The sequence below is a fragment of the Pseudomonas sp. NFACC10-1 genome (assembly GCF_900119195.1).
Taxonomy (GTDB): Bacteria; Pseudomonadota; Gammaproteobacteria; order Pseudomonadales; family Pseudomonadaceae; genus Aquipseudomonas; species Aquipseudomonas cerasi.
This window is the reverse complement of sequence record NZ_FPJB01000008.1, coordinates 57,672-115,342: the sequence shown is the minus strand read 5'-3', so window position 1 is coordinate 115,342 and position 57,671 is coordinate 57,672. Positions and strand designations below refer to the sequence as shown.

The 57,671-nt window shown below is 59.1% G+C and carries 56 protein-coding genes (2 of these 56 cut by a window edge); 18 read left to right on the top strand and 38 right to left on the bottom strand.

Annotation, left to right across the window (positions count from 1 at the left end; all coding sequences use genetic code 11):
• Positions 1-1,507, top strand: partial view of a methyl-accepting chemotaxis protein gene (locus BT119_RS21530; RefSeq protein WP_003436183.1) — the 3' portion only. Its footprint begins 59 nt before the window's first position; 1,507 of the gene's 1,566 nt are visible here — the last part of the coding sequence; its start codon lies off the left edge, out of view; the stop codon is at positions 1,505-1,507.
• A gap of 748 nt (positions 1,508-2,255) precedes the next feature.
• Positions 2,256-2,780, top strand: a complete 525-nt coding sequence (locus tag BT119_RS21525) for a hypothetical protein (protein WP_161437909.1) — start codon at positions 2,256-2,258, stop codon at positions 2,778-2,780.
• Between the two features lie 64 nt (positions 2,781-2,844).
• Here the strand turns inward: BT119_RS21525 and BT119_RS21520 are convergent, their stop codons facing one another.
• Positions 2,845-4,710: an autotransporter outer membrane beta-barrel domain-containing protein gene (locus BT119_RS21520; protein WP_175550605.1), complete on the bottom strand. Its 1,866-nt coding sequence runs from the start codon at positions 4,708-4,710 to the stop codon at positions 2,845-2,847.
• A 768-nt stretch (positions 4,711-5,478) separates the two neighbouring features.
• Here BT119_RS21520 and BT119_RS21515 point away from each other — a divergent pair.
• A complete protein-coding gene (locus BT119_RS21515; protein ID WP_175550603.1) occupies positions 5,479-7,359 on the top strand; it encodes a hypothetical protein in 1,881 nt (626 codons plus the stop codon).
• Positions 7,360-7,410: 51 nt separating this feature from the next.
• A complete protein-coding gene (locus tag BT119_RS21510; RefSeq protein ID WP_080479790.1) occupies positions 7,411-9,003 on the top strand; it encodes an Ig-like domain-containing protein in 1,593 nt (530 codons plus the stop codon).
• Between the two features lie 318 nt (positions 9,004-9,321).
• On the opposite strand, the gene BT119_RS21500 is transcribed toward BT119_RS21510, so the two are convergent.
• Positions 9,322-10,011: an alpha/beta family hydrolase gene (locus BT119_RS21500; protein ID WP_003436159.1), complete on the bottom strand. Its 690-nt coding sequence runs from the start codon at positions 10,009-10,011 to the stop codon at positions 9,322-9,324.
• Positions 10,012-10,685: 674 nt separating this feature from the next.
• Here BT119_RS21500 and ccoN point away from each other — a divergent pair.
• From ccoN to hemN, 12 genes are all read left to right on the top strand, one after another.
• On the top strand, positions 10,686-12,128 hold the full coding sequence (gene ccoN / locus BT119_RS21495) for a cytochrome-c oxidase, cbb3-type subunit I (RefSeq protein WP_003370235.1): 1,443 nt from the start codon (positions 10,686-10,688) through the stop codon (positions 12,126-12,128).
• The gene (ccoO, locus tag BT119_RS21490) at positions 12,128-12,736 is read left to right on the top strand and encodes a cytochrome-c oxidase, cbb3-type subunit II (RefSeq protein ID WP_003370233.1); all 609 of its coding nucleotides are present in this window, start codon (positions 12,128-12,130) and stop codon (positions 12,734-12,736) included. The genes ccoN and ccoO overlap by 1 nt, the downstream gene beginning before the upstream one ends.
• Before the next feature lie 5 nt (positions 12,737-12,741).
• On the top strand, positions 12,742-12,933 hold the full coding sequence (locus tag BT119_RS21485) for a CcoQ/FixQ family Cbb3-type cytochrome c oxidase assembly chaperone (RefSeq protein ID WP_044309082.1): 192 nt from the start codon (positions 12,742-12,744) through the stop codon (positions 12,931-12,933).
• Entirely contained in the window at positions 12,930-13,907 is a 978-nt protein-coding gene (ccoP, locus tag BT119_RS21480; protein ID WP_060708028.1) for a cytochrome-c oxidase, cbb3-type subunit III, read from the top strand. The genes BT119_RS21485 and ccoP overlap by 4 nt, the downstream gene beginning before the upstream one ends.
• 125 nt (positions 13,908-14,032) lie before the next feature.
• Complete coding sequence (locus BT119_RS21475; RefSeq protein WP_003370228.1) at positions 14,033-14,284, top strand: type II toxin-antitoxin system prevent-host-death family antitoxin; 252 nt, start codon at positions 14,033-14,035, stop codon at positions 14,282-14,284.
• Complete coding sequence (locus BT119_RS21470; protein WP_058397977.1) at positions 14,284-14,736, top strand: type II toxin-antitoxin system VapC family toxin; 453 nt, start codon at positions 14,284-14,286, stop codon at positions 14,734-14,736. The genes BT119_RS21475 and BT119_RS21470 overlap by 1 nt, the downstream gene beginning before the upstream one ends.
• Positions 14,737-14,800: 64 nt before the next feature.
• On the top strand, positions 14,801-16,213 hold the full coding sequence (ccoG, locus tag BT119_RS21465) for a cytochrome c oxidase accessory protein CcoG (RefSeq protein WP_065349462.1): 1,413 nt from the start codon (positions 14,801-14,803) through the stop codon (positions 16,211-16,213).
• 10 nt (positions 16,214-16,223) lie between these two features.
• A complete protein-coding gene (locus BT119_RS21460) occupies positions 16,224-16,760 on the top strand; it encodes a FixH family protein (protein WP_003370222.1) in 537 nt (178 codons plus the stop codon).
• 2 nt (positions 16,761-16,762) lie between these two features.
• Positions 16,763-19,237 carry a heavy metal translocating P-type ATPase gene (locus tag BT119_RS21455; RefSeq protein ID WP_072366893.1) on the top strand — a complete coding sequence of 825 codons (2,475 nt, stop codon included), beginning with the start codon at positions 16,763-16,765 and terminating at the stop codon, positions 19,235-19,237.
• On the top strand, positions 19,216-19,419 hold the full coding sequence (gene ccoS, locus BT119_RS21450; RefSeq protein WP_003370219.1) for a cbb3-type cytochrome oxidase assembly protein CcoS: 204 nt from the start codon (positions 19,216-19,218) through the stop codon (positions 19,417-19,419). Before BT119_RS21455 ends, ccoS begins: the two co-directional genes overlap by 22 nt.
• Entirely contained in the window at positions 19,412-20,095 is a 684-nt protein-coding gene (locus BT119_RS21445) for a sulfite exporter TauE/SafE family protein (RefSeq protein WP_072366892.1), read from the top strand. Before ccoS ends, BT119_RS21445 begins: the two co-directional genes overlap by 8 nt.
• A 95-nt stretch (positions 20,096-20,190) precedes the next feature.
• On the top strand, positions 20,191-21,573 hold the full coding sequence (gene hemN / locus BT119_RS21440) for an oxygen-independent coproporphyrinogen III oxidase (protein ID WP_072366891.1): 1,383 nt from the start codon (positions 20,191-20,193) through the stop codon (positions 21,571-21,573).
• Between the two features lie 14 nt (positions 21,574-21,587).
• Here the strand turns inward: hemN and BT119_RS21435 are convergent, their stop codons facing one another.
• A complete protein-coding gene (locus BT119_RS21435; protein WP_044309021.1) occupies positions 21,588-22,055 on the bottom strand; it encodes a hypothetical protein in 468 nt (155 codons plus the stop codon).
• Between the two features lie 152 nt (positions 22,056-22,207).
• Here BT119_RS21435 and fnr point away from each other — a divergent pair, with 152 nt between their 5' ends.
• Positions 22,208-22,942 (top strand): fumarate/nitrate reduction transcriptional regulator Fnr, encoded by a 735-nt coding sequence (fnr, locus tag BT119_RS21430; protein ID WP_003370208.1) that lies wholly within the window; start codon positions 22,208-22,210, stop codon positions 22,940-22,942.
• Between the two features lie 61 nt (positions 22,943-23,003).
• Positions 23,004-23,552 carry an adenine phosphoribosyltransferase gene (locus BT119_RS21425; protein WP_003370206.1) on the top strand — a complete coding sequence of 183 codons (549 nt, stop codon included), beginning with the start codon at positions 23,004-23,006 and terminating at the stop codon, positions 23,550-23,552.
• 318 nt (positions 23,553-23,870) lie between these two features.
• Here BT119_RS21425 and BT119_RS21415 read toward each other — a convergent pair whose 3' ends face one another.
• The 35 genes from BT119_RS21415 to fleQ all read right to left on the bottom strand — a co-directional run.
• Positions 23,871-24,272, bottom strand: a complete 402-nt coding sequence (locus BT119_RS21415; RefSeq protein WP_003370204.1) for a DUF2802 domain-containing protein — start codon at positions 24,270-24,272, stop codon at positions 23,871-23,873.
• Positions 24,273-24,752, bottom strand: coding sequence for a chemotaxis protein CheW (locus tag BT119_RS21410; RefSeq protein ID WP_003370201.1), 480 nt, complete (start codon positions 24,750-24,752; stop codon positions 24,273-24,275).
• A gap of 57 nt (positions 24,753-24,809) precedes the next feature.
• Positions 24,810-25,712, bottom strand: coding sequence for a CheW domain-containing protein (locus tag BT119_RS21405; RefSeq protein WP_003436127.1), 903 nt, complete (start codon positions 25,710-25,712; stop codon positions 24,810-24,812).
• Between the two features lie 75 nt (positions 25,713-25,787).
• Complete coding sequence (locus tag BT119_RS21400) at positions 25,788-26,576, bottom strand: ParA family protein (protein WP_003370196.1); 789 nt, start codon at positions 26,574-26,576, stop codon at positions 25,788-25,790.
• Positions 26,577-26,621: 45 nt separating this feature from the next.
• Positions 26,622-27,509: a flagellar motor protein MotD gene (gene motD, locus BT119_RS21395; RefSeq protein ID WP_003370193.1), complete on the bottom strand. Its 888-nt coding sequence runs from the start codon at positions 27,507-27,509 to the stop codon at positions 26,622-26,624.
• Between the two features lie 6 nt (positions 27,510-27,515).
• The gene (locus tag BT119_RS21390) at positions 27,516-28,256 is read right to left on the bottom strand and encodes a flagellar motor protein (protein ID WP_003436124.1); all 741 of its coding nucleotides are present in this window, start codon (positions 28,254-28,256) and stop codon (positions 27,516-27,518) included.
• Positions 28,256-29,416 (bottom strand): protein-glutamate methylesterase/protein-glutamine glutaminase, encoded by a 1,161-nt coding sequence (locus tag BT119_RS21385; RefSeq protein WP_003436116.1) that lies wholly within the window; start codon positions 29,414-29,416, stop codon positions 28,256-28,258. Before BT119_RS21385 ends, BT119_RS21390 begins: the two co-directional genes overlap by 1 nt.
• A gap of 50 nt (positions 29,417-29,466) precedes the next feature.
• Positions 29,467-31,749: a chemotaxis protein CheA gene (locus BT119_RS21380; protein ID WP_058416900.1), complete on the bottom strand. Its 2,283-nt coding sequence runs from the start codon at positions 31,747-31,749 to the stop codon at positions 29,467-29,469.
• 33 nt (positions 31,750-31,782) lie between these two features.
• Entirely contained in the window at positions 31,783-32,568 is a 786-nt protein-coding gene (locus BT119_RS21375; RefSeq protein ID WP_003370183.1) for a protein phosphatase CheZ, read from the bottom strand.
• Between the two features lie 19 nt (positions 32,569-32,587).
• Positions 32,588-32,962: a chemotaxis response regulator CheY gene (locus tag BT119_RS21370; RefSeq protein ID WP_161420660.1), complete on the bottom strand. Its 375-nt coding sequence runs from the start codon at positions 32,960-32,962 to the stop codon at positions 32,588-32,590.
• Between the two features lie 256 nt (positions 32,963-33,218).
• On the bottom strand, positions 33,219-33,959 hold the full coding sequence (fliA, locus tag BT119_RS21365; RefSeq protein ID WP_002554271.1) for an RNA polymerase sigma factor FliA: 741 nt from the start codon (positions 33,957-33,959) through the stop codon (positions 33,219-33,221).
• A complete protein-coding gene (fleN, locus tag BT119_RS21360; protein ID WP_003412391.1) occupies positions 33,956-34,789 on the bottom strand; it encodes a flagellar synthesis regulator FleN in 834 nt (277 codons plus the stop codon). Before fleN ends, fliA begins: the two co-directional genes overlap by 4 nt.
• Positions 34,790-34,904: 115 nt before the next feature.
• A complete protein-coding gene (flhF, locus tag BT119_RS21355; RefSeq protein WP_003436114.1) occupies positions 34,905-36,233 on the bottom strand; it encodes a flagellar biosynthesis GTPase FlhF in 1,329 nt (442 codons plus the stop codon).
• 11 nt (positions 36,234-36,244) lie between these two features.
• Positions 36,245-38,374, bottom strand: a complete 2,130-nt coding sequence (flhA, locus tag BT119_RS21350) for a flagellar biosynthesis protein FlhA (protein WP_003436113.1) — start codon at positions 38,372-38,374, stop codon at positions 36,245-36,247.
• Positions 38,375-38,623: 249 nt separating this feature from the next.
• Positions 38,624-39,760 carry a flagellar biosynthesis protein FlhB gene (gene flhB, locus BT119_RS21345; RefSeq protein ID WP_072366890.1) on the bottom strand — a complete coding sequence of 379 codons (1,137 nt, stop codon included), beginning with the start codon at positions 39,758-39,760 and terminating at the stop codon, positions 38,624-38,626.
• Positions 39,761-40,546 carry a flagellar biosynthetic protein FliR gene (gene fliR / locus BT119_RS21340; protein ID WP_032609911.1) on the bottom strand — a complete coding sequence of 262 codons (786 nt, stop codon included), beginning with the start codon at positions 40,544-40,546 and terminating at the stop codon, positions 39,761-39,763. It abuts the gene before it with no gap.
• 6 nt (positions 40,547-40,552) lie between these two features.
• A complete protein-coding gene (locus BT119_RS21335) occupies positions 40,553-40,822 on the bottom strand; it encodes a flagellar biosynthetic protein FliQ (protein ID WP_002554277.1) in 270 nt (89 codons plus the stop codon).
• A gap of 25 nt (positions 40,823-40,847) precedes the next feature.
• Positions 40,848-41,600, bottom strand: a complete 753-nt coding sequence (gene fliP / locus BT119_RS21330) for a flagellar type III secretion system pore protein FliP (protein ID WP_003370151.1) — start codon at positions 41,598-41,600, stop codon at positions 40,848-40,850.
• Positions 41,600-42,040: a flagellar biosynthetic protein FliO gene (gene fliO, locus BT119_RS21325; RefSeq protein WP_003436111.1), complete on the bottom strand. Its 441-nt coding sequence runs from the start codon at positions 42,038-42,040 to the stop codon at positions 41,600-41,602. Before fliO ends, fliP begins: the two co-directional genes overlap by 1 nt.
• A complete protein-coding gene (gene fliN, locus BT119_RS21320; protein ID WP_003370145.1) occupies positions 42,041-42,499 on the bottom strand; it encodes a flagellar motor switch protein FliN in 459 nt (152 codons plus the stop codon).
• A gap of 61 nt (positions 42,500-42,560) precedes the next feature.
• On the bottom strand, positions 42,561-43,529 hold the full coding sequence (gene fliM, locus BT119_RS21315; RefSeq protein WP_003412410.1) for a flagellar motor switch protein FliM: 969 nt from the start codon (positions 43,527-43,529) through the stop codon (positions 42,561-42,563).
• 9 nt (positions 43,530-43,538) lie between these two features.
• Positions 43,539-44,051, bottom strand: a complete 513-nt coding sequence (fliL, locus tag BT119_RS21310) for a flagellar basal body-associated protein FliL (RefSeq protein ID WP_003370139.1) — start codon at positions 44,049-44,051, stop codon at positions 43,539-43,541.
• Positions 44,052-44,599: 548 nt separating this feature from the next.
• On the bottom strand, positions 44,600-46,003 hold the full coding sequence (locus BT119_RS21300) for a flagellar hook-length control protein FliK (RefSeq protein WP_072366889.1): 1,404 nt from the start codon (positions 46,001-46,003) through the stop codon (positions 44,600-44,602).
• 108 nt (positions 46,004-46,111) lie between these two features.
• Entirely contained in the window at positions 46,112-46,468 is a 357-nt protein-coding gene (locus BT119_RS21295) for an Hpt domain-containing protein (RefSeq protein WP_072366888.1), read from the bottom strand.
• 34 nt (positions 46,469-46,502) lie between these two features.
• Positions 46,503-48,209, bottom strand: coding sequence for a fused response regulator/phosphatase (locus tag BT119_RS21290; RefSeq protein ID WP_003370133.1), 1,707 nt, complete (start codon positions 48,207-48,209; stop codon positions 46,503-46,505).
• Positions 48,169-48,516 (bottom strand): STAS domain-containing protein, encoded by a 348-nt coding sequence (locus tag BT119_RS21285; protein ID WP_003370131.1) that lies wholly within the window; start codon positions 48,514-48,516, stop codon positions 48,169-48,171. Before BT119_RS21285 ends, BT119_RS21290 begins: the two co-directional genes overlap by 41 nt.
• An 83-nt stretch (positions 48,517-48,599) precedes the next feature.
• On the bottom strand, positions 48,600-49,049 hold the full coding sequence (fliJ, locus tag BT119_RS21280) for a flagellar export protein FliJ (protein ID WP_002554288.1): 450 nt from the start codon (positions 49,047-49,049) through the stop codon (positions 48,600-48,602).
• A 6-nt stretch (positions 49,050-49,055) separates the two neighbouring features.
• Positions 49,056-50,414 (bottom strand): flagellar protein export ATPase FliI, encoded by a 1,359-nt coding sequence (fliI, locus tag BT119_RS21275; RefSeq protein WP_003370128.1) that lies wholly within the window; start codon positions 50,412-50,414, stop codon positions 49,056-49,058.
• Positions 50,404-51,222, bottom strand: coding sequence for a flagellar assembly protein FliH (gene fliH / locus BT119_RS21270; RefSeq protein ID WP_003370126.1), 819 nt, complete (start codon positions 51,220-51,222; stop codon positions 50,404-50,406). Before fliH ends, fliI begins: the two co-directional genes overlap by 11 nt.
• Before the next feature lie 15 nt (positions 51,223-51,237).
• Positions 51,238-52,254 carry a flagellar motor switch protein FliG gene (gene fliG / locus BT119_RS21265; protein ID WP_003316807.1) on the bottom strand — a complete coding sequence of 339 codons (1,017 nt, stop codon included), beginning with the start codon at positions 52,252-52,254 and terminating at the stop codon, positions 51,238-51,240.
• Complete coding sequence (fliF, locus tag BT119_RS21260; protein WP_003436100.1) at positions 52,247-54,031, bottom strand: flagellar basal-body MS-ring/collar protein FliF; 1,785 nt, start codon at positions 54,029-54,031, stop codon at positions 52,247-52,249. The genes fliG and fliF overlap by 8 nt, the downstream gene beginning before the upstream one ends.
• Positions 54,032-54,046: 15 nt before the next feature.
• Positions 54,047-54,376: a flagellar hook-basal body complex protein FliE gene (gene fliE / locus BT119_RS21255; protein WP_161437908.1), complete on the bottom strand. Its 330-nt coding sequence runs from the start codon at positions 54,374-54,376 to the stop codon at positions 54,047-54,049.
• Between the two features lie 243 nt (positions 54,377-54,619).
• Complete coding sequence (locus tag BT119_RS21250; protein ID WP_058416898.1) at positions 54,620-56,035, bottom strand: sigma-54-dependent transcriptional regulator; 1,416 nt, start codon at positions 56,033-56,035, stop codon at positions 54,620-54,622.
• Positions 56,035-57,249, bottom strand: coding sequence for a sensor histidine kinase (locus BT119_RS21245; RefSeq protein WP_003370117.1), 1,215 nt, complete (start codon positions 57,247-57,249; stop codon positions 56,035-56,037). Before BT119_RS21245 ends, BT119_RS21250 begins: the two co-directional genes overlap by 1 nt.
• 122 nt (positions 57,250-57,371) lie before the next feature.
• Positions 57,372-57,671: the end of a transcriptional regulator FleQ gene (gene fleQ, locus BT119_RS21240; RefSeq protein ID WP_072366886.1), read on the bottom strand. The gene runs 1,176 nt beyond the window's last position; only the last 300 of its 1,476 coding nucleotides appear in the window; its start codon lies off the right edge, out of view; its stop codon occupies positions 57,372-57,374.

Genomic DNA, 57,671 nt, shown 5'->3' with positions numbered 1-57,671 from the left:
GATTTCCACCACCGACACCCGAGGCACCATCACCTACTGCAACGATGCCTTTGTCGACATCAGTGGTTACAGCGAGGCTGAATTGCTGGGTGCTGCGCATAACACCGTACGTCATCCGGACGTACCGCCTGCAGTCTTCGAGCACATGTGGACCACGCTCAAGTCCGGGCAGCCGTGGATGGGCATCGTCAAGAACCGCTGCAAGAACGGCGATCATTATTGGGTCAATGCCTACGTGACGCCGGTACTGGAAAACCGCCAGGTGGTGGGTTTCGAGTCGGTACGTATCAAGCCGACCGCCGAACAGATCCGCCGTGCCGAGGCGCTTTACACCCGCCTCAACAAGGGCAAGAGCGCGGTACCAAACCGCGACAAGTGGCTGCCGGTACTTCAGGACTGGCTGCCGTTCATTCTGGTCAGCCAACTGAGCTTCCTGATCGGCGTGTGGCTCAATTCACACTGGGGTTTTGCATTGGCTGCGGCGTTGTCGGTACCGCTCGGCCTGCTGGGGCTTTCCTGGCAGCAGCGTGGCACCAAACGCTTGTTACGCCTGGCCGAACAGACCACTTCCGACCCGTTGATCGCGCAGATGTACACTGACAGCCGTGGCCCGCAAGCGCGTCTGGAAATGTCGATCCTCAGCCAGGAAGCGCGCATGAAAACCTGCCTGACGCGTTTGCAGGACACCGCCGAACACCTGAACAGTCAGGCCCGCCAGTCCAACTCGCTGGCCAATGCCAGTTCGATCGGGCTGGAACGTCAGCGTGTGGAAACCGAGCAGGTTGCCGCCGCCATCAACCAGATGGCCGCCACCACTCAGGAAGTCGCCAATCACGTAAACCGTGCCGCTGATGCCACCCAGCAGGCCAACGAACTGACGCGTCGCGGTCGCGATATCGCCGGTGAAACCCGCGAAGCCATTCAGCGCCTGTCCACCTCGGTGGGCGAAACCGGCCTGACCGTGACCCGCTTGGCCAAGGACAGCGATGAAATCGGCGGCGTGGTCGATGTGATCAAAGGCATTGCCGACCAAACCAACCTGCTGGCGCTCAACGCCGCGATCGAAGCGGCGCGCGCCGGTGAGATGGGTCGCGGCTTTGCGGTTGTGGCAGATGAAGTGCGTCAGCTCGCGCAACGCACCGCCGAGTCCACCGGACAGATTCATGGCCTGATCGCCAAACTGCAGCAGACTGCAACCGACGCGGTTCACACCATGGACACCGGTCGCCGTCAGGCCGAAGAAGGCGTAGCCCGGGTACTGGAGGCAGATCAGGCGCTGGTGGGCATCAGCGAGGCCGTCGCCAATATCACCGACATGACCACGCAAATCGCCACCGCCACGGAAGAGCAAAGCGCCGTGGCCGAGGAAATCAATCGCAACATCGCCACCATCGCCAGTCTGGCAGATCAGACCTCTGACGAAGCGCGTCGCTCTGCCGTATTAAGTGGTGAACTGACCGACACGGCCAACTCACAGTATTCACTGGTAGAGCGGTTTAATCGCTAAGGCCTGAGACTGTATGCCAAGCCTCGACAAACTTCGGTTGGTCGGGGCTTTTTTATGAGCGTCAATAGTGTGCAGTGTTAGCACTCCCTTCAAATCTGACAGAACTTGAGAAGCCATCTGAAGAACGTGCAGGATATTTTTTAACACCTTCAATGACAGCAATGCAGTACTTTTATCTATTGACAGTGGACGCATACTCCGATTAGTTGAAATCCAGTTGATGCGGTAGTTATTTATTACCCCTTACGCCAACATGCAGATCGTTTTCAGCAAAGCATTGCTGTTCGGTCTGAACACCCCGGCACCGTCAATACAAGTTTAAACACAGCAGCCTACATTTCCGCCCACAACCTTGACGGCCTCGCACGCTAACGCGTGCGAGACCCTAATGATAAAGTTGAGTGAATATTCCTACGCAGGAGTGGGAATTCAGCCAAAACCTACTTTTTCACCTTCTGTAAGACTTATCTGTAGTTAATGTCCTACAGGTATTTCACACACAAAAAGCCCTGAAAGAACACCCACACCAAGCCACACCCTTTATTTACAGCATCTCCAACACTAACGAGTGATAACTCACTGTGCACATGATACCAAATGTAACTGCATAACCTCACACAAGCTTGGCGTGTCTTTGATATCGGCAGACACTTGACCTGAACACTTATGTGCCTTGTAATAATTCCGTTGCCGACAACTGCCGGCACGCACATAACAACTCAACTTAATGTCAATAAAAGAGTTTACGATGGATAAACAACAATCCACGGATGTAGCGGCGCGCACCCAAAAAGAAAAAAACACTCCCGACAGCGCGAGCACTGTTCAAGAAGCCCCACCCCACGAGAGCCGCTACCGACACGCGAGCCCTCTCCATCTTCCATCCGATATTTCCAACACGCTGAAAGCACCTGTGCTGCCTAACATCGATCCTGATTCCATCAGTCACGAACAGGCACATGCGGGCATTACCATCCATATCCCCGGGTCAGTCAAAATGTGCTGGGGTGACGAAATCCATTTCTATTGGGGTAAAAACCTGTCATCGACAACGCTTTTCCATCGGGTAGGCGAAAACAGCGTGGTACGTGTGCTGTGTATTTCCTACACTTTCACACCCTATATTCAGTACGGTCTGGTTGACCTGTATTACGAGCTTTATCGTGACCATCGCCTGATCGGCACATCGCCAGTGTTACGGGTGAACGTCAACTACGCGGTGCCTGTCACCTCCCGACAGAAACAACGCAAACGCAGGTTTACCGATCATTAACCGAAAAGCCCCCGGTGATCATTCACCGGGGGCTCTGGTGTTACTCAGGCACTGGCCTTAAGGATCAGAATGCCAGGCGTAACCCCACATTCGCTCCCCAGGGTTGCTCGATATGCCGACCTTTCATGTAATCGAAGTCTGCGTGCAGTTTCAGACGCTCGGACAGCGACACCGATACCCCGGCGCCCAGTTCGCCGCGCGAACCGAACAGGCTGTTATCGAATTTCACATCGTTGGCTTTCACCTCGTTGCGGCGCGAAAACTCCTGTGCAACGGCGACGCGCACATAAGGCTGCAATACTCCGCCATCCTTGAGCGCGACACTGCGGCCCAGCGAGGTGCCCACCTTGCCCAATACCGATTGGGTCTGATCGTTCTTCGCTTTCATGCCGTTGTCCAGGCGCAGTTCCTGTCCCTGAACGACGACACTGGACAACTGAGCGAACGGTTCGAGAAAGTAATCGTCCGCCAGTTTGATGTGGCGGCCGAACTCTACCCACCCCCCTACCCCGTTGTTGGTATAGTCACCCTTGGCCTTGCTTGCATCGCTCATGGCAACATCTGCCTTGTTGCGAAAGCGGTTGAGTTTGAGCACGCCGTCAACGTAGTAGCCATCGTCCGACAGCCAGGTGGCATAGGCGCCTGCATAGTAGCTGTCGACTTTACCCGTAGTACCACGGCTCAAATCGATACCGGACGTGCTGTACCCTCCCAGCACACCGACCACCAGTTGGCCGTTGCTGACCTCGACGGGCGCATCGGCCCCCAGCGACAGGCCACTTTGCTTCTGCCGATAGTCGACACCGTCACTGGTCGTGGCATTCAGCCTGTTGCCATAGGCGCGCATCCAGCCGCCCGCCCTGCCGCTAGCACGAACCTCACCCATGCGCGAACGCAGGGTAGAGAGCTCACTCATCCAGATGGCAGGTGCCGCGCTGTAAAGGGCAAGCGCGCTCTGGGTCGAGGGGCTTATGACCTTGTCTTTACCGACGATGAACCAGTCATTGCCCTGCTGTTCCAGCAAATACGAATAGGCGCCGAGGTCGACCCGCCCGCCCAGCAGGCTGAATTGCGCGTCGCCACCTTCGGTATGCACCACCTTGAGCGGTGCCATGTCAGCAGACACAACCTCCACCCCCGTGTTGCGCACCTGCAAGCCGAACTGTCCACTGGCCTGGCCGTTGACGTCGATGAGATCTCCGACACCGTTGTCCAGATCCACGCGCAAGCCAAACGTGCCGCCCCCTGACAACTCATTCAGCGAAAGTGTATGAAAGCCTTCGCCAGCAAACGCCACGCTGCCGCCATGCAGGGAAAGCGACCTGACGGCATTGTCGCCCTGCATCTGCCAGTGACTGCCCGAGGTAATCGCCAGACGGTTGCCATTGACGATGTTGCCGTTCAATTGTGCGTCGTTTTGCAGCGTGATGTTCAGGGTGCTGGTGTCATCGGCGATAAGGTCGCCGTTTAGGGTGCTGTTATCGACGTTGAAGTTGACAGTGCTGTGATCTTCCACCTCCAGCAGGTTGCCATTTCCGGCCCATAGCTCGGAATGGTTTTGCACAGCAATGTCGGCCTCGATGTCGAGTGCAACGCGCTGGTTTACTTTGATGGCGGCCCCGGCCAAACCCTGGACTATCGATCGGTCAATCACAGCAACGGACTTGTTTCCGACCAGTATTCCGGCTTGGGATCCATCTACCAGATGGATTCCATTCATGTCGCCTGTCACATGACTGTTGTCGGCGATCAGCACATTGGCGCCAGAAACAGAAATCCCCTGGCCACTTTTGCTTTGCGACGCAAACCCGCGCACATCGGTATTGAAAATACTCAGCGCCCCCCACAACCCGACTGAAATACCGTCGCCCGATCCCGATACATCGCTTGAATGAGCCGATACCGTGGAGCCAGGGTTGATAGAGCCCATCACTCCATGAAGAACGATGCCGCTACCTGTCGCGTTTTTCACGGTAGCGTTGGAGAGATTACCCAACGCATCGGAAAGGCTGATACCGCTCTCAACCACGCCGGACTGAATATTGACCGTAGCGTCTCTCACGACCACCTGGTCTGCTCGCCCACCGACAATATTAAGAACACTTTGATCACCAATGTGATAAGAATCGAAAGGAGTATCAGGACCTACGGTAATGATTTCAGCCCGTCTAACGGTTTCATCTGGCAACTCTTCATCCGGCCACAATCCGGTGACTGCTGCAGTGTCTAAAGGCAGACCATTATTATCGCCCGATGCCGCTGCCGACGCCTGTACATTAGCGAGAGCGCCAAAAGCAATCACGGCAAGTTGAAACGCGCCACCCCGCGACTTAACGACGTTACTTTTTCTACTAGACACCGTCCATCTCCTCGTTTTTTTGAGAGTGGAAAGATAGCTTACTTAATTCATAAACCCTGGCCCTGTTCAATACCCAAAACGTAGGAGCCTTCCCAAAATAATATAAGAAGTTTCTTACAGCGAGCATCCAAATGGGCGCCAAGCAAAAAACTCTCAAACTAATTAAATAATCTCCACACAACCACTTGACCAGCCCACCAAAACCCTATTACGTCCAATTTTGACTGAGAACATGATTGACTCTTTCGCCAAGTACCAACCCAAAAAATCTCATTCAGAAACACGTTCGAAAAAAAGTAGGAAATCCCCTACAAAATTTTAATGATAAGGCCTCTACACATGAAAAATTGCTCAAACAACTATCTCCCAACACCTGTTTCAATTTCCGGAAACAGGCATAGAAACTTGAATCTTGTATTGGCTGCACCCGATATTGCAGTCGCATTTCATGATCAGGATACGCCAGGGCTCATACCGGTCGCTGAGGCATCACAACCGTTGACGGTCGATCTCGTTGTATGGCCAGCGGCACTTCCTGGTTACACATATCAACTGCTGTTCAACAGTATCGCGACTGGCCCCCAAAAACTGATTCTGCCCTCACATGCACCAGGAGACCCCCTGCACTTGGAGATCCCGGCCGAGCTGTTGCTGGAAGGTTTCCACGATGTCGCGTACGTCGTTGTCAATCCGATCAATCAGGTAGAACAGAGATCGGAAATTTTCCGGATTCAGATCGACCGGACAGCGCCAGGCGCTCCGGAGCTTGCTGCCATACAGTTCCCAGCCGAGATTCAGAACGGTCTGACTGCCGCCGAGCTCGATCAACTGGGTGGCCAACTTGATGTGCAGATTCCCGGCTACACCGGTATGGCCAAGCATGACCGCATTCTGACCAGGTGGGGAGATATCGTAGGCCCCACTGCCGTCGTCAACGAAACCGACATGGGTCTGGACAAGGTCTCGGTCACTTTTACACGAGCGTTTCTGCAAACGTTGGGGGAGGAAGAAAAGCAGGTGTGTTACCAGGTCATCGACCGTGCAGGTAACCCTTCAATCCTCTCGAACACTGTAGCGGTGAAATTAAGGCTGAACGACTTGCCTTCTGATTATCCGGCACCTGTCATTGATCAAGCGGTAGGCGATCTGATTGATTATCTGGAAGCTCAGGCCGGCGTATTGGTCGACATCCCCCATTATCCAGGCGCGGCAGCGCTTGATAGCATCCAGCTATTCTGGGGCACCAATAATCCCTTGACCCCTGTCTTCGTTGCACCTGGCGACGAAAATGAAGCCGTCATACTCACGTTGAAACTGCCATTTGAGGCCATTGCCCAAGGTCCGCAAGGCGACACCGCGGTTCATTATGAAGTGTTTCGCAACGGCGAACTGACCGGCACATCGCTGGACACCCACATAAACGTTTTTACAACACTTCCCTTCCCCACCCCCTTGAACAATTTGACGATACAAGGGACGAGCGTACAAAACCCGAACACCCAGGACAACTTCATCGACGAAGACGATTACGAGTTGAACGGCAGAGGCGTAGTGCTCTGGAATACGGGATTCGAAATCAATGATGATTTGAACCTGTACTGGGGCAATCAGTTAAAAACGCAGTGGTATCAAATACGGTCTAGCGACGTTGCAGCGGCAAGAGACTTGATTATTCCGATTGATAACGAGCTGATGAAGTTGCAAGGCACTGGCGAGGCCATTCCGGTGTACTTCACAGTCACGCGTACAGGAAACCCAAACAGTATGACGAGTCCGACTCAGCCTGTAACAGTACGGTCTCGAGAAGAGCAACCCGGTGGCGAAAACGGATTGACCGGGCCCACGTTCAATCTCACGTCCAACGGAGTGCTGGGGCCCAATGAAAATCCAGACGGTGCCGATGTAAAAGTCTCACCTTATGTAAATATTGCCGAGGGCCAGAAGATCACCTTCACGTTCAAGGGTTTTGACGACTTCAACAATCCCATCGAAGCCGCTACTTATGTGACGACTCGTAAGCTCGATGAAGTGGATGTTGTGCAAGGGCATGTATTCAAGGTCCCTCAGATCAACACACTGCTTATTTGCACAGGGTTTGCGGAGGCGAGTTATACCGTCGACCCTGTCGAAGGCAGCAATCAAAGTCCGGCAACCTCCACGGTCACTCGCGTCATCGTGCATATGCTTAAACCTACCGACTTTACCTGTCTGAGTCGCTAAACCGTTGCGGGCTCACAAGGCCCGCAACTTTTACACGTAGAAGGAACGCCCATGTATAACCTTGCGACTGAAAAAAAAGAAAACGTGCTGACTTCGCCAGTCATCGCAGCCGCCTTGAACGGTGGACTATTACCCGTCGACAGTTTGAACATGCCCCTCGAAGTGCTGTTGAACGTCTGGCAAGGCGCGCGCCCCGGCTATACCTATCAGCTGTACTTCGATGGAGTGCTTATTGGTCTCAAGAAAGAGATACTGCTTTCGCAGATGCCAGGTGACGACCTCATGCTGCACATTCCATCCGAGCTGTTGACGGAAGGTCGTCACTCGGTGGCTTACGCGGTCGAAAACCCGATCAATATGGTCGTCGAGTTTTCTGCCGAGACAGTTGTAATCGTAGACCTTACCCCGCCTGGCGATCCGCTGCTGGCCCCCATCATTTTTCCCACGCAGGTACAGAACGGTCTGACCTCAGAAGAACTGCAAACCATGGGTAACCTGCTTTCAGGGACGATTGCCAGCTACAACGGCATGCAGGAGGGCGATGTTGTCCGCACCTACTGGAATGATCTGCCCGGTCCGATGGCGGTGGTGAGCAGTGATGACGTGGGTCTTAAACGAACAATGGTCGACTTCGCCAGGCCGTTTCTGGAGTTGATCGGCGACATTGAGGCGCCGGTTTACTACACGATTACAGATCTGGCAGGGAATCTGTCCATGGCCTCGGAGTCGGTGGACGTGAAGCTGCAACTCGCGCAAGCAACGCCCCTGCCCACCCCAACCATAAAAGAAGCCATCGGCACCATACTCGACCCGGCCAACGCTTCATCCGGTGCAACCGTGGTGATCGACGCCACCGCCAACCTGAAAGCCGGCGATCAGGTGATCGTGCAATGGCAAGGGCCGAACGGCAGTGACACCCAGGAAAAGACCCTGTCGAGCGCAGAAGCCGGCAAGACGCTGGAGATGCTGTTTGCGTTTGCTCTGGTAACGGCAAACGCCGGGCAGACGGTGGCGATTTCTTATGTGGTCAATCGCGTCAACGGTCTGGTGCAGGTATCCGGCACGCTGGCCTTGCAGATTCTGGCGGCGCAGCCCGAGTTGCTGCTGGATACCTCGCCGGTCACGCTGGCCGGCAAGGTGTATCTGCTTCCGGGCTCGCCGGACCTGTTGCCGAACTTCCCGTCCGATACCACCCTTCTGCGTCAGGCCAGTGGCGGACAGGCACCCTATCAGTACGCTTCGAGCGACCCGCTGGTCGCGAAAGTGGACAGCAATGGCCTGACCTCGGTTCGAGGCAACGGCACAGCCACCATTACGGCGACCGATGCTTCGGGCGCGAGTAAAAGCTACCTGATCACCGTCACCGGCGTCATCCATTGCATCGGTCTGGGCAGCGGCAGCTTTTCTCAGATCAGCAAAAACGCGGGCAACAACAGCGCGAGGATTCCGACCATTCACGAACTGGTGGAGATCTATAACCTGTACGGCAATCGCTGGCCGATGGGCAACGGCAACTATTGGTCGTCGACTGTTTCAAGCGCCGGCATCGGCGGATGGAACTGGTATTACGTGAAAAACATGGTCACTGGCGGCAACTTCAAACTGAAGAGTCACAATTCCAGTCTCGGCGTAGGCATCAGATGACCGATTGCTGAACCCATTGTTCATCCGGCAGGGCGTTGCGCTAAAGGCGTAACGCCCTGTCACCGTTTTCAGGAGTTTCCCAGGGCCAGCCCATGCACCGTCCGACTCCCTCACGCCAACGCTGCGTTCAACCTGCAACCCATGAAGGCCGCTTTGCCGCGAGCATCAACTCACAGCCTTTCAGGACGTCCTCACTGACAGGTCGGCTGACGCTGAGATCGGAGCTGGAACAGTCCCCCGCTCAGTGGATATGGCAGGTCATCGCCGACGGCAAGGTGGGTAAAATGCGAACCACCATCGGCCTGCCTTGCCGGTGACTCAGGCGCGCAGGAAACCGGCAATCTCTCTCGCGGACTCAGCCAGGCAGTGCTCATGGCTGATACCCGCGACCTTCAGGGGTTTGAGGTCGTGATTGGCAGTCGGCAACCAGTGCAGCCGAATGGCACTCGACAATGCATAGCCTTCTACGGCTTCGCGATTGCCTAGCGCGTCGCGTTCGCCCTGCACGATCAGCGTGGGTGTCTTAAGGTCGGCCAGATGCGCCACGCGTGGTTTTTCAGGCTTGCCCACGGCGTAGAACGGATACCCTAGACACACCAGCGCATCGACCTCAAGCTCATCGGCGATCAGGCTGGCCATCCGCCCGCCCATTGATTTGCCGCCGACCGCCAGACGCCCGCGGATGTGAGCACGCACACAGGCGAACACCTCTCTCCAGCATTCCAGCAATTGTGCCTGTGGATTGGGTGGACGCTTGCTGCCGCCCCGACGCCGCTGCGCCATGTAAGGAAACTCGAAGCGCAGGACGCTGATACCTTGCGCCGCCAGATCAGCCGCCATGCGGTTCATGAAGTCGCTGTCCATCGGTGCACCTGCACCATGCGCCAGCAACAGGGTCGGCGCGTCCAGCGCACCCGCAAGTTGCGCGGGCGTCCACAGCCAGCCTCTTTCACTGACCAGCTGCAGCCATTGATCCTGACCGATACCGGGCTTAAAGCCGTTGCTCATGTTTGCCTCATTCAGGTGGGTCGCAAAGTAGCCCATCACTATAGCGGCGAACCGGGTCGCGAATCCCGTACGAATCGCGAGCGCACGGCGCATCGAGACGCCCCGCCCCGTCGGACAGCCGCCATTCAGGTCTGCCCGGGTACTCTGTCAAGGTGCACTAGGTAAAGTACCCAGGCGATGAGCGCCCCAAACCTGACACCGCCGGGCGGTTTCATTGACGGCACTGGCCTCGCACATTGCAACAACACCGCTGAGTCGGTCACCAGAGTCATATGCCTGCTCAGGCCGATTTGCTGGGCAATGACAGGTGTTACTGCCGACTGAACATACGTGACAGTCTTTGCGCGGGTCCTGATCAACTCGTCTGTACGCGAAGGTCGCCACCGCTGTGTTCCAGTCCAGCGGCGATGCGTGAACTCCGCACCCTGCAACGGGGTGCGGAATACTCGCTGACGCATTGCGCAGCATCTTTTCGTACAGAACCTGCGACTTCCCACACCCCCTGTTTCAACGCTAAACTCGTGACACGCGTCTGCCGCAGCCCTTTGACGCTCATTGATGTGCCTGTCTGTTCCTGCCCCTGCCTCTTCGGTGTGCTTCGATGCGATTGCCAGCGCTGCATCGCCCTGGCCCGATTACGTCTGCGGTAACCCTCTGAATCGTGGAAGTCTGCAATGAGCACAACAATCAGTCCTACAACCTACAACTACACCGTGGTGCGCCAGTTTGCCATCATGGCTGTGGTCTGGGGTGTGGTCGGCATGAGCCTGGGCGTGTTCATTGCTTCGCAACTGGTCTGGCCAGGGCTGAACCTGGAACTTGAATGGACCACCTTCGGACGCCTGCGCCCGCTGCACACCAATCTGGTGATCTTTGCCTTCGGCGGCTGCGCGCTGTTCGCCACCTCTTATTACGTGGTGCAACGCACTTGCCAGACGCGGCTGATTTCCGATGGTCTGGCGGCCTTCACCTTCTGGGGCTGGCAGGCCGTGATCGTCGGCGCCATCGTGACCCTGCCGATGGGCTACACCACCACCAAGGAATATGCCGAGCTCGAATGGCCGGTGGCGATTCTGCTGGCCATCGTCTGGGCCGCCTACGCTGCAGTGTTTTTCGGCACCATCGTCAAACGCCGCACCCGGCATATCTACGTCGCCAACTGGTTCTACGGCGCGTTCATCGTGGTGACCGGCATGCTGCACATCGTCAACCATATCTCGTTGCCGGTCAGCCTGTTCAAATCCTATTCGGCCTACGCTGGCGCGACCGACGCCATGATCCAGTGGTGGTACGGACACAATGCCGTCGGTTTTTTCCTGACCACCGGTTTTCTCGGCATGATGTATTACTTCGTGCCCAAGCAGGCCGAGCGCCCGGTCTACTCCTATCGTTTATCCATCGTGCATTTCTGGGCATTGATCACCCTGTATATCTGGGCCGGTCCGCACCATCTGCACTACACCGCGCTGCCGGACTGGGCGCAGTCGCTGGGCATGGTCATGTCGATCATTCTGCTGGTGCCCAGCTGGGGCGGGATGATCAACGGCATGATGACGCTGTCGGGCGCGTGGCATAAGTTGCGGACCGATTCGATACTGCGCTTTCTGGTGGTCTCGCTGGCGTTCTATGGCATGTCGACCTTCGAAGGCCCGATGATGGCAATCAAGACCGTCAACTCGCTTTCGCACTACACGGACTGGACCATCGGCCATGTCCACGCCGGGGCGCTGGGCTGGGTCGCGATGATTACCATCGGGTCGATCTACCACATGATTCCGAAACTCTATGCCCGACCGCATATGTACAGCGTCAGCCTGATCAACACGCACTTCTGGCTCGCGACCGTCGGCACCGTGCTTTACATCACCTCGATGTGGGTCAATGGCATCACCCAGGGCCTGATGTGGCGCGCGGTGAACGACGATGGCACGTTGACCTATTCCTTCATCGAAACCATGCAGGCCAGCCACTTGGGCTATATCGTGCGGGCCATCGGCGGCGCGATTTTCACCAGCGGTATGTTGCTGATGGCCTACAACGTCGTGCGTACGATACGTGCCTCGGACCCGCAGGCGGCCGAGGCGGCCACCCGTATCGCAGTCGCGGGGGCGCATTGATGAAGCATGATGCGCTGGAAAAAAACATCGGCCTGCTGGCCTTCTTCATGGTGATTGCCGTGAGCATCGGCGGACTGACGCAGATCGTCCCGCTGTTTTTTCAGGACGTGACCAACCAGCCTATCGAGGGCATGAAGCCACGCAGCGCGCTTGAGGTGGAAGGCCGTGATGTATTCATCGCCAACGGCTGCGTCGGTTGCCACTCGCAGATGATCCGACCGCTGCGCGCCGAAACCGAGCGCTACGGGCATTACTCGGTGGCAGGCGAAAGCGTCTGGGATCATCCTTTCCTGTGGGGCTCCAAACGCACCGGGCCGGACCTGGCACGGATCGGCGGTCGTTACTCGGACGAGTGGCACCGTGTACACCTGAACAACCCGCGCGACCTGGTCCCGACCTCGATCATGCCGGCTTATCCGTTTCTGGCCGAGAAGACCATCGACAGCACGCAGACTGCGAAAAAGCTGCAGGTGCTGCGTACCCTCGGCACCCCTTACACCGACACGGATATCGCCGGTGCGGCGGCTGCGGTACAGGGCAAGACCGAAATGGACGCGCTGGTGGCCTATCTGCAAGGCCTCGGCACGCTCATCAAGAGCAAACGGTGAACATGATGGACATCGGAATGATTCGAGGCCTTGGCACACTGGTCGTGATGGTGGCGTTCATCGGCCTGATGCTGTGGGTGTTCAGCCCTGCCCGCAAGGCAGACTTCGACGACGCGACACTGCTGCCTTTTGCGGATGATCCCGAGGCCATCGGCAAGGTCGAGCGCGCCAGAGCTGAACGGGAAGACCAACCATGAGTACGTTCTGGAGCCTGTACGTCGCGGTCCTGACCCTGGGCACCATCATCGCCATGCTCTGGCTGCTGCTGTCCACGCGCAAAGGTCAGCCCGACGAACCGACAGATGAAACCGTCGGCCATACGTTCGACGGTATCGAGGAATACGACAACCCATTGCCCAGATGGTGGTTCTACCTGTTTCTGGCGACCATCGTCTTTGCGCTGGGCTATCTGCTCCTGTACCCGGGACTGGGCAACTGGCAGGGTTTGCTGCCGGGTTATGAATACCGGGACCAAGACAGCAAGACGCAATTCGCCGACGGCCAGCAAGGCTGGACCAGTGTCCACGAATGGGAGCGGGAAGTGGCAAACGCCGAAGCCCGTTACGGGCCGCTGTTTGCCAAGTACGCCGCCATGCCCGTCGAGGAAGTGGCCAAAGATCCGCAGGCGTTGAAAATCGGTGCTCGCCTGTTTGCGTCCAACTGCTCGGTCTGCCACGGCTCTGACGCAAAAGGCGCCTATGGCTTTCCCAATCTGACCGATGCCGACTGGCGTTGGGGCGGCGATGCGCAGGCGATCAAGACCTCCATCCTCGCCGGGCGTATGGGCGTGATGCCGGCTCTGGGCAGCGTGCTCGGCGAACAGGGTGTTCGCGATGTGGCGGCCTACGTGCTGACGCAGCTGGACGCCCGTCCGCTACCGGAGGATGCGAAAGCTGACCCGGTGGCCGGACAAAAGACCTTCGCCAGCCTGTGCGTTGCCTGTCATGGGCCAGAGGGCAAGGGAATGCCGATTCTCGGCGCGCCGGACCTGACCCACCCCAGTGCGTTTATCTACGGTTCCAGCTTCGCTCAGTTGCAGCAGACCATTCGTGATGGCCGCCAGGGCCAGATGCCTGCTCAGCAAGCACTGCAAGGCAATGACCGCGTTCACATTCTGGCTGCCTATGTTTACAGCCTGTCCCGCCAGGAGCAGCCACCTGAATCCAGATGACAGAGCTCCGGTCAGCCTGTGAACGTAGCATTCCGAAAGAACAAATTCTTTGTAGTTACATCTCTACATGACTAGACTCGTTCACGACCACGACACTCTGTCTACTCATTCTGGAAGTCGCGCACATGCCCACTACCCTCTCCAGCCGTGAATTCAATCAGGACACCAGCGGGGCCAAGAAAGCGGCTAACGAAGGTCCGGTGTTCATTACCGACCGCGGCCGCCCGGCCCATGTGCTGCTTTGCATCGAGGATTACCTGAAGCTGACCGGCAGTGCGGCAAGCATCGCCGACATGCTGATAATGCCCACTGACATCGATATCGAGTTCGAGCCTCAGCGCGCCGTGATCACGCCCCGACAGGTTGATCTGTCCTGATGTTCCTGCTCGACACCAACGTGGTTTCAGAGCTCAGAAAGCGCACTGCAGACGCTAATGTGCTGCGCTGGTCGCGAACGCAGATGGCCTCCAGCCTGTTCATCTCGTCCATCACGATTCTTGAACTCGAAACAGGTATCCTGCGCATCGAACGCCGCGACCCGGCACAGGGCGCAGCATTGCGAATGTGGCTTGAGCAGCATGTAATGAAGGCGTTCGCCGGACGTATCCTGACAGTCGACACTCAGGTCGCAAGGCGCTGCGCGCAATTGCACGTTCCCGACCCGCGCAGCGAAAGCGATGCGCTGATCGCCGCCACTGCGCTGGTGCATGGCATGACCGTGGTCACACGCAACACAATGGACTTTCAGTCGTGCGGGGTCGCGCTGCTCAATCCCTGGGTCACTCAGTTGAATGAACAAGCGGCCGTTTATTCACGGGCATCACGTTGAACGCGGGGGTGAACCTGCCAGACCTTTATAGGCCGGGGCCAGGCCACCGCCGCTGGACTCATCGATGACCAAGCAGATTCCAGTACACGACATCACCCCGGCATCCGAAATAAACGGCGAATTCACCGACCTCTACGCTTCGCGCGAGAAAATCCAGACCCGCGCGTTCAAGGGTCTGTTTCGAAATGTGCGGATGCTCGGCGGCGCCCTGTTGCTGCTTATCTTCTTCGGCACGGTCTGGCTGAATCGAAGCGGGCATCAGGCGGTCTGGTGGAACCTGCCGGAACGCAAGTTCTACATCTTCGGCGCGACGTTCTGGCCACAGGATTTCATCCTCTTGTCCGGCATTCTGATCGTTGCAGCGTTCGGGCTGTTCTTCATCACCGTTTATGCCGGCCGGGTCTGGTGTGGCTATACCTGCCCGCAGAGTGTCTGGACCTGGATCTTCATGTGGTGCGAGAAAGTCACTGAAGGCGACCGCAACCAGCGCATCAGGCTCGACCATGCCCCGGTGAGTGCCGGCAAACTGCTGCGCAAGTTCGCCAAGCACAGCCTGTGGCTGCTGATCGGGCTTGCCACCGGCATGACCTTCGTCGGGTATTTCTCACCCATCCGCGCGCTGTGCGTGGATCTGTTCACGGGCCAGGCGGATGGCTGGGCCTATTTCTGGGTCGGTTTCTTTACCCTGGCCACTTACCTGAATGCCGGCTGGCTGCGCGAACAGGTATGCATTTACATGTGCCCCTATGCGCGATTCCAGAGCGTGATGTTCGACAAGGACACGCTGATCATCTCCTACGACCAGAATCGTGGCGAAGCCCGAGGCCCGCGCAAGAAGGAGGCTGATCCTCAGGCACTGGGGCTGGGTGACTGCATCGACTGCACGATGTGCGTGCAGGTCTGCCCGACCGGCATCGACATTCGTGACGGCCTGCAGGTGGAGTGCATCAGCTGTGCGGCGTGCGTCGATGCCTGCGATACGGTCATGGACAAGATGGACTACCCTCGCGGCCTGATTCGCTACACCACCGAACACAATCTGTCCGGGCAACGCACCCGCACTCTGCGCCCACGTCTGGTCGGTTATGCGCTGGTCCTGCTGCTGATGATTGCGCTGCTGACGGCTGCTTTCTGCATGCGCACGCTGGTGGGTCTGGAGGTCAGCAAGGACCGCATGCTGTTCCGGGAAAACGCCGAAGGCCGGATCGAAAACGTCTACAGCCTGAAAGTGATGAACAAGGATCAGGTGGACCACACCTATGTGCTGCAGGCCAGCGGCCTGCCCGACCTGAGGCTGCAGGGCCGTCGGGAAATCAGTGTCCCGGCGGGCGAAATCGTCAGCCTGCCGGTGGAGCTGTCCAGTGCGCCGGAAAAACTGCCGTCGCACAGCAACGAGGTAACCTTTACCCTCAAGGACATCGACAGCGATACTCAGGTCGAGACCCAAAGCCGCTTCCTCGGCCCACCCATTCGTTAAGAGCACCGTCATGCCCGCTGCGACTGCTGCAAGCCCCTGGTACCGGCACCTCTGGCCATGGATCATCATCGCCATCCTCACCGGTTCGGTGACCTTGAGCCTGTCGATGGTGTTCATCGCCGTGACCCACCCGGATCCGCTGGTCACCGATAACTATTACGAGGCCGGCAAAGGCATCAATCGCTCGTTGAATCGCGAAGTGCTCGCCCAGACCCTCAAACTGCACGCGCGCCTGCACCTGGATGAGCTGACCGGAGAAGTCGGGCTGCACCTGAGCGGCAACAGCAACCCGGAGCGTCTGGAACTCAACCTCATTTCGCCCACGCGCCCTGCCAGTGATCGCCGGGTGTTCCTGACCCGCAGCCCGTCGGAACCGGGCCGTTACATCGGTCAGTTGCAGGACAAGGTCGATGGTCGGCGTTTTGTGGAACTGCTGGGTGTCGAAGGCGAGCAGACCTGGCGCCTCTTCGAGGAGGAACAGATCGGCACTGACGACGTGACCCTGGGTGACGAGCCCCTGCAAGCCGCGCAACGCCGGAAAGACTGAGCGTGGCCAAGCCCTGCTCTCCTGCTCCGCTGCACTGCTACCACTGCGGCTTACCGGTTCCAGCGGGCAGCCATTTCAACGCGGTAGTGCTCGGTGCCACCCGACAGCTGTGCTGCCCCGGTTGTCAGGCAGTGACCGAGGCCATCGTCGCCAGCGGTCTGGACAACTATTACCGCCACCGCAGTGAAACCTCGGCCAACCCGGAAAGCCTGCCCAGCCAATTGTTCGAGGAACTGGTGCTCTACGACCGCACCGACGTACAGGCGCCCTTCGTGCGCCACGACGGCGACCTTTCAGAAGCCACCCTGCTTGTCGAAGGCATCAGTTGCGCGGCCTGCGGCTGGCTGATCGAGCAACGCTTGGGGCGGCTGCCAGCAGTGGCCGAAGCGCGCCTGAATCTGTCCACTCATCGCCTGCTGGTGCGCTGGCACCCCGACCAGCTTGCGCTCAGCCAATTGCTGAGCGAGCTGCACGCGATTGGCTATGTCGCCCATCCATGGCAGGCCGACCGCGCAGCCGAACGCCTGGCGCGTGACAATCGTCTGGCGTTGCGACAACTGGGCGTAGCCGGCCTGCTGTGGTTTCAGGCCATGATGGCCACCATGGCCACCTGGCCGGAATTCAATATCGACCTCAGCCCGCAGATGCACACCATTCTGCGCTGGGTGGCGCTGTTTCTGACCACGCCGATCGTCTTCTACAGTTGCGCGCCATTCTTTCGCGGTGCCTTGCGCGACCTGCGCAGCCGCCACCTGACAATGGATGTCTCGGTGTCGCTGGCAATAGGCGCGGCCTACGCCGCGGGGATCTGGACCGCCGTCACCGGCGCTGGCGAGCTGTATTTCGATGCAGTCGGCATGTTTGCACTGTTCCTGCTGGCAGGACGTTACCTGGAACGCCGCGCCCGCGAGCGCACGGCAGCGGCCACGGCCCAACTGGTCAACGTGCTGCCCGCCTCATGCCTGCGCCTCAGCGACGACGGCCAGAGCCAGCGCATCATGCTCAGCGAACTGCACTTGACCGATCGGGTGCTGGTACAGCCCGGTGCAGTGATACCGGCCGATGGCAAAATCCTCGAGGGTCGCTCCAGTATCGATGAATCGCTGTTGACCGGCGAATACCTGCCGCAAACGCGCAGAGTGGGCGATGCGGTCACCGCAGGAACGCTGAATGTCGAAAGCCCACTGACCGTTGCCGTGACGGCGCTGGGCCACGAAACCCGTCTTTCGGCCATTGTCCGGCTGCTCGAACGCGCGCAGGCAGAAAAGCCCCGACTTGCGCAGATTGCCGACCGGGCGGCACAGACCTTTCTGCTGTTTTCGCTGATCGCGGCCGCACTGATCGGGGTGATCTGGTGGCAGCTGGACGCATCGCGCGCATTCTGGATCGTCCTGGCCATGCTCGTCGCCACCTGCCCCTGCGCACTCTCGTTGGCGACACCGACCGCCTTGACTACGGCGACCGGCACGCTGCACACACTCGGCCTGCTGCTGACCCGGGGTCATGTGCTCGAAGGCCTCAACCAGATCGACACGGTCATCTTCGACAAGACCGGCACTCTGACCGAAGGACGCCTGACGTTGCGCAGCATTCACCCATTGCGCGAGCTGGACGCCAATCGCTGCCTGGAACTGGCGGCGGCCCTGGAAAATCGCTCCGAGCACCCCATCGCCCGCGCGTTCGGTCGAGCGCCAAAGGCTGCCGAAGAGGTGCTCAGCACACCGGGATTGGGGCTGGAAGGTCGTGTTGACGGGCATCTGCTGCGCATCGGCGAGGCGGCATTCGTCTGCGCGTTGAGCGGTGCTGAAACACCCTTGCCAACCGGGCGTTGCGGCCAATGGCTGTTGCTGGGCGATGCGCAGGGCCCGCTCGCATGGCTGGTGCTGGACGACCGACTGCGCGAGGATGCCGACATCCTGTTACAGGCATGCCGGTCGCGAGGCTGGAAAACGCTGCTGTTGTCAGGCGACAGCTCACCGATGGTTGACAGCGTCGCGCAGGCGCTGGGCATCGACGAGGCGCGTGGCGGCATGCGCCCGAACGATAAGCTGGAGGTGCTGCGCCGGCTTCAGGCTCAGGGGCGCAAGGTGCTGATGATCGGTGACGGGGTGAACGACGTACCGGTCATGGCAGCAGCCGACATCAGTGTGGCGATGGGCTCGGCCACCGACCTCGCCAAAACCAGCGCTGACGCGGTGCTGCTGTGCAACCGCCTCCCGGTGCTGATCGACGCGCTGAATCTGGCCCGACGCACGCGTAGCGTTATTATCGAAAACCTGCTCTGGGCCGGTCTGTACAATGGCCTCATGCTGCCCTTCGCGGCCCTGGGCTGGATCACTCCGGTGTGGGCGGCGATCGGCATGTCGATCAGTTCACTGACGGTAGTGCTCAACGCCTTGCGCCTGACCCGCCTGCCGCGTCGTGCCCTTGCCCCCCAATCTGCACCGGAGGTTTCATGCCCGCGCTTTACATCATGATCCCTGCCGCTCTGCTGCTGGTGGGCGTGGCGATCTACGTGTTCTTCTGGGCAGTGGACAGCGGTCAGTACGACGACATGGAAGGTCCGGCACACAGCATCTTGTTCGATGACACGCCGCCTGTGGAGCATGTCCCGCCTGAGTCTCCGCAGTCGGGCCCGGACGAGAAACGCGATGTTTGAACTCGCCTCGATGCTGTTCTCGGCGTTCATTCTCGGGCTGCTGGGCGGTGGTCACTGCCTGGGCATGTGCGGTGGCCTGATGGGCGCCCTGACGCTGGCCATCCCCAAGGAACAGCGCAGTCGCCGGTTTCGTTTGCTGCTGGCCTACAACCTGGGGCGCATTCTCAGTTACGCCGCAGCTGGCCTGTGTTCCGGACTGGTCGGCTGGGCGGTGGCACAAAGTCCGCTGGCGACGGGCTTGCGCATCGTCGCTGCCGTATTGCTGATCATGATGGGGCTGTACCTGGCAGGCTGGTGGAGCGGGCTCACTTATATAGAGCGTCTCGGCCGAGGCCTGTGGCGCTATTTGCAACCCTTGGCCAGTCGCCTGTTGCCGGTGTCCAGTGTGCCGCGCGCCGTGGTGCTCGGTGCGCTGTGGGGCTGGCTGCCTTGCGGGCTGGTCTACAGCGCCCTGCTGTGGGCCGCCAGTCAGGGCAACCCTCTCGACAGCGCGCTGCTGATGCTGGCCTTCGGGCTGGGCACCTGGCCGGTTCTGCTGGCCACCGGTCTGGCTGCCGAGCGCACCACGGTCTTGTTACGCAAGCGTGGTGTGCGCATGGCGGGAGGTTTGCTGGTGATGGTCTTCGGTGTCTGGACCTTGCCAGGCCCCCACCAGCACTGGCTGATGGGGCACTGACGCCGGCAACTCTTGCCACTTGATCCACATCAACGCCGCCCCCCGGCCTCCTGCGTATGCTCGCGACATCGCCAGCCAGACCGGGAAACGCGCGCATGTTTGACGCCATTCGTTGGGATTCAGACCTGATCCATCGTTACGATGTGGCGGGGCCGCGCTATACGTCCTATCCGACTGCAGCGCAGTTCGATACCCAAGTGGGCGCCTTCGACCTGCTGCATGCGCTGCGCGAAAGCCGCAAGGCATCACGTCCGTTGTCGCTTTACGTGCATCTGCCCTTCTGCGCGAACATTTGCTACTACTGCGCCTGCAACAAAGTCATCACCAAGGACCGCGGCCGCGCTCAGGCCTACCTGAAACGGCTCGAACACGAGATGCGAATGCTCGCCTGTCACCTGGCGCCCGATCAGGTGGTAGAGCAACTGCACCTGGGCGGCGGTACGCCGACCTTTCTCAGTCACGACGAACTGCGCCGCTTGATGGCGCAACTGCGCTCACACTTCAACCTGCTGGACGACGATTCCGGCGACTATGGCATCGAGATTGATCCTCGCGAAGCGGACTGGTCGACGATGGGACTGCTGCGCGAGCTGGGTTTCAACCGGGTCAGCCTGGGCGTGCAGGACCTTGACCCGACGGTGCAGCGGGCGATCAACCGCATGCAAAGCCTGGAAGAGACCCGCGCGATAGTCGAAGCGGCGCGCACGCTGCAATTTCGTTCGGTGAATATTGATCTGATCTATGGCCTGCCCGCACAGAACCCGCAGACTTTCAGCCACACCGTGGACAAGGTCATCGATCTGCAGCCCGACCGGTTGTCGGTGTTCAACTATGCGCATCTGCCCGAGCGCTTCATGCCGCAGCGGCGCATCGACGCTGCGGATCTGCCGGATGCAGCGAGCAAACTGCTGATGCTGGAGCGCACCGTCGAGCGATTGGGCAACGCCGGTTATCGCTACATCGGCATGGACCATTTCGCCCTGCCCGACGACGAGCTGGCCATCGCTCAGGAAGACCTGACCCTGCAACGCAACTTTCAGGGCTATACCACGCACGGTCACTGCGACCTGATCGGCCTGGGTGTCTCGGCCATCAGTCAGGTCGGTGAGCTGTACAGCCAGAACAGCAGCGACCTGAGCGAGTATCTGAGGCTGCTGGACAGCGACCAGCCCGCAACTCGACGTGGACTGATCTGCCACGATGACGACCGCATCAGGCGCGCCATCATTCAGCAATTGATCTGCGGCTTCACCCTGGATTTCGGCGAGATCGAGAAAACCTTTTGCATCGATTTCAGGGACTATTTCAGCGAAGCGTGGCCGCAACTGCTCGGCATGGCCAGCGACGGGCTGATTACACTGAGTGAGACGGGCATTGAAGTCAGACCGGCAGGCCGACTGCTGGTACGCGCAGTGTGCATGGTCTTCGATGCTTACCTGACCCGGCACAACAGACAGCAGTTCTCCCGAGTGATATGACCCGCGTCCAGGTTCTACATTTTGGCCAGAACCAGCATACCCGCCTTGGTCTTGTCGGCGTCACTGGAGCCCAGGCCGTTCATGAGCGACGACATATCGGCCGTGGAATTGCTCACCTGCGCCTGCAACGTGCTGAGCACGGTCTGCAGTGCCGCGGCCTTGGTCCGTCGCTCCTCGGGGCTCAGGCTGGGGTCATTCAGGGCCTTCTGGATCTGCTCCATGGTTTCCTCGATCCTGCGCTGAAGCTCGCGAATCGCCTTGAGGATCTTCTGCACGGAAGCAGGCAGGCCGCTCTGCTCGATATCGGCGTTTTTGGAGGACGATGAAGCAGCCGCCTTGCCTTCTGCCGACAAATTGACCTGTACGCCCTTTGTCTCGCTTGCAGATGTCTCGGCAGTGCTTTGCTCGGCATAACTGTAGGTGGTCTGCGAGGTCGCAGTCCGTATCGTAATGCTGTTGATCAACGGGAGTGTCGTTGACATGCCAAGGCATCCTGATGTGGCTGAAGGAATACAGGGTTATCGGCAGACAGTCTGCGACCTTGATGACTGCGAAAGATTTGCAGGCTGGCCCCGACAAGCACGGGTGAGTTACCCTTACAGCTTATGTGTGATTTCCCACAAGGAATTAAGTGATGTCCGAGCCAGTCAAGTCGCGCGCTCAAACCCAGGCTCATTGCAAGGATTGCAGTCTCGCGCCGTTGTGCCTGCCCCTTTCGTTGAATACCGAAGACATGGACTGCCTTGACCAGATCGTCAAACGCGGCCGCCCCCTGAAAAAAGGCGAGTTTCTGTTTCGTCAGGGGGACACCTTCGAGTCGGTCTATGCGGTGCGTTCCGGGGCACTGAAAACCTTCAATATCAGTGACAGCGGTGAAGAACAGCTCACCGGCTTTCACCTGCCCAGCGAACTGGTGGGCATGTCAGGCATGGACGCCGAGGCTTACCCGGTCTCGGCGCAGGCACTGGAAACCACATCGGTCTGCGAGATCCCTTTCGAGCGTCTGGACGAACTGTCCGTGAAACTGCCGCAGCTGCGTCGGCAGTTGATGCGCGTCATGAGCCGTGAGATCCGCGACGATCAGCAAATGATGCTGCTGCTCTCGAAAAAGACCGCCGATGAGCGTATCGCCACCTTTCTGATCAATCTGTCTGCACGCTTCCGCGCCAGAGGCTTTTCGGCCAATCAGTTCCGACTGAGCATGTCGCGCAATGAAATCGGTAATCACCTGGGTCTGGCAGTCGAGACGGTGTCCCGTGTATTTACCCGGTTCCAGCAAAATCAGCTGATTTCTGCCGAGGGCAAAGAGATTCACATCCTCGCCCCCATCGAGCTGTGTGCGCTGGCTGGCGGGTCGATGCAAAGCTGAAACGTGCGATCTTTGGCGGGTCGGCTTAAACTGTCGGCCAAAACTGCCATGGAACCCCCTGATGACTTTCGATCAATCGAACTTCAAATCCCTCATCCGCCCGGTCGTGGACTTCCCAAAGCCGGGCGTGGTCTTCCGCGATATCACGCCCCTGTTCCAATCGCCCAAGGCCACCCGTCAGGTGATTGACAGCTTCGTGCAGCGCTACATCGATGCCGAGTTCAGCCATATCGGCGTCATGGACGCGCGGGGTTTTCTGATTGGTTCGGTGGTCGCCTATCAGCTAAACAAGCCACTGGTGCTGTTCCGCAAACAAGGCAAACTGCCTGCCGATGTACTGTCAGAGGCGTATCAGACCGAATACGGCGAAGCGTATCTGGAAGTGCATGCCGACAGCCTGTGCGAAGGTGACTCGGTCATCATGTTCGATGACCTGATCGCGACCGGAGGCACGCTGATCGCCGCCGCCAACCTGATCCGCCGCATGGGTGCCGAAGTGTACGAGGCCGCTGCGATTATCGACCTGCCGGAACTGGGCGGTTCCAAGCGTCTTAACGACCTGAAGATCCCGACGTTCTGTCTGACCGAGTTTGCGCTGGACGAGCAGTAAGGGCGCATGGACTGAGTTACAGGTTCCAAACTCTCCAGCGCTCACGGCTATCGTAAATGCGCTTTTTTATCGCGATGGCACTGACGACGCAGAGTGCGACGTTAGTGACAGGACGAAGGAACCCGACGAAGTCGGGCCGGAAACAGGAGCGAGGGGGTTTGGTTACTTTGGCCCGTCAAAGTAACTCGCCAAGGGGCGAAAAGGTGACCTGAGTCGAACCTCAATGCATCTGAAGTCGCAGAACCGCTGTGTGACGCAGAGCGTCACGAACTGCATTACCACGCGGAGCGTGGGAGCGATAGCCATACGAACGAGAAACTAGCTCGCTGTATTACCGTGCAGTTTGGTCATCAATTGCGCTTCGGCCTGGGTCAGGCCGCAGGACTGGGTCAGCTCGTCGATGCTGGCACCCATGCCGACCAGACGGGCGGCCTGGGCGAAGGACAGCGTGGAGGGATCGCGCTGCTCCAGGGCGGTGAGCTTGTCGGGCAACGGCGCAACGACGGCACGCAGCTCATGCAACGCTTCGCCCATGCGCACCGTGCCGTTCTGGTAGTTGTCCAGACGCCTGGCCAACTCCTTGATCCGCTGATCCCGCAAGGCAGCCGCCTCGTCACGCCCGGCGTCGAGCTTGCGCTGACGCCTGGTATGGGCCAGGAACATAAACAGGGTGACAACCCAGAGAATGCCCAGGAAGACGACAGCTACCTCAAAGATCAATCAGATGTTCTCCAGCTCGGACCACTCTTCTTCGGACATCATTTTGTCCAGTTCAACCAGAATCAACAGTTCGCCGTTCTTGTTGCAAACGCCCTGAATGAACTTGGCCGATTCGTCGTTACCGACGTTAGGCGCAGTTTCAACTTCTGACTGACGCAAGTAAACCACTTCCGCCACGCTGTCGACCAGGATACCGACCACTTGCTTGTCGGCTTCGATGATCACGATACGCGTATTGTCGCTGACTTCAACCGGGGCCAGACCAAAACGCTGACGGGTATCGATCACGGTCACGACGTTACCGCGCAGGTTGATAATGCCCAGTACGTAGCTTGGCGCACCCGGCACCGGGGCGATTTCAGTGTAGCGCAGCACTTCCTGCACCTGCATTACGTTGATGCCATAGGACTCGTTGTCCAGGCGGAACGTAACCCATTGCAGAATAGGATCTTCGGAACCTTGTGCAGACGACTTATTCATAACCCCAACCCCTCACGTGTGTTCTTTGCAGGTGACGCCACTGGCACCGACCCATGATTATTTCGACTTGTTCAACTGCTTGACCGCGCCACTGGCTATCAGCTCGGCCAACTCTGCAACATCCAGCAACGCGCACATGTGCTCGATGACCGTGCCCGCCAGCCATGGACGATGACCTCGCTGCGCGCGCCATTTGATCTCGTTCGGATCAAGACGCAACGAACGACTGACCTGATGCACCGCCAGCCCCCACTCGTATCCCTGCACCGAAATCACGTACTGCAATCCCTGGCGAAAATCGTCGCGGTAGCGATCAGGCATGATCCAGCGCGCCGTATCCAACACTTTCAGGTTGCCTGCCTGACAAGGCAGGATCCCGAGAAACCAGTCCGGCTGACCGAACAGCGGCGTCAGCTCCTGCCCCGCCAGCGGATAAATCGACCCCAGGCACACCAACGGCACTGCCAGTGTCAGACCGGCCACATCGAACAACAGGCATTCGAACGGCTCGGCAGCCCATGCCGGACGACCATCGCTGGTCGGCGGTGGTGTCGGTGTACGCTGGGCTGCCAGCGTGCTCAACTCGGCGACCGGTTCTACCAGCGCAACGGTTGGCACTGCCTCCTCAACCTGAGCCACTTCAACCTGCAGCGCTTCGGCAACGATCACCGGAGCGACTTCAACCACTGGCGCAGGCGCCTCAACCTTGACCGCTACCGCCACCGGAGCCGGTGCGGCAACCGCGACGGCCAGCGGCTTGATCTGCGCTTGCATCCGCGCATCAAAGGCCTGCTCTTCGAGCACAGCCGCCTGAAATTCATCGATGCTGCTGACGGGCTCTTCGAGCACTTCAGTCGCGTCGTACAACAATGCGTCCAGGTAGGACTGCAAAGCCAGTTTGGGTCGTGTTGCAACTTCTACAGGGCGGTTCATACCGGGGCCCAACAAAAAATGGAGCATGTGCAGCCTGATACAGTTATCGGCCGCATTGAGGCATCACTTGAGCAAACAATGTAGAAAGAGTAGACGTTCACGTCAGGCCACCTGCGCATTGAGCTGCTCGGCGAGCATATGCTTGAGCAATGCCCGGTAAGCGATCACACCACGACTCTTGCTGTCGTTCTGCGACGGCGTAAGCCCCAGTCGGCTGGCATCGCGCAATCGTGTATCGACCGGCACATAGGCTTGCCAGACATGCTCGGGGAAGCTGTCGCGCAGCAATTTCAAGGTGCCCAGCGATGCCTGGGTACGACGGTCGAACAATGTCGGCACGATGGTATAAGGCAGCGGCACCTTGCGCGAACGGTTGATCATGGTCAGCGTATTGACCATGCGCTCCAGACCTTTCACGGCCAGAAACTCGGTCTGCACCGGAATCGCCAGCTGCTGGCTGGCCGCCAGAGCATTGACCATGAGAACGCCCAGCAGCGGCGGACTGTCGATCAACGCATAGTCAAAATCCTGCCACAACTGAGCCAGACTTTTTGCGACAACCAGGCCCAGGCCGCTCTGACCCGGTGATTGACGCTCCAGTGTGGCGAGCGCGGTGCTGGAGGGTATCAGCGAGATACGTTTATCGCTGGTAGGCAGCAGCAACTGGCCGGGAAGACCCTCCGGCACCGCGCCTTTATGCAGAAACAGATCGAAAGCACTGTGTTCCAGTTCGTCCGGGTTATGCCCGAAATAACTGGTCATGGAGCCGTGAGGGTCCAGATCGACCACGACCACGCGCTTGCCTGAATCGGCCAGCAAACCGGCCAGGGCAATGGTCGTGGTGGTCTTTCCGACTCCACCTTTCTGGTTGGCTACTGCCCAGACTCTCATTAATGTTTTTCCTTCCGTACAGCGACGACCATACCGATACGATGTTTAGGGGGCGGGTGACGGAGAATTGACGGCGTTCGCGCGTACCGGCGGCTTTGCTGGCACCGGTGCAGTTTGTGTGCCAGCACGCCTCAATGCGGCATCCGGTTGCACATTGGCCGATCCAGCACTGGTCAGGCTGCGGCGAACATCCAGATTGCGCGAGATAACCAGCACTACACGGCGGTTCTTGGCGCGTCCGACGGTGCTGGTGTTGGGGGCGATCGGCTGAAACTCACCGTAGCCCACCGAAGCGAGACGCGCCGGATTGACACCGTCCATGGCGAGCATGCGCACAATGCTGGCAGAACGTGCTGAAGACAGCTCCCAGTTGGTCGGAAATTGTGCAGTGCTGATCGGCTGGTCGTCGGTAAAGCCCTCGACATGGATCGGGTTGTCGAAGCGTTTGACGATCCCGGCGACCTTTTCGATGATGGTGAAGGCCTTGTCGCTGGGCATCGCATCGCCACTGCCGAAAAGCATGCTGGAGTTGAGTTCGATCTCGATCCACAGTTCGTTGCCGCGCACAGTCATCTGGTCGGACTTGATCAGGTCACCGAACGCATCGCGCACGTCCTGGGCAATGGTCTGCAACGGGTCATCGGACGCCTGACCTATGCCTGCGTCAGTCTGCTCGCTGTCCTTGACCAGCGGCTCGGCGGGCTTGACTGAAACCGGGCGCTGCTCACCGATGGGGATCGGCTTCATGGTGCGTTCGGTGTCATTGAACACGCCGACCAATGCCTGGGACAGAATCTTGTACTTGCCTTCGTTGACCGAGGAAATCGAGTACATCACCACGAAAAACGCAAACAGCAAGGTAATGAAGTCGGCATACGACACCAGCCAGCGTTCGTGATTTTCATGTTCTTCGACCTGACGACGGCGAGCCATGCGCTGTTACTCCATGAAGCCTTGCAGCTTGAGTTCGATGGAGCGCGGGTTCTCACCCTCGGCGATGGACAACAGACCTTCAAGCAACATTTCGCGATAGCGCGCCTGACGGTGGGCGATGGCCTTGAGCTTGTTCGCCACTGGCAGAAGGATCAGGTTGGCCATGGCCACGCCGTAGATCGTGGCAACGAAGGCGACGGCGATACCGCTGCCCAGTTGACTGGGGTCAGCCAGGTTGCCCATGACATGAATCAGGCCCATGACCGCGCCGATGATACCCACGGTCGGCGCGTAGCCGCCCATGCTTTCGAATACTTTCGCAGCCTGGATATCGCGGGTTTCCTGGGTGATGAAATCCACTTCAAGAATGCTGCGAATCGCTGCAGGCTCGGCACCGTCGACCAACAGTTGCAACCCTTTGCGGGCATAACCGTCGGGCTCGGAATCGGCTACGGTTTCAAGACCCAGCAAGCCCTCTTTGCGGGCGGTCATGCTCCAGCCGATGACCCGGTCAACCCCACCGGGCAGATCGATACGTGGCGGGAAAATGATCCAGTGGATGATTTTCATGGCACGCATGAACGCACTCATCGGCGACTGCAACAGCGAAGCACCGAGCGTACCGCCCAGCACGATCAGAGCTGCCGGGCCATTGAGCAAGGCACCGAGGTGCCCGCCTTCGAGAAAATTACCACCAATGATTGCGACAAACGCCAGAATCAGACCGATAAGGCTCAGTACATCCATCAGAGACAGGCCTCTACCAAGTGCCGACCGATGTCGTCGAGGCTGTAGATCGCATCCGCGAGTTCGGCCTTGACGATGGCCATCGGCATGCCATAAATCACGCAGCTCGCTTCATCCTGCGCCCACACGGTACTGCCGGCCTGCTTGAGCAGTCGCGCGCCCTCGCGGCCGTCGGCACCCATACCAGTCAGGACCACCGAGAGCACCTTGTCGCCGTAGGACTTGGCAGCCGAGCCAAAGGTGATGTCGACGCACGGCTTGTAATTGAGACGTTCGTCGCCCGGCAGAATCTTCACCGTACCGCGCCCGTCAACCATCATCTGCTTGCCACCCGGCGCCAGCAGCGCCAGGCCAGGACGCAGCACGTCGCCGTCTTCCGCTTCCTTGACGCTGATCTTGCAGAGCTTGTCGAGACGTTCGGCAAATGCCTTGGTAAACGCCGCAGGCATATGCTGAATCAGCACCAGTGGTGCCGGAAAATTGGCTGGCAATTGAGTCAGCACCCGTTGCAGCGCGACCGGACCGCCGGTTGAGGTGCCGATGGCCACCAGTTTGTAGGCCTTACGCTTGGCTGTGCCTGAAGTAGTCGGGTGCGCCGGCGCATGAGTGGCCGGAGCAGCCGGAGCCGCAGCAGGTGTCGCCGTGCGTGACGGCACCGTCCTGGCAGGTGCAGGGGCTGGCGCAGACGCGCGGCTGGACAACGTCGAAGGAGCCGGTGCGGCCGGAGCTGCACTGGCTGAACCGAAGCCGCTGGAACGGCGGTTGCTGCGTGAAATGCTGTTGATTTTCTCGCACAGCAGTTGCTTGACCTTCTGCGGATTGCGCGAGATATCTTCGAAATTCTTGGGCAGGAAATCCACCGCACCGGCGTCAAGAGCATCCAGCGTCACGCGCGCACCTTCGTGCGTCAGCGACGAGAACATCAATACCGGGGTGGGGATACGCTGCATGATGTGGCGAACTGCCGTAATGCCATCCATCATCGGCATTTCGTAGTCCATGGTGATGACATCCGGCTTGAGTGCCAGCGCCTGCTCAATCGCTTCCTTGCCGTTGGTGGCGGTGCCGACAACTACAATGTTGGGGTCCGAAGAAAGAATTTCCGTAACGCGGCGGCGGAAAAAACCGGAATCATCCACCACCAGGACCTTGACTGCCATAAACACTCCAATAGGTGTCGCAGGCAGCCAGGCTGCCCGCAACCCCGGGTTCAGATACGCCGTGCGGCGTAACGCTTGAGCATGCTCGGTACATCGAGAATCAAGGCAATGCGACCGTCACCGGTGATGGTGGCGCCCGACATGCCCGGCGTACCTTGCAGCATCTTGCCCAGCGGTTTGATGACCACTTCTTCCTGACCGACCAGCTGATCCACGACAAAGCCGATGCGCTGAGTGCCGACCGTCAGGATCACCACGTGCCCTTCGTGCTGCTCCTCATGAGCCGCAGAACTGACCAGCCAGCGCTTGAGGTAGAACAGCGGCAAGGCCTTGTCACGTACGATCACCACTTCCTGGCCATCAACCACGTTGGTAGTCGACAGGTTCAGGTGGAAGATTTCGTTGACGTTGACCAGCGGGAAAGCGAAGGCCTGGTTGCCCAGCATCACCATCAGGGTCGGCATGATCGCCAGGGTCAACGGCACCTTGATGACGATCTTCGAACCCTGGCCCTTGGTCGAATAGATATTAATCGAGCCATTGAGCTGGGAGATCTTGGTCTTGACCACGTCCATGCCCACACCGCGACCCGACACATCGGAAATCTCGGTCTTGGTCGAGAAGCCCGGCGCGAAGATCAGGTTGTAGCAATCGGTGTCACTCAACCGATCAGCTGCATCCTTGTCCATGACGCCGCGTTTCACAGCAATGGAGCGCAGGACGTTAGGGTCCATGCCCTTGCCGTCATCGGAGATCGACAGGAGGATATGGTCGCCTTCCTGCTCCGCCGAAAGGATCACACGACCGCCGCGGGACTTGCCCGTGGCTTCGCGCTCTTCCGGCGTTTCGATACCGTGGTCGACAGCGTTGCGCACCAAGTGGACCAGCGGATCGGCGAGCGCCTCTACGAGGTTCTTGTCGAGGTCGGTCTCTTCACCGACCAGCTCCAGGTTGATCTCTTTCTTGAGCTGGCGAGCCAGGTCGCGAACCAGACGCGGGAAGCGACCGAAGACTTTCTTGATCGGCTGCATGCGGGTTTTCATCACCGCAGTCTGCAGATCGGCGGTGACCACATCCAGGTTGGAAACCGCCTTGGACATGGCTTCATCGCCGCTGTTGAGACCCAGGCGCACCAGGCGGTTACGCACCAGCACCAGCTCGCCGACCATGTTCATGATCTCGTCCAGTCGGGCGGTATCGACACGAACCGTGGTTTCGGCTTCTGTCGCCACCGGCTTTTCGCCGCTGGGTGCAGGAGCGCGCGCAGGGGCTGGCGCCGAAGCAGGTTTGACCGGCTCTGCTTTCGCAGCAGGCGCCGGAGCAGGCTTGGCAGCAGGTGGCGGCGGTGGCGGAGCAGCCGCTGCGGCTGCGGCTGCCGGAGCAGATGCCTTGGCAACAATCGCCTCAGGCTCGAACTTGCCCTTGCCGTGCAATTCGTCGAGCAGGTTTTCAAATTCGTGATCGGTGATTTCGTCCGACGCGGCCGCAGCAGCGGGCGCCTTGGCAGCAGCGGCTACGGGTGCAGCAGCTGCTGGCGTCGCTACCGCGGCGTCAAACGAACCTTTGCCGTGCAGTTGATCGAGCAACGCTTCGAATTCGTCGTCGGTGATTTCGTCACCGGCAGGCGCTGCACTGCCCTGCGCCACAGGTGCAGGGGCCGGAGCGGTTGCAGCATCGGCCGCAAATTTGCCCTTGCCATGCAACTGATCAAGCAGGGATTCAAATTCCTGATCGGTGATTTCGTCACCCGCCGGCGCAGCCGCTGCTGCTGGCGCCTGTGCAGGCGCTGCAGACACCGGGCTGGAGCCGTGCAGCGAATCGAGCAGTTGCTCGAATTCATCATCGGTAATCTCGTCGCCAGCCGCTGGCTCTGCAACCGCAGCAGCCTGGACTTCGACCACCGGCTCGGGCTCTGGCTCGGGAGCCGCGGCCTCGTCGGCGGATTGTGGCTCGGCCAGACGCGACAGCGCGGCCAGCAGTTCTGGCGTCGCCGGAGTTACGTCAGTCCGTTCACGTACCTGACCGAACATGCTGTTGACGGTGTCCAGTGCTTCCAGGACCACGTCCATCAGTTCGGAATCAACGCGACGCTCACCCTTGCGCAGGATGTCGAACACGTTTTCGGCGATGTGGCAGCACTCCACCAGCTCATGGAGCTGGAGGAAGCCGGCGCCCCCTTTTACAGTGTGAAAACCGCGAAAAATTGCATTGAGCAGATCAGCATCATCCGGTCGGCTTTCCAGCTCGACCAATTGCTCTGACAACTGCTCCAGAATTTCGCCGGCCTCTACCAGAAAATCCTGAAGGATTTCTTCATCGGCGCCGAAGCTCATGGGGTGCTCCCTAAAATTAACCGTCTACAGATCTTAGAAGCCGAGGCTCGATAGCAGATCGTCTACATCATCCTGTCCGGATACGACGTCTTCACGTTTATCGGCATGAATCTGCGGACCTTCACCCTGAGTGAGATGTTTTTTAGGATCTTTTTCATCGAGGATGGATTGTTCGTCATGTTCGATGCCTGCGAAGCGATCGACATGACTGGCCATGAGCACCAGTTTGAGCAGATTGCTCTCGACTTCGGTCACCAGTTGCGTCACACGCTTGATGACCTGACCGGTAAGGTCCTGGTAATCCTGGGCGAGCAGAATGTCGTTGAGATGCGCGGAAACCTGATGGGTTTCCTTCTCGGTACGCGTCAGAAAACCATCGACCCGCTTGGCCAGCTCGCGGAACTCTTCGGCACCGATTTCGCGGCGCATGAAACGCCCCCAGTCATCGCTCAACGCCTTGGCGTCGGAACTCAGGCCGTTCATGACCGGCGTACTCTCTTCCACCAGGTCCATGGTGCGGTTGGCCGCATTCTCGGTCAGCCTCACCACATACGACAGGCGTTCGGTAGCATCCGTGATCTGCGACACTTCCTCGGCTTGAGGCATGTGCGGATCGATGTGAAAGTTTACGATTGCACTGTGCAGCTCACGAGTCAGCTTGCCCACTTCCTGATAAAGGCCGCGGTCGCGTGTCTGGTTGAGTTCGTGGATCAGTTGCACAGCGTCACCGAAACGACCCTTTTCAAGGCTGGTGACAAGTTCCTGCGCGTGTCTTTTTAAGGTCGACTCAAAGTCGGCCATCGAATCATTGTTATCCATAGCGCCCTCGCGGCTTGCATCAGCTATTGACGCGTTCAAAGATCTTGTCGATCTTGTCTTTCAGGGCTTGGGCAGTGAATGGCTTGACTACATAACCGTTCACCCCAGCCTGGGCAGCTTCAATGATCTGCTCACGCTTGGCTTCGGCAGTGACCATCAGCACGGGAAGGCTCTTGAGGCGTTCGTCCTTGCGGACTTCGCGCAGCAGATCGATACCGGACATGCCAGGCATGTTCCAGTCCGTCACCAGAAAGTCAAAGGCACCGCTCTGCAGCATCGGCAATGCGGTCAGACCATCGTCCGCTTCCGATGTGTTGGTAAACCCCAGATCACGCAAAAGGTTCTTGATGATCCGCCGCATCGTTGAGAAGTCATCAACGATGAGGATTTTCATGTTCTTGTCCAATTCGACCTCCAAGCAGTCTTTAACGCATTCAGCACCTGAACACGCTGTTCACTCAATACTGGCACAGCACACCCCCGGCTGTACGAAACGACGACGGGCTTGGCACAACAACAGGCAAGGACCTGAGAAACAAGCCCATCGAGGCAATACCTGACAGGCTTCTGACGGGTCCACCCCGTTACCACGTAACGCTCTGCACAGCCGGCTTGCAGTCAACGCGCGGCCATAGACCGCACATTGCCTGTCAACGCGCTCGCCACTCCCCCAAACGCCCTCGCAAACGAGCTGCGCACTGGCTGTGTAACTGACTGACCCGCGATTCGCTGACCCCGAGAACCTCTCCGATTTCCTTGAGGTTCAGCTCTTCGTCGTAGTACAGCGCCAACACCAGACGCTCGCGCTCTGGCAGATTGGCAATTGCATCGGCCAACGCAGCCTGGAAGCGCTCGTCTTCCAGGTCGCGCGACGGCTCAAGCGATCCGCTTGCGCCATCCTCGTGCAGCCCTTCATGATCGCCGTCCTGCAGCAGGTCGTCGAAACTGAAGAGGCGGCTGCCCAAGGTGTCATTCAAAATCCCGTAGTAATCATCGAGACTCAACTGGAGTTCGGCCGCAACCTCGTGATCTTTAGCGTCACGGCCGGTTTTAGCTTCAATTGCCCGAATTGCGTCACTGACCATACGCGTATTACGGTGTACCGAGCGTGGCGCCCAGTCCCCCTTACGCACCTCATCGAGCATCGCACCCCGGATGCGAATGCCGGCATAGGTCTCGAAACTCGCACCCTTGGTGGAATCATACTTGGTGGAGACTTCAAGCAGGCCGATCATGCCGGCCTGGATCAGATCCTCGACCTGCACACTGGCCGGCAAGCGCGCCAGCAGATGATAAGCGATACGTTTGACCAGTGGCGCATAGCGCTCGATCAACTCGTATTGTGAATTACGGGAAGCCTTGCTGTACATCTGGTAGCCGCTCGCAGTCATTGCACAGGCCCTGCACTGGTCTGGTGAACGAGTCGCTCAACGAAGAACTCGAGATGACCCCGCGGGTTGGCTGGCAACGGCCAGGTATCAACCTTCTGGGCAATGGCCTTGAAGGCCAGTGCACATTTGGAACGCGGGAATGCTTCGTAGACGGCGCGCTGTTTCTGTACCGCCTTGCGTACGCACTCGTCGTACGGCACGGCACCTACATACTGCAGCGCAACATCGAGAAAACGATCCGTCACTTTGGTCAGCTTGGCGAACAGGTTGCGCCCTTCCTGCGGGCTCTGTGCCATGTTGGCCAGCACCCGGAAGCGGTTCATGCCGTAATCGCGGTTAAGCAGTTTGATCAGGGCGTAGGCATCGGTGATCGACGTGGGCTCGTCGCACACCACCAGCAGCACTTCCTGAGCGGCGCGCACGAAGCTGACCACCGACTCGCCGATACCGGCAGCCGTGTCGATCACCAGCACATCGAGGTTGTCACCAATCTCGCTGAACGCCTGGATCAGGCCGGCATGCTGGGCGGGCGACAGATGCACCATGCTCTGGGTGCCGGAAGCAGCGGGTACGATTCGAACCCCGCCCGGCCCCTGCAACAGCACGTCGCGTAACTCACAACGCCCCTCGATGACATCGGCAAGCGTGCGCTTGGGCGTCAACCCGAGCAGCACGTCGACATTGGCCAGACCCAGATCGGCGTCCAGCAGCATGACGCGACGGCCAAGCTCGGCAAGGGCCAGTGAAAGGTTCACTGACACGTTAGTCTTACCGACGCCACCTTTGCCACCGGTCACCGCGATAACCTGTACGGGATGCATGCTGCCCATGTTATTTCTTTACCTTGTCTTGCGTAGACCGAAACCACATCGAGGGCTGCACGTTCGCGTATGAACACTGCATGGCAGACCGTTGACGCAGGGACATTCCAATAATATCCATCACTTAACCCACTCTCTTGCCAGGGGTGTGATAGAGGTCAGCAAACATATCAGCCATTGCTTCCTCGCTAGGCTCATCCTGCATCTGCACACTCACCGCGCGGCTTACCAGCTGATGACGACGCGGAATATGCAGGTCATCAGGAATGCGTGGTCCGTCCGTGAGATAGGCCACAGGTAATTCGTGACTGATCGCCAGGCTCAGGACTTCGCCGAGGCTGGCTGTTTCATCAAGCTTGGTCAGAATGCATCCGGCCAGGCCACAACGCTTGTAACTGTGATACGCGGCTGTCAGCACCTGCTTCTGGCTGGTGGTTGCCAGCACCAGATAGTTGCGCGACTTGATGCCGCGACCCGCGAGGCTTTCCAGCTGCATGCGCAGCGCAGGATCACTGGCCTGCAGCCCGGCGGTGTCAATCAGCACCACGCGCTTGCGCAGCAGCGGTTCCAGCGCCTGAACCAGAGACTGGCCAGGATCGACATGGGTGACCGGCACGTTGAGGATGCGCCCAAGGGTCTTGAGCTGCTCCTGCGCGCCGATACGGAAACTGTCCATGCTGACCAGTGCGATATTCTGCGGGCCGTACTTCAACACATAACGTGCTGCCAGTTTGGCCAGGGTGGTGGTCTTGCCCATGCCGGCAGGACCGACCATTGCAATCACGCCGCCCTCTTCGAGCGGCTCGACTTCCGGCACGGCGATCATGCGTGCCAGATGAGCCAGCAGCATGCGCCAGGCCTGACGAGGCTCGTCGATCTCCGGGATCATCGACAGCAGATCGCGTGACAGCGGGCCGGACAAGCCGACACGTTGCAGGCGACGCCACAGATTGGCCTGCTGCGGACGACTGCCCTGCAACTGGTTCCAGGCCAGCGAGCCGAGCTGGACTTCCAGCAGCTCGCGCAGGCCGTTCAATTCGGAGCGCATCGAGTCATAAGCGCGCTGGCCAACGGCAGGCTCGGCGGCCTGTGGCGGTGCGTACGCGAATGGGCGCGGCGGCTCTTCGAGTGTCGGCTCGATGTGCGTATCGGCAGGGTTGACCGGCTTACCGGAAAACAGCTGCAGGTTGACCGATGCGTCGCTGTCGCTGCGGTTGTTCAATTCGGCCTGGGCGGAGACGATGCGCGACTGAGTCTTGCGCAGCTCGTCTTCCAGCTCCATGTTCGGCACACGCGGTGCCAGGGCGGACAGCTTGTAATCCAGAGCAGCAGTCAGCTCTACGCCACCAGCAATGCGCCGGTTACCGATGATGGCCGCTTCAGCGCCCAGCTCATCGCGAACCAGCTTCATGGCTTGACGCATATCGGCGGCGAAAAATCGCTTAACTTGCATGACTCACTACCTCAGCCGTTTGGCCCGACAGTCGCTACGATGGTTACTTGCTTGTTGTCCGGAATTTCCTGATACGCCAGAACATGCATGTTCGGTACAGCCAATCGTCCAAATCGTGACAGCATCGCCCGGACAGGCCCTGCTACCAGAAGAATTACCGGCAACCCTTGCATCTCCTGACGCTGGGCGGCCTCAATCAACGAACGCTGGAGCTTCTCAGCCATGCTTGGCTCAAGAAGAACGCCTTCTTCCTGACCCTGACCAGCCTTCTGCAAACTATTGAGCAATATCTGTTCCAACCTTGGTTCCAGAGTGATAACAGGCAGCTCCGGCTCAACGCCTACAATGCTTTGGACGATTGCGCGGCTCAGACCCACTCGCACTGCGGCCACCAAAGCGGCGGTATCTTGACTCTTCCCGGCGTTGTTGGCGATAGCCTCTGCAATGCTGCGAATGTCCCGCACAGGTACGTGTTCAGCCAGCAGCGCCTGCAGCACATTGAGCAGCGAAGACAGCGACAGCACGCCAGGCACCAGCTCTTCAGCCAGCTTGGGCGAGCTTTTGGCCAGCAACTGCATCAATTGCTGGACTTCCTCGTGGCCGATCAGCTCATGCGAATGCTTGTAGAGAATCTGGTTCAAGTGGGTTGCCACTACAGTACTGGCATCGACGACGGTGTACCCCAGCGACTGCGCCTGACTGCGCTGGCTGATTTCGATCCACACGGCTTCCAGACCAAACGCCGGGTCTCTGGCGGTAATGCCGTTCAGGGTGCCGAACACTTGACCGGGGTTGATCGCCAGTTCGCGATCCGGGTAGATCTCGGCCTCGGCCAGAATCACGCCCATCAGCGTCAGACGATAGGCACTGGGCGCCAGATCGAGGTTGTCGCGAATGTGCACGGTGGGCATCAGGAAGCCGAGCTCTTGCGAGAGCTTCTTGCGCACGCCCTTGATACGCGCCAGCAGCTGACCGCCCTGGTTGCGATCCACCAGCGGAATCAGGCGGTAGCCCACTTCCAGGCCGATGATATCGATGGGCGTCACGTCATCCCAACCCAGTTCCTTGGCGTCCTGAACGCGGGTCGGCGAAGGCAGCAGGTCCTGTTGACGCTGCACTTCGGCCAGCGCCTCGACTTTCACCTGATTTTCTTTCTTCCAGAGCAGATACGCGCCGCCTGCAGCCACTAGGCCGAGGCTGATGAAGGAGAAGTGCGGCATGCCCGGCACCAGCCCCATCACGATCATGACCGCAGCGGAAACCGCCAGCGCCTTGGGCGAAGCGAACATCTGACGATTGATGAGCTTGCCCATCTCTTCCGAACCGGAAGCACGGGTCACCATGATCGCGGCGGCGGTGGACAGCAGCAGTGATGGCAATTGCGCCACCAAACCGTCACCGATGGTCAGCAGGGTGTAAACGCGGCCTGCGTCGGCGAAGGTCATGTTGTGTTGCAGGATACCGACCAGCATGCCGCCAATCAGGTTGATGAACAGAATCAGCAGACCGGCGATCGCATCGCCGCGCACGAATTTACTGGCACCGTCCATGGAACCGTAGAACTCGGCTTCCTGGGCGACTTCGGCACGGCGGCGCTTGGCTTCCGGCTGATCGATGAGGCCGGCGTTGAGGTCGGCGTCGATCGCCATCTGTTTGCCGGGCATCGCGTCGAGGGTGAAGCGCGCGCTCACCTCGGAAATACGGCCGGCACCCTTGGTGATTACCACGAAGTTAATGATCATCAGAATCGCGAACACCACGATACCAACGACATAGTTACCACCGATCACCACTTCACCGAAGGCCTGAATCACCTTGCCCGCAGCGGCGTGGCCGTCCTGCCCGTGAAGCATGACCACCCGAGTGGAAGCGACGTTCAGCGCCAGACGCAGCAACGTGGCGACAAGCAGAATGGTCGGAAATACCGAGAAGTCCAGCGGCCGCAGGGCGTACACACACACCAGCAGCACGACGATGGACAGTGCGATGTTGAACGTGAAGAACACGTCCAGCAGGAATGGCGGCATAGGCAACATCATCATTGCCATCATGACCAGCAACAACAACGGAACGCCCAACTGACCACGGCCCAGGCCTGTGATATTGCTGCGTGCGCTACTGAGTAATTGAGAGCGATCCACTGATTCGTTACCTGCGCACTAGATCAAAACATTGACGCCGATGGCGCCCTGTATCGACCCTGTTGCAAAAAGCTGTCCAACTTTTACAAAGCCAGTGGCGGTAAGGCTTTAGACACAGAAATCACGTAAATCCAGTGCGCTGAGCGCAGTCAGAAAAATCTTCTCGTTTGCCTGTGCAAGAGCGGACGCGGAGCGTCTGAAACCAGGGCCTTTCAGATTGATGCCCGAACGTCGCGAGAGGGGACCGGACTACGCGTCGCGCTGCAGGTCGGGAGGGATTTTGATGTCGCCCAGAGGGTCGGGGCGCTTGCCCTGACCGGCACGGAACTGGCGGATCTGATAGACGTAGGCCAGCACCTGGGCGACGGCCAGATACAGGCCGGCGGGAATTTCCTGATCGAGTTCGGTGCTGTAGTAAATGGAACGCGCCAGTGCCGCAGATTCCAGAATCAGGATCTCGTTATGCGCGCCGATTTCGCGAATTTTCAGCGCCACCAGATCAGTACCCTTGGCCAGCAACATCGGTGCCCCGCCCTGCTCGGGATCGTATTTGAGGGCGACGGCGAAGTGTGTCGGGTTGGTAATGATCACGTCAGCCTCAGGGACGGAGGCCATCATGCGTCGCTGGGACATTTCACGCTGCAACTGGCGAATACGTTGCTTGACCTCCGGGCTGCCCTCGCTGTTCTTGTGCTCGTCGCGCACCTCCTGCTTGGTCATCAGCAGCTTCTTGTGCGCCTCATACAAAACGAACGGCACGTCCGCCGCCGCGATGAATATCAGGCCACATGCCATCCAGAAACTGCTCCAGCCCACCACCATCAGGCTGTGAATCATGGCCTGCTCAAGCGGCTCGTGGGCAATCGCGACCAGGTCCTTGCGCTCATTGTTCAGGACCACCAGCGCAACCGCCAGAGTGATCAGGAATTTGCCGAAAGACTTGAGCAATTCGACCAGCGCATGCGGCGAAAACATGCGTTTGAGCCCTGCTGCCGGATTCATGCGGCTGAACTTGGGCATCAATGATTTGGTGGCGAACAGCCAGCCGCCGAGCATGATCGGCCCCACCAGTGCGGCAACCAGCATGGCGATCAGAAATGGCAGAACCACGACCAGCGCGTGCATCCCGGAACTGAGCAGCGCCTTGCCCATGTAGGACTGATCCATCAGGGTATCGCGGGATATCGTGAAGTTGTCACGCATCAGCTCGGACATCATCAGGGCGATATCGGAGCCGAACATCAACAGCCCGCCCGCCCCCATCAGCATCACCACCAGCGTGGTCAGTTCCTTGGAGCGAGCGATCTGGCCGTCAGCCCGTGAGTCCTTGACCTTTTTTTCCGTGGGGTCTTCTGTCTTGTCCTGGCCATTCTCGTTTTCTGCCATTCAACGAGCCCTCACCATGTCGCGCAACGCCTGCAATGCCTGCGTAGCGATCGGTTGATACTGATTGAGAATGTCGCCCATGGTCATCCACAGAATGACCATGCCCAACACCAGCGTGAGCGGGAAACCGATGGAAAAGATGTTGAGTTGCGGCGCGGCACGGGTCATGACGCCAAAAGCGATGTTGATGATCAGCAGCGCGGTAATCGCAGGCAACACCAGCCGCAGACCCGAAGCCAGTACCCAGCCCAACCCGTTGGCCAGCTCCCAAAAGTTATTGACCAGCAAACCACTGCCGACCGGCATCGTGGTAAAGCTCTCGACGAGGATTTCCAGCACCACCAGATGACCGTTCATGGCCAGGAACAACAGGGTGACCAGCATCGTGAAGAACTGGCCAATGGTGGCGGAGGAGACACCGTTGGTAGGGTCGACCATCGAGGCAAAGCCCATCCCCATCTGCGTCGAGATGATCTGGCCCGCGACCACAAAGATATGGAAGAACAACTGCAGCGACAGGCCCATCCCGGCGCCGATGATGATCTGTTCGCCGATCAGCAATAGCGCGCTCAGGTCGAGCGCCTGCACGGGCGGCATGGCTGGCAGCGCAGGCGCGACCACCACGGTGATCGCCACGGCGAGGTACATGCGCACCCGACGCGGGACCAGCGTGGTGCCGATGATCGGCATGGTCATCAGCAACGCGATGATGCGAAACAGCGGCAACATGAAGCTGGCTACCCAGGTACTGATCTGGGTATCGGTCAGCGCGAGCATCGGCTGCATGCGATGCTAGCCGATCAGGGTCGGAATACTGGTGTACAACGACAGCATGTATTCCATGAATATTTTCAACAGCCACGGGCCGATGACGATGAGGGTGACGAGCATCACCAGCAGGCGCGGCAGGAAGCTCAGGGTCTGTTCGTTGATCTGCGTGGCCGCCTGAAACATTGCCACCAGCAGACCGCACAACAGGCTTGGCACAACAAGAATCGCAACCAGCACAGTGGTCAGCCACAGGGCCTCGCGGAACAGATCGACGGCTACTTCCGGCGTCATCGGGCAGACTCCTCAGTGAAACGGCTCATACGCCACCAAAACTGCCGGCCAGGGTGCCGACAATCAGCGCCCAGCCGTCCACCAGCACAAACAGCATGATCTTGAACGGCAGAGAAATGATCAGCGGCGACAGCATCATCATACCCATCGCCATCAGCACACTGGCCACCACCAGATCGATGATCAGAAATGGAATGAAGATCATGAAGCCGATCTGAAACGCTGTCTTGAGCTCCGAAATCACGAACGCCGGAACCAGAATGGTCAACGGCGCGGCATCCGGGGTCGGGATGTCGGTGCGCTTGGACAGGCGCATGAACAGCTCGAGGTCGCTGGTGCGCGTCTGGGCCAGCATGAAGTCCTTGATCGGCACTTGCGCCTTGGCCACCGCATCCTGCGCCGAAAGCTTCTCGGCCAGATAAGGCTGCAAGGCATCCTGATTCACCCGGTCGAATACCGGCGCCATGATGAACATGGTCAGAAACAACGCCATGCCGGTGAGGATCTGGTTCGACGGCGTCTGCTGCAAGCCGAGGGCCTGACGCAGAATCGAGAAGACGATGATGATCCGCGTGAAGCTGGTCATCAACATGACGAACGCCGGAATGAAGCTCAGCGCGGTCATGATCAGCAGAATCTGCAGACTGACCGAATACTCCTGCTGACCATCGGCACCATTGGACAGCGTGATCGCCTGGATCGACAGCGGATCGGCCGCCAGCGCAGCGGGCGTCACCATCACCAGCAACAGCAGTATCAGGAAACGCAAGGCGCCCATTACTTCTTGTCCTTATCCTTGCCCATCAGCTCCATCAGGCGCTGAGCGAATTCAGGGGTAGCCTGCTCGCGCACCGGCACCTGCACGGGCTCCTTGAGCACATGCAAAGGCGTGATTCGCCCGGGCGTAATGCCCAGCAGCACTTGTTCATTGCCGATCTGCACCAGCACCAGCCGATCACGCGGCCCCAGCGCGCGCGAGCTCACCAGCTCGATCACCTGATTGCTGTTCGGCCCGACGCGCTGCACCCGGCGCATCAGCCACGCGAGTACGAAAATCAGGCCAATCACCAGGATCAGACCGAACAGCAGTTGCACCACCTGCCCGCCCATACCGCCGGAGACCGTATTGGCCACTTGTGCAGGCGCCGCCTGAACGGCGGGTTCGGCGGCCCAGGCCAGCGATGGCAGGGTCAGCAGAACACTCAGCCAGCGCCTCACTTAGCGCAGCTTCTTGATGCGTTCGCTCGGGCTGATCACGTCGGTCAGACGGATGCCGAACTTTTCATTGACCACCACCACCTCGCCATGCGCGATCAGTGTGCCGTTGACCAGCACATCAAGGGGTTCGCCTGCCAGACGATCCAGTTCGATCACCGAGCCCTGGTTGAGCTGCAGCAGGTTGCGGATGTTGATATCGGTACTGCCCACTTCCATGGAGATCGACACCGGAATGTCGAGAATCACATCCAGGTTGGGACCATCCAGAGAAACCGGACCGGTGCTTTTCGGCACGCTGCCAAACTCTTCCATCGCCATCCGGCTACCCGAATTTCCGGCATCCGCAGCCAGCAGCGCATCGATATCAGCCTGGCTGTCGCCAGCTTCGCCCAATGCAGCAGCCCACTCATCCGCCAATGCCTGATCTTCAGCAGACATCGTATCGTTTTCATCAGCCATCGGTTGTCCTCTGCACGCAGTATTTCAGTTACGCAACAATTTCCGACGTTGACCAGACTGGTCAGCGTCGCGCTATGGGTTCGATTACTTGCAGGGCCATCTTGCCCTTGTGCGAGCCAAGCTTGACCTTGAACGAAGGTACGCCATTGGCACGCAAGACCAGCGAATCGCCCAGTTCCACAGGGATCACATCACCAGGGCGCATGTGCAGGATGTCCCGCAATGGCAACTGGCGCTGGGCGATGGTCGTGGTGAGCGGAACGTTGACGTCCAGCACGTCTTCCTTGAGCGCGTTGACCCAGCGCTCGTCCTGGTCGTCCAGATCAGACTGGAAACCGGCATCGAGCATTTCGCGGATCGGCTCGATCATCGAGTACGGCATGGTCACGTGCAGATCGCCGCCACCGCCATCGAGTTCGATGTGGAAGGTGGAGATCACTACAGCCTCGCTCGGCCCGACGATGTTGGCCATGGCCGGGTTCACTTCCGAGTTGATGTACTCGAAATTGACTTCCATGATCGCCTGCCAGGCCTCCTTGAGGTCGACAAACGCCTGATCCAGCACCATGCGCACGACACGCAGTTCGGTTGGCGTGAACTCTCGGCCTTCGATCTTGGCGTGACGACCGTCACCGCCGAAAAAGTTATCCACCAACTTGAACACCAGCTTGGCGTCGAGAATGAACAGCGCGGTGCCACGCAGCGGCTTGATCTTGGCCAGATTGAGGCTGGTCGGCACGTACAGGGAATGCACGTACTCACCGAATTTCATGACCTGAACACCGCCCACCGCCACGTCCGCCGAGCGGCGCAGCAGGTTGAACATGCTGATACGTGTGTAGCGGGCGAAGCGCTCGTTGATCATTTCCAGCGTCGGCATGCGTCCGCGGACGATCCGGTCCTGGCTGGTCAGGTCGTAACTTTTGACACTGCCAGGTTCGCTGTTGTTGTCAGTCTGGACCATCCCATCGTCGACGCCATGCAGCAGCGCATCGATCTCGTCCTGGGAGAGCAGGTCTTGCACGGCCATGTGAGAGTCCTACTGCAATACGAAGTTAGTGAAGAGCAGCTGTTCGATCACAGTCTTGCCGAGTTCTTTCTGCGCGACTTCCTGAATGCTGGCGGTCGCTTTCTGACGCAGCATTTCCTGGCCGATCGGCGAAGCCAGCGATTCGAAGGGAATGGCTGCAAACAGCATGACCAGATTGTTGCGGATCAATGGCATGTGGACCTTCAGCGCTTCCATGTCGGCTGCGTTACGGCCCAGCATGGTGATGCTCACCTGCATGTAGCGTTGGCGGCCGTTGGCGTTGAAGTTGACCACGAAGGCCGGGGTCATCGGTTCGAACACCGCCACTGGCTTGACGTTGGCTGCCGCTGCGGCCGCCGCTGGATCTTCCTTGCTTTCGCTCTTGTGCATGAGGAACCAGGTCGCGCCCACCGACAAGCCTACGGCCAGCAGCAGCGCCACGACGGCGATGATAATGAGCTTGAGTTTGCCTTTACCTTTGCCTGTGGTCGCGGGGTCTTTAACTTCTTCGCTCTGCGCCATGCCAATAATCCGTCACTATTCAAGAGGTTCTTCAATACGTGACAGAGGCAGAGCAAGTGTTATGCCAGAGTTGTACGAGGCGGAGATGTATTGGACACAAACGGTTACGCGCCTGGGCGCGGAGGGATCGTGATTCTTGTGAAAGCACTTTAGGGCAGTTTGGCTAAAGGCACAGTTCGGGAGCTAATGACTATCGCTCCTCACGCTCCGCGTGGGAATGCAGTTCATGACGTCGTGTCGCGGCTGCCACGACTATCGTCCCCACGCTCCGCGTGGGAATGCAGTTCGTGACGCTCCGCGTCACACAATGGTTTTTAGTTCTCAGGTGGATTGAGGTTCGACTCAAATCACCTTTTCGCCCCTCGGCGACCTACTTTGATGGGGCCAAAGTAGGCAAAACCCGCAACTCCGTTTCCGGCCCGACTTCGCCCTATCACTTACGTCGCAATCTGGGTCATCTGTGCCATCGCGTTAAAAAAGCATTTCTGCGCCATCAAGTTCATGCAATGCATGACATCGCGTCGCGGCTGCCATGCAACTCAAGAGCCTCACGCGTAATAATCGATCTCACTGGTGCCGATCACACGTGCCGCTGGCTGGCTGACCGGAATGGCTGCATCGACGCCTGCGATTTCATCGGAGGTATCGCTGGAACTCATGCCACCGCCACGACCGCTGCGCTGGGCACGGCTGGCCTGCTCCTGAGCCTGTTGCTGGGCCTGCTGTTGCGACTGGTCGGAAACATTGACGTCGACGTTGCCAAGCCCCTGCTGCACGAACGACTCACGCAACTTCGACATCTGGCTTTCCAGTGCATCACGTACACCCATATGGGCGCTCATGAAGGTCACCTGGGTCTGCTGCTCAGGCGCCATGTTGATACGAATATCGAGACGACCGAGTTCGGCAGGTTCCAGCTTGATATCGGCGGTCTTGAGATTCTGGCTCGACAGGTACATGACGCGGTCGACGATGCCTTCGGTCCAGCCGCTTTGATGCATGGCCAATGGCTGGTTCATCAAGGGCGCGGCAGGTGCTGCCGCCGCGCGTGCCGGTTGCGCGGCCTGACTGAGCGCAGCGAGGCGATCGGCAAAGTTGTCGACGCGCGTGTCGCCGGCGGCGCCTTTGACATCCTTCAGACCCTCACCGATCAAACCGCTGAACGACTTGTCACTGCTTTCAGTGCTGCTGCCTTCGGAGGGAAGTTGCTCGCTCAGGACCGACAGGTTATTGACGATATTCTGATTGGGGTCAGCTTCAGCGTTGCTCGGCGTCGCCTTGTTGGCAGCCTGGGCGTTCTGCGCAGCCAGTTGAGTCTTGGCAGTGGCGTTTTCCAGCGCCAACTGCACGGCATCCAGACCGTCCAGAGGATCGGCGTCGGGATTGAAGGCGTCTTCGGCTACGACTGGCGGTGCCGCCTGAGTGGTGGTGAGCGCCGAGACCACTGGTGCGGTGACAACTTCCGCACTTGGTGGCGCCTTGGCTACAGGCGCCGCGGGAGCCTGTGCGGCCATTGCCTGCAATGCCGGGTCAAGGGCCGGATCGACGACCGCCTGGCCCTCAGTCAGCGCCGGATCGGCAGAGGCCTGCGCATCGTCCTGCTTCGAGTCGGAATGCGCCGCGTCATCATCCGCACTTGCCGACTTGGCTGGCAAATCATTGCCGCTATCGGCAACGCTCGACTTGTCGGCGGCATTCGTCTGATCGCTTGCAGGCTTGTCCTTGCCAGCGGCAACCTTGTCCTTGTCAGGCGCGGTCTTGTCGCGAGCTGGTTTTACGGGCGCATCGTCACGCGCAGGGACGGTGTCTTTCGCCTGCTTTGCATAGACATTGGAAAAGCTGGAGGCCCCGTCCTTGCTGCTGTCAGCAGACTTGACCGCATTGTTGGCCACACCGGACCTGGCGGTCACAGAGGTTGTGGCCTGAAGAAGCGCATTGGTAGCAAGGGGCATTTCGGTCTCCGCATCAGCTGCTGGTTATCGCCTTACCAGAGTAGTTAGCAATATGCGGGCCAATTTTTAAATGATCTCCATAACGGGAATCGAGGGAGACTTCAGGGCTCAGCTGACGAACAGCTGCCGCTCGGAATTGAACAACCCGCGAATCGTCATGTATTCGCTGTCGATCGTGCCAATCAATTCTGCCAGACCTGCGAACTGCTGCTGGCGGGCTTGCTCCTCGAGCTGGCGACATAGCTCGGAAAGCTGCAAGGCGCCCATGTTGCTGCTGCTGCCCTTGAAACTGTGAGCGTTAAGGCTCAGTTCCTGGAAATCAGGATTGCGCGACCCGACAGCCAGACGCAACTGCGCGATACGCTGCTCGGAATCCCTGAGAAAAACATCCAGCAAGGTTGGATATTCGTCCTCCATGACCTCCTGCAAGGCAGTCAAAACGCTGTAATCCAGATGAATCGACACTTGTTCACTCCTTGATCAAGACTCCAGGCGGGGATTATGCCACTCCCTCCCAGCAAAATTCCACGCAGGCGGTCCTGCCATCCCTGGACCACCTGGCCTCGCGACTCAATTCACAGACCAGATGCAGCCCGCGACCATACAGTTCATTGCTGGCAGGCGTCAGCGTCCGGGTCTTTTCCACATCGAAACCCTGGCCGCTGTCCTCGACACTGAGGGTCAGCCGACCGCCCTGCTCGACCGCTTCGACCTGCAGGCTCACCCGGATGAAGCCTGACTGCAGCCTGTCGAGACGCTCTGCCCGCTGCTGATAATAGAGCGCGAACCCCGTTGCATCGTGCTTGAGCGCCGAATCCAACCCTAGCACACCGTGCTCCAGCGCATTGCTGTACAGCTCGCCGAGCACCATGTGCAGTGCGGCACCCTGATCACGCAGGCCATGTACCTCCAGCAGCAATTGCAGGACATAAGGCAGAGGGTTGAAACGCTTGAGCGTCGAGGCACGAAACTCGAAACTGGCCGACCAGTCCAGCGGGCTGGAGGCGCCGCTGTCCGAATACATCATGACAGGCAAATTTTCCAGCGGCGCCTCGACAGCGCTGACCTCCAGCAGGCTGACATCGTCACGCGCCTTGCCGCCAAACTCGTTGAGCGCCACGAGGATCTCCTCGATCAGCAAGTGCGGCTCGCGATTGGCAGACAGAACCTGTCGCAGACGTTGCGCGCCGAACAGCTCTTCCTGACTGTTACTGGTATCAAGCACGCCGTCGGACAGCAGAAAGATGCGATCACCCGGCGCCAACGGATACACATCGGTGCGCGCGTCGAAGGCATCGACGCTCAATACGCCCAATGGCAGATGATTCGAGGCCAGCGGCACATGCTCGCCCTGCGCGCCGCGCAACAGGTAGCCGTCGGGCAGGCCACCGCTCCAGACCTCGACCTGCCGCTGCGGCAGATTGATACACAGCAGCGTCGCACAACAAAACATATCGACCGGGAGGATGCGTTTGAGCTTGGCGTTCATTTCACGGAGGATTTCAACCAGGCCATAGCCCTTGGCCGTCATGCCGTAGAACACTTCTGCAAGTGGCATCGCACCCACCGCAGCCGGCAAGCCATGTCCGGTGAAATCCCCGAGCAGCACCTGCATGTGCCCGGCGGGTGTGTAGGCGGCCAGCATCAGGTCGCCGTTGAACAGTGCGTAGGGGGACTGCAGGTAGCGGATATTGCTCGCCCCCAGGCAACCGGCGTGGGCGATCTGATCGAACACCGCCTTGGCGACACGCTGCTCATTGAGCAGATACTCATGGTGCCTGGCGATCTGGTCACGCTGCTGGCGGACAGTTTCGTGCAATACCCGCAGACGGTTCATGGCGTTGAGCTTGGCGGCCAGTACCAGCGGGTTGTAAGGCTTGGACATGAAATCGTCGCCACCGGCGTCCAGGCAACGTGCAAGCGCTTCGCCTTCGGTGAGCGAGGTCAGGAAGATGATCGGCACCAGCGATTCGCCGGTCAATGCCTTGATCCTTCGCGCCGCTTCGAAGCCATCCATGACCGGCATCATGGCGTCCATCAGAATCAACTGCGGGCTTTCAGCCTTGAAGATGGCGACCGCTTCGACACCATTGGCAGCGCTAAGAACCCGGTGCCCCTGCCGCGCTACGATAGTTGAAAGCAGAAGCCGGTCACTGGCGCTGTCGTCAGCGATCAGAATGCACAGTTTTTTCAGGGCTGGTTGCACTGGGTATGCTCAATTCGAACAGCTTCGAGAAATTGGAAATGGCCAGAATCTTCAGCACATCGGGCGTGCAGTTGACCAGGCGCACCAATGCCTTGTCACCCCCGGCGTGATCGCGCAGCAGTAACAGCATCCCCAGCGCAGAGCTGTCCAGGTAATGAGTACCGCGCAGGTCGACCACGTAATTCAGCGACTGCGGATAGTCCTCATAGGCAGCGCGAAACGCCTGATGGGAATTGAAATCGAAGCGTCCTTCGATAAAAAGGGTCAGCGTCTGGCCATCGGCAGAACGTTCGGAAGTGACAGTCATGGGAACCTCGAGGTGTTTCATCACCGAGACATTGATAGCGTAGACCAGCCAGAGAGATCACTGCGGTCTGATTGAGTCAAACGTCAGAATTGTTCATGGCGCGGCAGGCGCTGCGATAACTCGTCGAGCAGTTTCTGCTCGCGCTTATCCTCCAGCCTGCGCGCCTCGTCCATGTAGCGCTGCACCAGCTTGCGCAAGCCCTCTACCCGCGCGTAGCAATCCTGCCAGGCGCTGCGCGCCCGATCCAGATTGGCTTTGTGCCATTCGAGACTTTTGTATTGCTGGGCAACGGCGACATCGAGCTGACTGAGAAAGCGCTGATAACCCAGCAGCCATTGCCCGGAAACCCCGGCACTGCCGCGCTGCAACCATTGCTGCTGATAATCCTGGCGAAACTGGTCAAGCTCCTGCAGCTTGTTGTTGGCAAGGTTGACCTGCCCCTGGAAGTGCCCAAGGCGCTGGGCGGCGGTTCGCTCGGCAGCTTCTGCCATCTCGACCACTGGCGCCAGACGCGCCGCTCGACTCTGGGCCATGGATTATCAGCCGCCAGGCGCTGGTGCGAAGATCGACGCCAGCGCCTCGCTGCTGCCTTGTATGCTTTCGTTGTCACGCAGGCCCTGACGCTGGTAGCGCACCAGTACCGGATGCAGCGCAATGGCCATGTCCGTTTCGCGATCGCCGCCTGCTACATAGGCCCCCACGCTGATGAGGTCGCGAGTCTGCTGATAGCGTGACCACAACTGTTTGAAATGCTGCGCACGCGCCATGTGCTCGGGGCTGACCACGGCGGGCATGACCCGGCTGATGGACGCTTCGATGTCGATGGCCGGGTAATGCCCCTCTTCGGCCAGGCGCCGGGACAACACGATGTGACCGTCGAGCACCCCACGCGCCGAGTCGGCAATCGGGTCCTGCTGGTCATCACCCTCCGACAGCACCGTGTAAAACGCGGTGATCGAACCACCACCCGCCTCGGCATTGCCGGCGCGTTCTACCAGTTTGGGCAAGCGGGCGAACACCGAAGGCGGATAGCCCTTGGTGGCCGGCGGCTCGCCAATGGCCAGTGCGATTTCCCGCTGAGCCTGAGCAAAACGGGTCAGGGAGTCCATCAGCAACAGGACATTCTTGCCCTTGTCACGAAAGTATTCGGCGATTCGCGTGCAATACATCGCTGCCCGCAAGCGCATCAGAGGCGCGTCATCGGCTGGCGAGGCGACCACCACCGAACGTTTCAGGCCCTCTTCGCCGAGAATGTGCTCGATGAACTCCTTGACCTCACGGCCCCGCTCACCGATCAGGCCGACGACGATGATGTCCGCCTCGGTGAAGCGCGTCATCATGCCGAGCAGCACACTCTTGCCCACGCCCGTACCGGCAAACAGCCCGAGACGCTGACCGCGGCCAACCGTCAATAAACCGTTGATGCAGCGAATGCCGACATCCAGTGGCTGGCTGATGGGGTCGCGCTTGAGCGGGTTGATGGTCGGGCCATCCATCGGCACCCAGTCTTCGGCCTTGATCGGCGAGCGACCATCCAGCGGGCGACCGGCACCATCAAGCACCCGGCCCAGCATGCTCATGCCCATCGGCAGGCGACCGGTGTCGGCCAGCGGCACGACCCGCGCGCCAGGCGCGATGCCCGCCACGCTGCCGACCGGCATCAGAAACACCTTGCTACCGGAAAAACCCATCACTTCGGCTTCGACTTCAACCGGATGATGGCTGTCGTCATTGATGACCACACAGCGGCTACCCATTGCCGCACGCAGCCCCTCAGCCTCAAGCGTCAGGCCTACCATGCGCAGCAGGCGGCCTTCCACTACGGGTTGGGCAGGCAAACTGATCGACTCGGCATAGGAACCGAGGCGCTTGGCGAAACTGGTGCGTTCAAGGCGCATCGAGGGTATCCGCGTCGGATTCTTCAACATTGGCTGCATTGCCTGGCGAGGCATCCAGATCGACGCTCAGATCGGCTGCCGCAGGATGGGTTACCTGTTCATGCAACTGGTCGTGCATCTTGGAAATTGCCAGGGCGATGCGTGTTTCGACGCTGGCATCGATGCGGCTATGCTCGGTTTCGATACGGCAACCGCCCGGCAGCAAGTCTTCGTCTTCGACGATCTTCCACGACTCCTCATGACGTTCGCGCATGGCCTTGACCAGCAGAAAGTCCTGAGGATTTATGAAAATTCGCACATTCTGCGCGCCCATCGGTAATAGCTTGAGGGCATCGCGTAGGACGCTGGCAATCTGCGCAGAATCTGTGACCAGTTCACGCTGGATAACCTGACGCGCGATGTGCTCGACCAGAAGAATGACGGCCTTTTCGATCTGAGTATCCTGCTCGGCGATGGGTGTCAGCAGGTTACCCATCAGCTGTTCCAGGCTGGCGACTTTTGCCGCAAGAACGACCTCCGCTTCCTGACGCACTTTTAGCTGAGTACTGTGAAAACCTTCCTTTTCACCGGTGGCGAAGCCTTCGTTCCAGGCCTCCTGGCGAATACTTTCCAGCTCTTCCAGGGTCAGTGGCTGGACTTCCTCCAGCGGTACTTCTTCCATCTCGGCCGGTTCGTCGACCAGCTCGGGCTCCGGTTCTGGTTCTGGCTCAACGTGCGGATCGAAGCTGGGCAGCGCCCAGATGTCGAGTAACCCGGCGTCCTTGGCGCGAATGAGGTCGCTGGCCGATTCTTTATTGGAACTGGACATGAGTCGGCTGAATCCTTAGATCATTTCCTCGCCACCCTTGCCACCGAGTACGATCTCGCCGGCCTCGGCCATACGACGCGCAATGGTGAGGATTTCTTTCTGGGCGGTTTCCACATCGCTGACACGCACCGGACCTTTTGCTTCCAGGTCGTCGCGGAGCAGCTCGGAGGCACGCTTGGACATGTTCTTGAAGATTTTTTCCTTGATTGCTTCGTCGGAGCCCTTGAGCGCCAGTACCAGCACGTCCGAGGATACTTCGCGCAGCAGCGCCTGGATACCGCGATCGTCCACGTCGGAAAGATTGTTGAAGACGAACATGAGGTCTTCGATCTGCACCGACAGGTCTTCGTCGACCTCGCGGATCGAGTCCATGAGCGAACCTTCGATCGAGCTGTCGAGAAAGTTCATGATATCGGCCGCACGCTTGATACCGCCCAGGGTGGTACGCGACGTGTTGGCGTTACCGGAGAACTGCTTCTCGAGAATCTGGTTCAATTCCTTGAGAGCCGCTGGCTGTACGGTGTTGAGCGAAGACACGCGCAGGATGATATCGAGGCGCACCTTGTGATCGAAATGCCCAAGCACCTCGCCCGCCTGATCGGCATCGAGATAGGCGACCACGATGGCCTGAATCTGCGGGTGCTCGAAACGGATCACGTCGGCGACCGCACGCGGCTCCATCCACTTGAGGCTGTCCAGGCCGCTGGTATTGCCACCCAGCAGAATCCGGTCGATCAGGCCGTTGGCCTTGTCCTCGCCCAGTGCCTGGGTCAGCATCTTGCGGATATAGCCGTCGGAACCGACGCCAAGGCTGGTCTGATCGCCGACGATGTCGACGAATTCGCTCATGACCTCTTCGACCTGCTCGCGATGCACGTTGCGCATCTGCGCCATCGCCACACCCACTTTCTGGACTTCCTTGGGGCCCATGTGCCGGAGCACCTGAGCCGCATCGGTTTCGCCCAGCGAGAGCAACAGTACAGCCGCTTTTTCAACTTTGGAGAGTTTGGCTACCATGGCTCGTTCATTCATCAGTGTTGATCCACTCTTTCACAACCTGAGCCACACGGCCAGGATCCTCAGCCACCAAACTCTTGATTGCATTCAGCTGTGCGTCATAGCCTTCGGTCGGGCTTGGCAGCAGAATGCTCTGCGGGCCACCCAGACTTACGCGATCGTTGGACAATTCGCCGTCCAGACCGCCCATGCCACCCAGTTCGGCGTCGCCGCCGAAACCTGCCAGTTCCTTGCGCTTGCCATTGGTGATGTTGTTCAACACCGGGCGCAGTACACCGAACACCAGGATCAGGATGAAGATCACGCCAACAGCCTGCTTGACGATGTCCCAGAACCAGGGTTGCGAATAGAACGACGCTTCAGGCAGCACTTCAGCGCGTTCGCTGGAGAACGGCACGTTGATCACGCTGACGCTGTCGCCGCGGCTGGCGTCGAAACCGACGGCATCCTGTACCAGCCGCGTGAAGCGAGCGAGATCCGCCGCGCTCCATGGAGCACGGGTGACTTCGCCATTGGCCGCGTTGGTCTTGACCATGTCATCGACCACTACCGCAACCGAAAGGCGGGTCAGACGGCCCTGCTGCTGCTTGGTGTGACTGATGGAACGGTCAAGCTCGAAGTTCTTGGTCGACTGCACGCGCTTGTCGGCCGGGTATGGCGCCAACGCGGGCTGACCGGTTGCCGGGTCCATGATCTGCTGACCATTGGCATCCAGCAGGGGTTGGCCTGGAGCGATAGGGCCGGCTGCACCGGCTGCACCACCGCCTGCAGTCTGCGGAGCCGTCGCCGGGCCGGGCGGCTGATTGCTCAGCGCCCCCGGAACGCCGCCCGAGCTTGAGCTGCTGGAACGTTGTTCATTGACCGACTGCTCGCTGCGCAAGGCAGGTTGATCAGGGTTGAAGCTTTCGGCGGTCGATTCGACAGCGCTGAAATCAACCACTGCCGAGACCTCGGCCTTATAGCGGTCATTGCCCAGAATCGGCTGCAGAATGTTCTGCACGCGCTGGGTGAGCATGCTTTCCATGCGACGGCTGTAGTCGAATTGCTTGCCGGCCATTGTCAGCTCGGAGTTTTCCGCCTGATCGGAAAGCAGAGCCCCCTTCTGGTCAACGACGGTAATCTGCGACTTGCTGAGCTCGGGAACACTGGTGGCCACCAGATTGATGATGGCCATGACCTGACTCGGCTCCAGCGAACGACCGGCGTACAGCTCGACCAGTACCGAAGCGCTTGGCTTGCGGTCATCACGGACGAATACCGAGCTTTTCGGAATCGCCAGGTGCACGCGGGCACCCTTGACGTTGTTCAACGCAGAAATGGTACGCGCCAGCTCGCCTTCCAGGCCACGACGATAACGCGTGGCTTCCATGAACTGACTGGTGCCCAGCCCCTGATCCTTGTCGAGGATTTCGAAACCGATGTTGGCGTCGTTCTGTACCACACCCGCCTGAGCCAGTTGGATGCGCGCACGCTGCACATCATCGGACTTCACCAACAGCGCACCGGAGTTCGGCTCGACGGTGTAGTTGATGTTCGCTGCAGTCAGGGTGTCCATGATCTGCTTGCTGTCCATGCCCGCCAGACTGCCATAAAGCGGACGATAGTCAGGCTGCTGGGACCAGAGCACCACGGCGAAGCCGATGGCCACGCTCGCGGCAAGACCGACCATGAGGCCGATCTGACGCAGCATGGTCATTTCGGAAAGATTTTCCAGAAAAGACATACCGAACAACGGTTTTCTTTCGGAAGCGCCCGCTCTTGCAGGAACGGTATCGGCAGCTGCTTCAGCCATGACTCAGTACGTCCCTTAAACCGGCATCTGCATGATGTCTTGGTAAGCTTGAACCAGCTTGTTACGTACCTGGGTCAACGCCTGAAAAGACACGCTGGCTTTCTGCGACGAAATCATGACGTCGGTCAAATCCACGCCGCTCTTGCCGATTTCGAATGCATTGGCCAACTGGCTGGAAGCCTGCTGGGTCTGCGCGACCTTGTTGACGGCCTGACCAAGCATGTCAGCGAAGCTGCTGGCACCGGCTTCCTGCGCACCGGACACGGGCTTGGGCACAGACATCGCGTCCATCTGCATGGCCCGCATATCCAACATCAAGCGATTAAATTCAACACCTTGGCTCATGGACATATCTCTCGTAAGGCCCGCAAATTTTTGACACTGATTCAGCGGGTACAGAAGGTATAGCAACAACGATGCCAGCTAGATGGCGGCTATTTGCCACACCAGATGAGTGCATCATGTCGCTTGACACGAGGTCGCGCCGGACCGCCCGTATTCACGGGGCGCCGGGTTTAATTTCAGGCTTGCATCACAGCAAAAATATTCAGGGACCGCCGATCGGGAACGGCAATCACTGTGCGTTGCTCATGTGGCAAACAGATAGGCCTCCACATCCATTCCGGCGTCACGCATCTGCGCCAGCTTGTAACGCAATGTACGCGGGCTGATACCCAGGCGTTCCGCAGCCTCCTTGCGACGTCCCCGTTCAGAACGCAGGGTGTCGATGATCATTTGAAACTCGTGACGCCTGAGGTCATCGCCCAGCGCGCCGACCGATTCCGGACTGACGCCGGTACCTGCATTCTCCGCCACGACAGTGCCAGTCACAGCCGCTGCCGCCTCGACAGGCGCAGCAACAGGCAGGCTGGTGACCGGCCCGGACAGACAGAAATCCTGCGCCTGAATCACCCCGCCCTGCTGCAGAATCAAGGCCCGCTGCACGGCGTTATCCAGCTCCCGGACATTTCCGGGCCATGGATAGCTCACCAGACACTGTTGCGCTTCGGCGGAAAGACGCACCGGCGCATGCTTCATTTTATTGACGTGCTTGGCCAGAAGCCGCTCGGCCAATGGCAGAATATCGGCGGTCCTTTGACGCAACGCCTGCCATGCCAGTGGAAATACCGACAGGCGATAAAACAGATCTTCACGGAAACGCCCCGCCGCCACCTCACCCGCCAGATCGCGGTTGGTGGTCGCCACGACGCGAATGTCCAGAAGGATCGGTTTGCGCGCACCGACGCGCTCGACTTCGCGTTCCTGCAACACACGCAGCAATTTGGCTTGCAGCCCCAGAGGCATTTCGGAAATCTCGTCCAGCAGGATTGTCCCGCCGTCCGCCTGCTCGAACTTGCCAGCCTGCGCCGCAATGGCGCCGGTAAACGAACCCTTTTCATGGCCGAATAACGTGGCTTCCAGCATATTGTCCGGAATCGCTGCACAGTTGATCGCAATAAAAGGTTTATCGGCACGGGGCGAGTTTTGATGAATGAAACGCGCCAAAACCTCTTTACCGGTCCCGGACTCGCCGGAGATCAGCACGGTGGAATCGCTTTTCGCCACGCGGCTGGCCAGGTTCAGCAACTGGATACTGGCGGGCTCGACAGCAATCGGCCCATCGCGCTCGGCAGGCTCCAGACGACCCAGTGCGTGCCGCCCAACCAGCGCGATCAGCGCCTTGGGCTCGAATGGCTTGACCAGGTAATCCGCAGCCCCCTGACGCATGGCCTCGACCGCGCGCTCGACTGCGCCATGCGCAGTCATCAGCAACACCGGCAATTGCGGATGCCGGCTGCGCAAAAGACTCAGCAACTGGTGACCGTCCATGCCCGGCATGTTGACGTCACTGATCACCAGACTGAAGGGCCGCGCCTCGGCGGCCACCAGCGCCTCTTCGGCGGAACCGACCGCCTGATAGCCATAACCGGCCAGCTCGAGGGTTTCCCCAAGCGCTTCGCGGAGCGAACGGTCATCCTCGACCAGCAGCACATTGATCGGCATCAGTTATTACCTGTCGAACTGGAAGCCGGGATCAATGGCAGACTGATAATGGCGCAGGTACCACGGCCAACCCGCGACAAATAATGCACGCGCCCCTGATGCGCACGCGACACCGCAGTTACCACGGCCAGACCAAGCCCTGTGCCGGTGGTCTTGGTGGTAAAGAACGGCTCACCGATGCGCGCCAGACCGGCCTTGTCAATGCCGCTGCCGTTATCGCTGAAGCAGATCCGCAGCACATTGCCGCGACTGTAGGCGTGAATCTTCAGCAGTGTCCGGCCAGCGCTGGCCTGGACAGCGTTTTCAATCAGATTGAGCAGTGCGCCGACCAATGTGTCGCGATTGCACAGCAGCTCGCCATCGATGCTGTCGCACTGCCAGCGTACCGACACGCCCTGAACATGCGTCGCAGCAGCATTTTGCAGCGCCTGAAACAGAGCACCAGGCGCCAGACGATCCGTCAACGGCAGCTCGCCCCGGGCGAACACCAGCATGTCGCGAACCTGATGCTCCAGCTCATGCAAACGATCCTTGAGCCGCGCAGCGAAACGCTGCTGGGTTTCCACCGGAAGTTCCTGCTCGGTCAAATGGCTGGCGTAGATCATGGCAGCGGATAACGGTGTACGAATCTGATGCGCCAGAGAAGCGACCATACGGCCCAGTGACGACAGGCGCTCGTGACGAGCCAGCTGTTCCTGAAGATGACGGGTTTCGGTCAGGTCATTGAGCAGCACCAGCTGCCCTGGCTCGGCATCCAGCGAACGCGTGGCAATGGAAAGCCTGCGGCCATCCTTGAGCGAGACTTCGTGGCCATCATCTTCACGGGGTGCAAAACAGCGGCTGATCACATGACGCCAGAGCATGCCCAACAGCGGCTGACCAAGCAGGTCGATGGCCGCCGGATTGGCTTCGCGCACGACGCCCATGCCATCAATGACGATCACCCCGCCGGGCAGCAGATCGAGCAGATTCTGCAGTCGGTTGGCCAGGCGTTCTTTTTCCGCCAGCTCCTGAAGGCGCTGGGCACCGGCATGAGCCAGTTCGCCCTTGAGCTCGGTGACGCGCGCTTCAAGCAAGCCGTAGGAGTCGGTCAGTTGCGCCGACATTTGATTGAACAGCGAGAATGCCTGCTCAAGCCCCTGACGACTTTCCAGTTCCGGGGAGTACTGAGCCTGAACAGATAGGGCGGAAGTCAGTTGGGCGGCCTGGGACATGATTCATCTCTCTCGTGGCGAACCGTCAGTAAACGGTGTGTTAAGAGAGACTTAGCAATCCCCGTGCCTAAAAAAAACCCCTGAAAAATCAGGGGCTTGGTTTTTGGCACAAAAAACCGGCGTCAATCATCTGCCTGTTCATCGCCCTCACGACGACTCATACCGTACTTGCGCATCTTCTCGACCAGCGTGGTCCGACGAATGCGCAGGCGCTCCGCAGCGCGAGCAACGATGCCGTTGGCATCGTCCAGCGCCTGCTGAATAAGGCCCTGCTCCAGACCACCGAGGTAGTCTTTCAGATCGAGCCCTTCTGGCGGCAGCATCGCGCCGGAAGCGAAGTTCGGTGTATTGCTGTTGATCGCCACACGCTCTTCGATCTCGCTGCGCATGCTGTCGACCATCTGCTCGTCTTCGTCGTCGAC

Coding starts and splice junctions, on each gene's coding strand:
- BT119_RS21525 (WP_161437909.1), top strand. CDS start 2,256: ATGGATAAACAACAATCCACGGATGTAGCGGCGCGCACCCAAAAAGAA.
- BT119_RS21520 (WP_175550605.1), bottom strand. CDS start 4,710: ATGGGCTCTATCAACCCTGGCTCCACGGTATCGGCTCATTCAAGCGAT.
- BT119_RS21515 (WP_175550603.1), top strand. CDS start 5,479: ATGAAAAATTGCTCAAACAACTATCTCCCAACACCTGTTTCAATTTCC.
- BT119_RS21510 (WP_080479790.1), top strand. CDS start 7,411: ATGTATAACCTTGCGACTGAAAAAAAAGAAAACGTGCTGACTTCGCCA.
- BT119_RS21500 (WP_003436159.1), bottom strand. CDS start 10,011: ATGAGCAACGGCTTTAAGCCCGGTATCGGTCAGGATCAATGGCTGCAG.
- ccoN (WP_003370235.1), top strand. CDS start 10,686: ATGAGCACAACAATCAGTCCTACAACCTACAACTACACCGTGGTGCGC.
- ccoO (WP_003370233.1), top strand. CDS start 12,128: ATGAAGCATGATGCGCTGGAAAAAAACATCGGCCTGCTGGCCTTCTTC.
- BT119_RS21485 (WP_044309082.1), top strand. CDS start 12,742: ATGGACATCGGAATGATTCGAGGCCTTGGCACACTGGTCGTGATGGTG.
- ccoP (WP_060708028.1), top strand. CDS start 12,930: ATGAGTACGTTCTGGAGCCTGTACGTCGCGGTCCTGACCCTGGGCACC.
- BT119_RS21475 (WP_003370228.1), top strand. CDS start 14,033: ATGCCCACTACCCTCTCCAGCCGTGAATTCAATCAGGACACCAGCGGG.
- BT119_RS21470 (WP_058397977.1), top strand. CDS start 14,284: ATGTTCCTGCTCGACACCAACGTGGTTTCAGAGCTCAGAAAGCGCACT.
- ccoG (WP_065349462.1), top strand. CDS start 14,801: ATGACCAAGCAGATTCCAGTACACGACATCACCCCGGCATCCGAAATA.
- BT119_RS21460 (WP_003370222.1), top strand. CDS start 16,224: ATGCCCGCTGCGACTGCTGCAAGCCCCTGGTACCGGCACCTCTGGCCA.
- ccoS (WP_003370219.1), top strand. CDS start 19,216: ATGCCCGCGCTTTACATCATGATCCCTGCCGCTCTGCTGCTGGTGGGC.
- BT119_RS21445 (WP_072366892.1), top strand. CDS start 19,412: ATGTTTGAACTCGCCTCGATGCTGTTCTCGGCGTTCATTCTCGGGCTG.
- hemN (WP_072366891.1), top strand. CDS start 20,191: ATGTTTGACGCCATTCGTTGGGATTCAGACCTGATCCATCGTTACGAT.
- BT119_RS21435 (WP_044309021.1), bottom strand. CDS start 22,055: ATGTCAACGACACTCCCGTTGATCAACAGCATTACGATACGGACTGCG.
- fnr (WP_003370208.1), top strand. CDS start 22,208: ATGTCCGAGCCAGTCAAGTCGCGCGCTCAAACCCAGGCTCATTGCAAG.
- BT119_RS21425 (WP_003370206.1), top strand. CDS start 23,004: ATGACTTTCGATCAATCGAACTTCAAATCCCTCATCCGCCCGGTCGTG.
- BT119_RS21410 (WP_003370201.1), bottom strand. CDS start 24,752: ATGAATAAGTCGTCTGCACAAGGTTCCGAAGATCCTATTCTGCAATGG.
- BT119_RS21405 (WP_003436127.1), bottom strand. CDS start 25,712: ATGCTCCATTTTTTGTTGGGCCCCGGTATGAACCGCCCTGTAGAAGTT.
- BT119_RS21400 (WP_003370196.1), bottom strand. CDS start 26,576: ATGAGAGTCTGGGCAGTAGCCAACCAGAAAGGTGGAGTCGGAAAGACC.
- motD (WP_003370193.1), bottom strand. CDS start 27,509: ATGGCTCGCCGTCGTCAGGTCGAAGAACATGAAAATCACGAACGCTGG.
- BT119_RS21390 (WP_003436124.1), bottom strand. CDS start 28,256: ATGGATGTACTGAGCCTTATCGGTCTGATTCTGGCGTTTGTCGCAATC.
- BT119_RS21385 (WP_003436116.1), bottom strand. CDS start 29,416: ATGGCAGTCAAGGTCCTGGTGGTGGATGATTCCGGTTTTTTCCGCCGC.
- BT119_RS21380 (WP_058416900.1), bottom strand. CDS start 31,749: ATGAGCTTCGGCGCCGATGAAGAAATCCTTCAGGATTTTCTGGTAGAG.
- BT119_RS21375 (WP_003370183.1), bottom strand. CDS start 32,568: ATGGATAACAATGATTCGATGGCCGACTTTGAGTCGACCTTAAAAAGA.
- BT119_RS21370 (WP_161420660.1), bottom strand. CDS start 32,962: ATGAAAATCCTCATCGTTGATGACTTCTCAACGATGCGGCGGATCATC.
- fliA (WP_002554271.1), bottom strand. CDS start 33,959: ATGACTGCGAGCGGCTACCAGATGTACAGCAAGGCTTCCCGTAATTCA.
- fleN (WP_003412391.1), bottom strand. CDS start 34,789: ATGGGCAGCATGCATCCCGTACAGGTTATCGCGGTGACCGGTGGCAAA.
- flhF (WP_003436114.1), bottom strand. CDS start 36,233: ATGCAAGTTAAGCGATTTTTCGCCGCCGATATGCGTCAAGCCATGAAG.
- flhB (WP_072366890.1), bottom strand. CDS start 39,760: ATGGCAGAAAACGAGAATGGCCAGGACAAGACAGAAGACCCCACGGAA.
- fliR (WP_032609911.1), bottom strand. CDS start 40,546: ATGCAGCCGATGCTCGCGCTGACCGATACCCAGATCAGTACCTGGGTA.
- BT119_RS21335 (WP_002554277.1), bottom strand. CDS start 40,822: ATGACGCCGGAAGTAGCCGTCGATCTGTTCCGCGAGGCCCTGTGGCTG.
- fliP (WP_003370151.1), bottom strand. CDS start 41,600: ATGGGCGCCTTGCGTTTCCTGATACTGCTGTTGCTGGTGATGGTGACG.
- fliN (WP_003370145.1), bottom strand. CDS start 42,499: ATGGCTGATGAAAACGATACGATGTCTGCTGAAGATCAGGCATTGGCG.
- fliM (WP_003412410.1), bottom strand. CDS start 43,529: ATGGCCGTGCAAGACCTGCTCTCCCAGGACGAGATCGATGCGCTGCTG.
- fliL (WP_003370139.1), bottom strand. CDS start 44,051: ATGGCGCAGAGCGAAGAAGTTAAAGACCCCGCGACCACAGGCAAAGGT.
- BT119_RS21300 (WP_072366889.1), bottom strand. CDS start 46,003: ATGCCCCTTGCTACCAATGCGCTTCTTCAGGCCACAACCTCTGTGACC.
- BT119_RS21285 (WP_003370131.1), bottom strand. CDS start 48,516: ATGACTGTCACTTCCGAACGTTCTGCCGATGGCCAGACGCTGACCCTT.
- fliJ (WP_002554288.1), bottom strand. CDS start 49,049: ATGGCCCAGAGTCGAGCGGCGCGTCTGGCGCCAGTGGTCGAGATGGCA.
- fliI (WP_003370128.1), bottom strand. CDS start 50,414: ATGCGCCTTGAACGCACCAGTTTCGCCAAGCGCCTCGGTTCCTATGCC.
- fliH (WP_003370126.1), bottom strand. CDS start 51,222: ATGTCCAGTTCCAATAAAGAATCGGCCAGCGACCTCATTCGCGCCAAG.
- fliG (WP_003316807.1), bottom strand. CDS start 52,254: ATGAATGAACGAGCCATGGTAGCCAAACTCTCCAAAGTTGAAAAAGCG.
- fliF (WP_003436100.1), bottom strand. CDS start 54,031: ATGGCTGAAGCAGCTGCCGATACCGTTCCTGCAAGAGCGGGCGCTTCC.
- fliE (WP_161437908.1), bottom strand. CDS start 54,376: ATGAGCCAAGGTGTTGAATTTAATCGCTTGATGTTGGATATGCGGGCC.
- BT119_RS21250 (WP_058416898.1), bottom strand. CDS start 56,035: ATGCCGATCAATGTGCTGCTGGTCGAGGATGACCGTTCGCTCCGCGAA.
- BT119_RS21245 (WP_003370117.1), bottom strand. CDS start 57,249: ATGTCCCAGGCCGCCCAACTGACTTCCGCCCTATCTGTTCAGGCTCAG.